Genomic DNA, 57,092 nt, shown 5'->3' with positions numbered 1-57,092 from the left:
CATCGAACGCAACATCGCCCTGACGCGCCTGGCGTACGGACTGGACGACGTCCAGACCATGAACTACGAAGCCACGGTGGACGCGGAAGCCGGCGCGCTGCGCGAGGACGCCGAAACGACGGCCAATATCCGCCTGCTGGATCCAAACCTGGTGTCGGACGCGTTCGCGCAGCTGGAACAGTTCCGCCAGTACTACCAGTTCGACGAGACGCTCAACGTGGACCGCTACACGGTCGACGGCGAGGTGCAGGACACCGTCATTGCCGTCCGCGAACTGAACACCGCGGGCGTGCCGGCCGGCTGGGTCAACGAGCATCTGCTCTACACCCATGGCTACGGTGTGGTTGCGGCCGCCGGCTCCCGCGTGGAGCCGGACGGCAAGCCGTCCTTCATGCTCTCCGGGATCCCCTCGCAGGGCGTGTTGGGCGACGACTCGACCTACGAACCCAGGATCTACTTCGGCGAAGCATCTCCGGACTACTCGATCGTCGGTGCACCCGAGGGCAGCACTCCGATCGAAATCGACCGGCCGCAGAGTGCCAATGCCGAAACCGATACCCGGAACACTTTCGACGGCGACGGCGGACCCAACATCGGCAACTGGTTCAACCGGTTGGTCTACGCCCTGAAATTCCAGTCGACCGACCTGATGCTGTCGGACGCGGTCAATTCGGAGTCGCAGATCCTCTACGACCGGGATCCGCGCCAGCGCATCGAAAAAGTCGCTCCGTACCTGACGGTGGACGGCAACGCCTACCCCGCCATTGTTGACGGCCGCGTGAAGTGGATCGTGGACGCCTACACCACCAGCGAGCACTTCCCGTACTCGACTCCCCAGCAGCTGGAGTCGGCCACCATCGACTCCGGGACCACCGGGGGCGCCACCGTGGCGCTGCCGGCTGAGGAAGTCAACTACATCCGCAATGCCGTCAAGGCGACCGTGGACGCTTACGACGGGTCCGTGAACCTGTACGCGTGGGACGACCAGGATCCGCTGCTCAAGGCCTGGACGAACGTGTTCCCGACGACGATCAAGCCGTACAGCGAAATGTCGGCCGACCTGATGGCACACGTGCGCTACCCGGAGGACCTGTTCAAGGTGCAGCGGGAGCTGCTCACCAGGTACCACGTGACCAACGTCAACCGCTTCTACGAAAACTCCGATGCCTGGAGTGTTCCCACGGATCCGACGCTGGGCGAGGGATCGACCGTCAAGCAGCCGCCGTACTACCTGTCACTGCAGATGCCCAACCAGGACGCGGCGTCCTTCTCGCTGACCACGCCGTTCATCCCGTTTGCCGTTCCCGGCGAGCAGGCACGCAACGTGCTGTACGGGTTCCTGTCCGCCAACGCGGACGCCGGCACCGGCGAGGATGGCGTGAAGTCCGAGGACTACGGCACGCTGCGGTTGCTCGAACTGCCGCGCGACATCACGGTGCCCGGCCCGGGCCAGGCGCAGAACCTGTTCAACTCGGACACCGAAGTATCGCAGGCGCTGAACCTGCTGCGCCAGGGCGCTTCCGAGGTGAAGAACGGCAACCTGCTCAGCCTGCCGGTCGGCGGGGGCATGCTGTACGTCCAGCCGGTCTACGTCCAGTCCTCGGGCGCTTCCTCCTACCCGATCCTGCGCCGGGTGCTGGTGAGCTTCGGTGAGGAAGTCGGCTTCGCTCCGACGCTGTCGGAAGCATTGGATCAGGTGTTCCAAGGCGACTCGGGCGCCACCACCGGCGACGAAGAGAACGTCGGCGAGACACCGGCGACGCCGGACGCTCCGGAGACCAGTGCCGAGGAGGATCTGCAGGCGGCCCTGCAGGCGGCGCGCACCGCGATCCAGGAGGGACAGGCCGCGCTGGCGGAGGGCGACTTCGCAGCCTACGGCGAAGCCCAGGAGCGGCTCCAGGCGGCGCTGCAGGACGCCATCGACGCCGAGGCAGCGATCTCCGGCGCCACCCCCGAAGGCGGCGCCGACGGGGCAACGGAGCAGCCTTCTCCGGAGGCGACCGAGGGCAACTGACCGATTTGCTTCGCTACCCCGCGGCCGGTAATGTATTCACTGCGCCGCGGGGTGGAGCAGTTCGGTAGCTCGCTGGGCTCATAACCCAGAGGTCAGAGGTTCAAATCCTCTCCCCGCAACCAAGAGCCAAGGCCCCGCCCGATGTCACATCGGGCGGGGCTTTTGCGTGTCCGGGATCACAACCCGGACCGGTAGAATGGTTTCACCTGTCCCCGATTTTCCCTCGGAAAGATCGTTGTTGTCCCATGCTGGAATCAGTGAGCAGCTACGCCCTGGCCGCCGGAGTGGCAGCCCTGTTCAATCCATGCAGCCTGCTCCTGTTGCCGGTCTGGCTCCTGATGGTCGCCGTCGGCAGCTGGCGCACTCCGCCCGCTGCCGCCGTGCGCCGGTCCGCACTGTCCGCGCTTGTGTTGACCGGCGGCTACACGACGTCGTTCTCGTCGGCGCTGCTGGCCGCAGGAAATCCGGCAACCGGAGCCGGCGTCCTGGCCTACATTTCGGCCGCGACCGGCATGCTGTTGGTCCTGCTGGCGTCCTTCCTGGTGGCAGGCGGGCGTGTCCGGCTGTTGCAGGCAGCAGCGGCGGGAGGCGGATCACTGGTCCGGCTCGGCGGGATGGCTGTTGCCGGTGCGGTGGTCGGGCTGGCATCGCTCGCGCCACAGCTGCCGGAATTGCTGGCCGGGGCCGGGGAGCAGGGCGCAGCCGAAGCCCCTGCCGCCGGCATGGCCGCCTACGTTCTGGGCCTGCTTGCCAGTTTCGGGCTGCTGTGCGCCGCCGCGTCGTCGCTTGGGGCCGCCGCCGGCCGCCGGTGGCCCGAGGCCTGGACACTGCTGGAAAAGGTGCAGGGCTACCTGCTGCTGCTCGCCGGGCTGGGCACCGCCTACTACGCCTTTTTCGCTGTCCGGAATGCCGCAGGGCACGAGATGGAGGACCGGCTGATCGACGCCGCGCACGGCGTCCATGGGTTGCTCACCGACGCGCTGCAGGCCGTCACCGCCTGGTTGGTTCCGGCCGCCTACCTTGCACTGGCCGGCTGGCTCCTGCTGCGCAGGCGGCGTCCCGCTCCGCAGGAACCCGGGTCCGGACGTGGCCAGGCCGCCACCCCTGCTCCTGCCGTGGCGCTGGCCGCGCCGCCGGCGCCGGCGGTCCCCCAGGTGCGGTCCCGCCGTCGTCCGCCGCAGCAGGGCGGGGGAGCGGCCGCAGCACCGCGGGAGCGGAGTGGCCCTGTACCGGACGCAGCGGAGCACCGTCCCCGGCATTACAACCCCAAGGCCCTGCGCCGCGCGCGGGCCGGTGCCTCCCGGCCGGGGCGCTTCACCGGCCGCCGCCTTCTCCGGGGCGTGAAACCGCGCCGTTGACGAGATCGGACCGCGAGCCGGGAAACCGGGACGCGTGGCTTCACAGGAAAGCTCCGGGCCGCACCAGGAAAGGTGCGGCCCGGAGCCATTCATGCCCGAGCGCCTGGCCGGCCGGTGCTCAGTAGCTTTCTGAGGTGGTTTCCTTGCCGGCCTCCAGCGACGACGGGGCCGGGCTGGTGCCGGACTTCAGCGCGGCCAACCGTGCCTCCACCTCCGTCTGCTCGCCGAGGTCTTCCAGGCTCTCGAACTGGGCATCAAGGCTGGAAGCGGAAAGCTCGGCCTGGCCGCGTACCTTTGCTTCCTCGCGACGGATTTTCTCCTCGAAGCGGCCGACTTCGCTGGTCGGATCCAGAATGTCGATGCTCTTGATGGCGTCGTGAACCTGCGACTGGGCCTGCGCGGTCTTGGCGCGGGCGATCAGCTCATCGCGCTTGTTCTGCAGCTCGTTGAGCTTGGACTTCATCTGGTTGAGTCCGTGCTTGAGCTTCTCGACAATTTCGGTCTGCGAGGAGATCGTCGGCTCGGCGCCCTTGGCTTCGTTCTCGGACGAAATCTGGCGCTGGATCGCCACCTTGGCAAGGTTGTCGAACTTCTCGGCGTCGGCGGCGTGGCCCGAGGTGCGGTATTCGTCGGCCTTTCGGCTGGCAGCCAAGGCCTTGGCCCCCCAGCTGCGGGCGTTCTCGAGGTCTTCGTTGTAGTCGTCCTGCAGCATGCGCAGGTTGCCGATGGTCTGCGCGACGGCGCTTTCGGCTTCGGCAATGTTGTTCGTGTAGTCGCGGACCATCTGGTCCAGCATCTTCTGCGGATCCTCCGCCTGGTCGAGCAGGGCGTTGATGTTTGCCTTGGCCAGCTGGGCCATGCGGCCGAATATTGAGTGCTTTACCACGGTGATGCCTTTCGATCGGGTTTACTCGAACTGTTTGCCTTCCAAGCAGCCCGCATGGCTGCCCGGCCTGTCTGGTCTAGAAGTTGCCGCCGGCGCCGCCTCCGTCGCCGAAGCCACCGAAGCCGCCGCCGCCACCGCCGAACCCGCCGAAGCCGCCGCCGCCGAAAACGTCACCGCCTCCGCCGCCCCCGAAGATCCCGCCGCCGCCGTGCGAGCCGTGGCCGCCGTGCAGGATGGAGTCGATGAGGATGCCGCCCAGGATCGCCCCGCCCAAGCCGCCGCCCCGGCCGCCGAACATCCCGCCGCCGCCGAAGCCGCCCATGCCGCCGCCGAAACCGTCCACATCCTCCTGGGCCATCTGGCTGGCCTGCTGTGCCAAGGCATTGGCTTGCCGGGCATAGTTGAGCGCCTGCTCCGGATCCGAGTCGGCGATGGCCAGCGCATGGTCGAGGTTCCGTTCCGCCTCGGCCAGCCGGGTGCGTGCCTCGCTGCGAACGCCGCCGCGCCGGGCCTGAATGTAGTCCGAGGTGCCGGAAATCTGTGCCTGCGCGGACATGATGGCGTGTTGCAGGGCCTCACGGGCACGCCGGTTGCGGTCCTGGGCGTCCCGAATCCCGGAGAGCGAGGCATCCAGGGGCTCCATGGCCGCCTCCAGCCGCTGCACCATCATGATCGGGTCGACGCGTCCCCCGGCGACCTCCTGCCGGACGGCGGACACCGCCGCTTCCAGCCCGGCCAAGGGGCCCGTCAGCTCGGGGTGCTGCCCGGAGGCGATGATGGCCCTGGCCTGGGCGATGTCCTGTGTCGCGTCGGCGATGGTGCGTTCCATGCTGTTCCGGGCGTCGTCGAGGTCCTTGGCCGTCTTGGCGATGGCCTCCAGGAGGATGTTGGCCTGGTGCAGGCTTTCCTCGGCGGCACGCACGGCAATCACGGCGGCGCTGCGGTCTCCCTCGTCGAGCTTGTCCTGCGCGGTGTTGGCTGCGTTCTCGACGAAGTCCAGCCGCTCCCCGGCCTGGCCGATGTTGTCGGCGACCTGTTGCAGCGCGCTGTCGGCAAAACGGGCGCGAAGCTCCCGCAGCCGGGCCGTGCCGTCATCCAGCCTGCCGCGGGTTTCCCGGGCGGCGGCCCGGGCCCGCTCGAGCGCCTGCGGTGCGGTTTTTTCCAGCTCCCGCAGCGCGTCGAAGTCCTCTTTGTGTGCCTGGAGGGAATCGTTGACCGCCTCGCAGCGGCGGATGATGTCGCCGAGCCAGGCACGCTGCTCTTCTTCGGTGTCCGGAATATGGTCATCGAGCTGCTGCTGCAGCTTGAAGGACTCCATCATGTGGGACTTGGCCGCGGTGATGTCCTGGCGGAACGGCTGCACGGCGTCGTCGCCGTACTGGGCCATGGCGAAGCCCAGTTCCTGCTCGCTCGACTTGATCGCGTCGTCGGCGGCGACCAGCAGGCTGCCGGCCTTCTTGCGAAGGTCCTCCACGGACATGGCGTTATGCGGATCCAGCGGCCGGCCGTCGGGGCCGGTCTGCAGCTGCGGCTGCGGGCGCTGGTTCTTGTTCCGCTTGGACCGCGCATACAGCAGCGCCGCGCCGCCGCCCACCACCACGACACCGCCAATGAGCAGCACCGGGCCCAGCGAGCCGCCCCCGCCACCGGATTCGACGGAACCGTCACCGCCGGTCGCGGCGTCCTCGACCGCCGCCACGGCGGTCAGCGCGGCCCCCGCCCAGTCCGCTTGACCGAGGGCCGGCCGGATGGATTGCGCGATGTTCTGGTCCCGGGAGACGACGGGGTTGTCCTCGCCCGACTGGAACAGGTATTCGCGGCCGTCGACGGAAACGGCAAGCAAGCTATCGACGGAGCCCAGCGAGTTCAGCTCCGCCGTGTCCAGCACCCACTGGTCGCGGTCGGCCGGCTCGGTGAATTCATCCACAAAGACGATGTAGACGTTCAGGCCTTCGGACTGCTGCAGCTCGCGCACGGCGTCCTCGACCTCGGCCGTCCGGCCGCCCAGCACACCGGCCTGGTCCACCACGAACTCGCCCGGCGGGATGTCGACCGGCGGCACGGCGTGCGCCAGTGCTGCCGGCGCAAGGAAGACTGCCGTCAGGCCGGCTACGGCCGCCAGACGCCTGAGCGGTGAGCGCATAAAGGTCCCTTCAGCAACGCAAGCTGGGGCCGTGGCGCCCCGGCTCGTCAACGTGGTCCTGGCCCCGGCCGGGGCGGATCCACCCACTGGTGATTCTATGGTCCGCGTTTGGCACCGTCCACCACCGCCCTCCGCCGGCAGCGAACGCGGGAGCAGCTCATCTCCCGACTCTGGAACACGAGACTTTATCGTTTGACCACGGGTTTGGGGAGCGGGCGGGGTCGACGGCGTGCCACGCCCGCGGTCCGCGTCCGGCTGGTTTCCAGAATCCTTACAGGAAACGTGCGACGTTATCCCAGCGAAGCCGTGCATAGTGGAGGGCAGACCAAGAAAGGACCTGCCATGAGCGAGAACAACCAGGGCCCGCAGGAGCGGCCCGCCCGGCCCATGCCCCCGCTGCCGGAGAATCCGCCGGCCTCCCGTGCCGGGGAGCAGCCGGCGGCAGCCGACGAGACCCAACCGTTCCGTCGCCCGGCAGCGGAGGCGGGCGGGCAGGTCCCGGCACAAGACCAGGCCCGGCAGGAGCCCCTGAACGACACAGCCCAGCAGCCCCGGTACGGCCAGTACGCCCCCGGCACCTTCGGCCAGTATGCCGCGCCGGCCTACGGTCAGGACAACGCGGGCAGCCACGGCGGCTACGGAAGCCAAAGCCACGGCTCCGGTCACGGCAGTGGAAGTTACGGGCAGGGGTCCGGCCACGGGAACGCGTCAGGTTCCGGGTATGGGAACGCGACGGGCTCCGGCTCCGGCTACGGCAATGGAAGCCACGGGACGGGGTCGGGCTACGGCTTCGGCGGCGGCCAGCCGGCCGGGGCGAGCACCAAGAAGCGTTTTGGCACCGGGACCCTGATCGCCGGGATGCTGCTGGCCGGCCTGGCGGGCGGCGGAGTCGCCGTGGGCTCGCAGGCACTGGCTGAGGGCTCCGCGGGCACCGCGATTACCGGCAGCGGGCCCGAGCAGTTGATCGTGAACAACACGGACTCGGTCAACGAGATCACCGCTGCGGCGGCCAAGGCATCGCCGAGCGTGGTGACGATCTCGGTGGCCAGCGGCAACGCAGGCGGATCCGGTTCGGGCATCATCCTGGACACGGAGGGGCATATCCTCACCAACGCGCACGTGGTGACGCTGGGCGGCCAGACCGCCAATCCCGACGTCGAGGTGCGCACCAGCGACGGCGGCGTGCACCGTGCCAAGGTGGTCGGCACCGATCCGCTGTCGGACCTGGCCGTGATCAAGACCGATGCCAAGGGCCTCACGCCCGCGACGTTTGCCGACTCGGACAAGCTCAACGTCGGCGACACCACCATTGCCATCGGCGCGCCGCTGGGCCTCGCGGGCACCGTCACCGACGGCATCGTGTCCACCTTGAGCCGCACCATCAGCGTCTCGTCCTCCGCCGTGCCGGAAAATTCCGGCGACAGTGCGCAGCCCGGCCCGGGCGACCAGTGGAACTTCCAGTTCCCCGGCGAGGAACGGTCCTCCAACCAGGGCAGCATTTTCCTGAACGTGATCCAAACCGATGCGGCGATCAACCACGGCAACTCCGGCGGCCCGCTCGTGAACACCAACGGAGAGGTCATCGGCGTCAACGTGGCCATCGCGTCCTCCAGCGAGGACAGCGGCAGCATCGGCGTGGGATTCTCCATTCCGAGCAACTACGCGCAGCGGATCGCCCAGGACCTGATCGAAGACGGGACGGCGAGCCACGGCCAACTCGGTGTGACAGTGACCGCCAAGCCCTCCGGCAATTCTTCCGGCAACACCCAGTTCTCGGTGGGGGCGGCCGTCGTGGAGGTGGTTGAGGGCTCGCCGGCACAGGAGGCCGGCCTGCAGAAGGGCGACGTCATCACCCGGGTGGAAAACCGGGTCATCGGCGACAGCCAGTCCCTGACCGCGGCCATCCGCGAACACGCCGCCGGCAGCACGGTGCAGGTCACCTACCTGCGCGGCGGCGAAGAACGCACCGCCGACGTGACGCTGGGCGAGGGCCAGGCCTGACCCGCACGTCCCCGGGGCGCACCTGCCGCCCCGGGTGGCGCACACGGCAGCGCCGCAGGTGTTTACCGCCGCGGCGTTGCCGGTAAGGTTAGGGTGTTTGCAGCGACCCGCAACACCCGCGCGGGCCGCGGACGGCGGAAGGAAGTTCAGCGAGGATGCAAAAAGCAGCAGGCACAGCCTTGAACATCGTGGTGCTGATCAAGCACGTACCGGACGCGCAGTTCGACCGGCACCTGACCGGCGATCCGGCGACGGTCGACCGGTCGGAGAGCATCCTGTCCGAACTGGACGAATACGCCATCGAATCCGCCCTGCAATTGGCGGAGGAGCGCGGCGGGCCGAAGGCCGGCAACCGGGTGATCGCGCTGAGCATGGGCCCGGCAGCGGCGGCCACCGCGGTGAAGAAGGCGCTGCAGATCGGCGCCACCGAAGGTTTGCACGTGAACGACGACGCCCTGGCCGGCTCGGACGCCGCCGGAACGTCGCTCGTCCTGGCGGCCGCCGTCCGCAGCCTCGGCGACGTTGACCTAATACTCACCGGCATGGCGTCCACCGACGGCGAAACGTCGCTGGTTCCGGCGCAGCTGGCCGAGCGCCTGGGCCTGCCGCAGCTGACCTTCGCCGCCAGCCTGGAGGTGGACGGGACCACCGTGCGCGCCCGCCGGGACGGCGACACCCACGCCGACAGCCTGGAAGCGGAACTGCCCGCGGTGGTATCGGTCACCGACCAGATCAACGAACCGCGCTACCCGAACTTCAAGGGCATCATCGCCGCCAAGAAGAAGCCCGTTGCCACGGTGTCGCTGGCGGACCTGGGCATCGAACCCAGCGCGGTCGGCACCGCAGGCGCCTGGACCGCCGTCGCCAAGGCAGAAGCGCGGCCGCCGCGGTCGCAGGGCACCATCATCACCGATGAGGGCGACGCCGGGATCCGCCTGGTGGACTACCTGGCCGCCCAGAACCTGCTCTAGTCCGCCACGGAAACCGCGAAGGATATCGGCACCATGACTACTGTTCTTGTCTTCATCGACCGTCCCGGCCAAGCCCTGCACAAGATCCACCGGGAACTGCTCACGCTCGCCCGCGGCATCGGAGAACCGGTGGCAGCATTCAACGGCGACCTCACCGACGCCCTGCGGACCGAGCTCGGGGAATACGGCGTGGGGACCGCTTACGTGCCGGCCGCGGACGTGGACGGCGCCCTCGTGGCTCCCAAGGCCGCGTTCCTGGCGGCGGCTGTGCGCCAGGCCGCTCCGGCCGCGGTGCTGCTGGACAACACGTTCGAAGGCAAGGAGATCGCAGCCCGGGTCGGCATCAAGCTGTCATCCGGGGTCATCACCGACGCCATTGACGTTTCGGCCGACCTGACGGTGACCAAGAGCGTGCTGGCCGGCGCCTACACCGTGCAGGCCAATGTCACCGAAGGCACGCCGGTGATCACCGTGAAGGCCAACGTTGTGGCCGAAGCTCCGGCGGCCGAAGCGGCGGTGCCGCAGGTGGTGACGGTCGACGCCGGGGACTTCGGCCCCGCCGCCCGCATCACCGAACGCACCGAGAAGGCCGCCAGCGGCCGGCCGGACCTGACCGAGGCACGCGTCGTCGTGGCCGGGGGCCGCGGCACCGGCGGCGATTTCTCGCCAATCGAAGATCTGGCCGATGCCCTCGGCGGGGCGGTGGGCGCGTCCCGGGCCGCCACCGACGCCGGCTGGATTGAGCACTCGGCGCAGGTGGGGCAGACCGGCAAGACCGTCTCGCCGCAGCTGTACATTTCCGCGGGCATCTCCGGGGCCATCCAGCAGAAGGCCGGCATGCAGACGGCCAAGGTGATTGTTGCGGTCAACAACGACGCCGACTCGCCGGTCTTCGAGATCGCCGACTTCGGCATCGTGGGCGACCTCGCCACCGTATTGCCGCAGGCCGCCGCCGAGATCCGCCGGCGGAAGGGCTAGCCGCGGTGACCGTTGAGGAATTCCAGCCGGAACGCGTCCTGGTCTTTGCTGCGCACCCGGACGACCTGGACTTCGGTGCCGCCGGCACCATCGCCCGCTGGACGGCAGCGGGCGTTCAGGTCAGCTACTGCATCATGACCGACGGCGACGCGGGCGGCTTCGACGAGGCCCAGCGCGCCGGAATCGTCGAACTGCGGGCGGCCGAGCAGGCCAAGGCCGCAGCGCTCGCTGGCGTCACCGACCTGCATTTCCTGCATCAACCCGACGGTTACCTGGAGCCAACCCACGACGTCATCCGCCAGGCTGTGGAGCTGATGCGCCGCATCCGTCCCGACATTGTGCTCTCCATGCATCCGGAGCGCGCCTGGGACCGGATCCAGAAGAGCCACCCCGACCACCTGGCCTGCGGCGAAATCGTCACCCGTGCGATCTACCCGGCCGTGGAGAACCCCTACGCCTATCCCGAACTGCTCGAGGCAGGGCTGGCCGCCTACAAGGTGCCGTTCCTGTGGTTCTACGGCGGGCCGCGGGAACGCGAGAACCACTACGTTGACATTACCGACCACGTCGACACGAAGCTGGCCGCCATCCGGATCCACGCGAGCCAGCACCCGGACCTGGCCGCGATGGACGCCCGCGTGCGCCAGAACCTGGCGGAGAACGCCATGCGCGGCGGCCTGCCCGGACGCAGCGCGGAAGCCTTCCACGTGGTGGGCATCAATACCCCGGAAACCATCGCCGGCTTCTGACAGGCTGCCGGCCGGCCTGCCCACGCGGCGGCACGGTGGCAGGCCTGCGCCCCAGGTGGCGCCAAGGCCTCGGCAGGTGGCCGGCGGCTCGGGCTACGGCGTGGAGAGCGGAATGACGACGGCGAACGGCAGGCTGGGGGACTCGGCTCCGCCGGGTGCCTCGACCGAGACGGCCAGTTCGCGACTGGTGGAGATGCCGTCGATGACCACTGGGTTGCCCGAGGTGATGTCGGCGGCTTCGATGTTCCCGGCCGACACGGGTGCCGAGCCGTCCAGCGGAAGCCGCCAGACCTGGTACGTGCGTCCCTCCGACGCCTGAATGCCGCGGAACGTCAGGACGGCCGCGTTCTCGCGGAGCGACACCGACGCGTCCACCGTGCCGCCTCCCTCCAGCTCCTGCTGGCTGGAGACGACATCCGGGGCAGCCGTGACGTCCTGGTCCGAGGTTCCGCCCAGGGTCTTCGCTGTGGCGATGGCCCCCACCACCACCACGACGGCGGCCAGGGCAAGCAGCAGCCACTTGGTCACGGCCGGCATCGGCCGCCGCTCGGTGTCTTCTGATCCGCCGGTGAGCTGGTCGGCGTGCAGCACCGAGACATCGTCATCAGGTGCGTAGTCGTTGTCCCCGGTGGAGTTACCGGGGCTGGCCAGGCGATCAGATGGCTGGGGCGTATCCATAGGTTTCAAGTCTATCCGTCCCCGGGGGAGGCAGGGTCCAGCCCGACACGCCGGCGCCTTCCGTCGCGTCGGCGCTACAGTTTCGCCCCGGCAAAACCGTGCTGCCGCCAGGCCTCATAGACGGCGATCGAGGCCGAGTTGGCCAGGTTCAGCGACCGCAGCGACGGAAGCATGGGCAGGCGCAGCCGCGCCGTGACGCGCGGATCCTGTTTGACCGCTGCCGGCAGCCCCACCGACTCCGGCCCGAACATCAGCACGTCGCCGGGAGCGTAGGCGACGTCCGTGTAGGAGCGCTCCCCGTCGGACGCAAAGGCGAAGACCCGCTCCGGCTGCAGGGCGTCCCACGCCGCTTCCAGGTCAGCGTGGACCTGGACCACGGCAAGATCGTGGTAGTCCAGCCCGGCGCGCCGCAGCTTGGAGTCTTCGAAGGTGAAGCCCAGCGGTTCGACCAGGTGCAGTTCGGCTCCGGTGACCGCGGCAAGCCGGATGGCGTTGCCGGTATTGCCGGGGATCTCGGGGGTGTAGAAGAGGATGCGGAACACGGATTCCATCCTATGCGCGCCGCGGCCGCGGTCCGTCATCCGCCGGCGGGCCCGGAAGCGGGACGTCAGGCGTGCATGCCGCCCAGCAGCTTGGCGAGCGAGGGGACGTGCACGGTGTTCGGCGCCGGGCCGGAGGACAGGAACTGCTTGAGTTCGCGCACCAACCGGGCAGCGTTGACCACGTGTACCGGGACGATCCCGTCCGGGTCGTAGCCGCGCGTGTAATCGATTACCGGTTCGTGGAGGTTTCCGTCCGCGGAGTGGATTACCGTCCAGCCGGTGACATTGAGCTCCGGAAAAAGTTCCTGCATCCTGCGCACGGCCGGTGCCAGCCTCGGCGGCTCCACGATCCGGCCGTCCTTGTGCAGGGTCCGGCCGTCCCAGCGGAAGTTTCCCCGCGGCAGCAGCATCGAATCAATCAGTGCCAGCCGGTAGCCGGCCAACAGCGCATGGTCGATGAAGCCGTTGTCGGCCGGCGAATGCAGGCCGTTGACCAGCCGGGCGGACGGGATGGCGGGCAGGATCTGCCGGCTGATCAGCTGCACCGTCAGCGCCTCGCGGCGCAGCCTGGCTCCGGCGCCGAAGATGCCACGCTTCCGCGGCGCACCGTGGATGTGCTGGCGGGCGATGTTCTCCGCCAGTGCAGCGGATTCGTCCGGGGAGCCGTAGGCGGGAACATAGACGGGGGAGTCCGACGCCGACGGGCCGCGTTGGCCGGGGGCAGAGTGCTGGGTGCCGGGTCCGGCCGCAAAGGTTCCGGTGCCGTCCGTCGGGACGCCCTGACCGGCGGCACCGTAGGAACGGTCGTAGCGGGACCTGGCCTGCGGGTTGCTGAGGACTTCGTAGGCCAGGCTGACGCGGAGGAACTCGGCGGCGTCCCCGCCATGGTCCGGGTGCGTGGCGCGGGCGGCCCGGCGGTAAGCGGCCTTGATCTGGTGCGCCGTGGCATTGACCGGCAGCCCCAGGACGTCGTAGTGGGATAGGGGAATCACCGGCCGCCTCTCTGTAGGGTCTCGGGGGTCTCGGGGTCCTGCGCGAAGCCAAGTGTAACCGGCGGCTGCCGGCCGCCTGTGTCGTACCGCAGCGGCAGGCCGTCGCGATGCCACAATGATCTGCTGTGACTTCGCTGCCGTCCTCCGCGCCGATCGCCGTTGCCGTTAACCCGCAGGCGTCCTTCGGTGCGGCCGCCGGTGCCGGAGCGGAAGTGATGGCCGAGCTCGCCCGGCGTGACCGCCCCGCCGTCGAGCTGCGGGCCGAAACGTGGGCTGCGCTCGCCGACCTGGTGGCCGGCGCGCTGGGCCGGGGAGTCTCCGCCCTCCTGGTGGTGGGCGGTGACGGAATGGTTCACTTAGCAGTCAACGCGCTGGCGGGTACACAGGTTCCGCTGGGCATCGTGCCGACAGGCACCGGAAACGACTTCGCCCGGCTGTTCGACCTGCCCGCCTGGCCGGTCGCCGCCGTCGGGCATTTCCTGCGCGCCTTGGAGCAGCCGCGCAGGGTGGACCTTGGCCGGGTGACGCATCCGGACGGTTCCACAGCCTGGTTCGCCGGGGTCCTCTCGGCCGGCTTCGACGCTGCGGTGAACGACCGTGCCAACCGCTGGGCGGGATGCGCGTTGTGCCGGAGGCGGCGTACGACGACGGTTTGCTGGATCTGTTCATCGTCTCGCCACTGTCCCGTCCCGCCTTAGTCGGCATCTTTCCGCGCGTCTATGCCGGCCGGCACATCAGCCATCCGGCGGTCCACATCGAGCAGGCCAGGACGGTCCGGTTGGAAGCCGCCGGCGTCACCGCTTACGCCGACGGCGAGCGGGTGGGGAGGCTGCCGGTGTCGGTGGACGTGGTCCCGGGCGCGCTGCTTGCGGCGGTGTAGCGCAGCAGCAGCATGGATCCTGACTCGAGCACCTGCCGCAGTTGAAGCCGCTGCAGCGACTCGCGCGCGTCGGGAAGGTGGTCCGCTATCCGCTTGGCGGTCCCGCCGGCCAGCACCGGGCTGATGGTCAGGCACAGCTCGTCCACCAGTCCCGCCGCCTGGAAGCTGCCGAAGAGAAGGGGTCCGCCCTCGCTGTGGATCTGCTCGTAGCCGCGGGCTGCCAGCGCTTCCACCACCCGCGCCGGTTCCACCCGGGCGGTGCCGGCGTCGAGCACGTCGGCCACCGGTTCCAGCGCGCGGCGCCGGGTCGCGGGCGACGCCGCGCTGGTCAGTACGATCGGCCGCACGGGGGCGGCGGTGAAGAACGCGCTGCCCGGGTCCAGGTCCAGCGACGCCGAGACCACGGCGACAGGCGGGTGCGGACTCATGCCGCGGGCGACGCGCCACGCCTGGGACTCGGCCGAGAGCAGCTGGCCGCCATAGCCTTCGGCCCGAATCGTTCCGGCACCGACCACCAGCACGTCGGCCAGCCTGCGCAGCAGCAGGAAGACCCGCTGGTCCACCTCGTCGCCCAAGGTTCCGGAGCGGCCGGCATAGGTCGCGGCGCCGTCCAGGCTGGCGACGAAATTGAAGCGGACCCACGGGCCGGAGCGGGGGAGTTCGCCGTACCAGTCCAGCAGTTGCTGGTCCGTGGCCTGCTCCGGTCCAGGCGGCAGGAGGCGGCGGATCGGGCGGGTCACGGCGCTGCCGGTTCGTTGACGTCGCCCATGTTGTGTTTCAGGTAGGACGGTTCCCGCCAGCCCATCACGGCCTCGGTCATCCGGATGGCCGAACTGGCCTCGGCGACGTTGTGCATGCGCAGGATCCGCGCACCGTTCATGATGCACATCACCGCGGCGGCCAGCGAGCCGGAGAGCCGGTCCTGCTTGGGCTGCGCCAGTGTCTCGCCGATGAAGTCCTTGTTGGACACCGCCGCCAGTGCCGGGTAGCCGAGGGAGGCGATTTCGCCAAAGCGGCGGGTGATTTCCAGCGAATGCAGCGTGTTCTTGTTCAGGTCGTGGCCCGGGTCGACGATGATTTTCCCGGCCGGAATGCCCAAGTCCAGGGCCAGCTGCACCTTGCGTCGCAGGAACCCGGCGACGTCGTCGACCACGTCGTCGTACCGGGGTCGGGGATACACGGTGCGCGGGGCGGCGAGCGAGTGCGTGATGACCAGATGCGCGCCGCCTTCCGCCACGACCGCCGCCAACTCCGGGTGGTGCAGCCCGGTGGTGTCGTTGATGACGTTGGCCCCGGCGCGGATGCTCGCTTCGGCAACCTCTGGCAGGAAGGTATCGGCGGAAATGATGGCGTCCGAACCGGTCCGCACGGCCTCGATCACCGGAACGATCCGCTCGGCTTCCTGGCGCGCGGATAATGCCGGGCCCGGGGCGAACGGCACGCCGCCGATGTCCACCCAGTCCGCGCCCGCGGCCACCGCGGCCAAGGAGGCGTCGATGGCTGCCTGCCGGGTGAAGGTGCGGCCGGTGTCGTAGAAGGAATCGGGGGTGCGGTTGACGATGGCCATCAGCGCCACGTGGCGGCGGAAGTCGATCCGTCGGACGCCGAAGTCGTGCACCGGGTGGTACAGCTCGGGCAGGAATGCGCTGGACGGCGACCGTGCCGTCAGTGGCTGGCTCACAGGCTGGTCAGCTCCTTGTCGGGATTGGACAGGTCCGCGGCCTCCACGCTGCGGCCGGAACGGATCAAGTCCTGCATGGGCTCCTGGACGTCCCATATATTTACATTCATACCAGCCACCACCCTGCCCTCGCGCAGCCAGAACGCGATGAACTCCAGGGCGTCGAGGTCCTGGTAGTTGCCCCGGAACACAGGCTCGCCCCGCGCAGACCACGGGAAATAGCCGGAGTACTCCATTCCGATTCCGAACTGGTCGGTGTAGAAGTACGGGATGTCGTCGTTGGATGCGTCTTGGCCCAGCATGGCGGCCGCGGCGGTCTTCCCCTGGGCCAAGGCGTTCGCCCAGTGCTCGCTGCGCAACGGTGCGCCGTAACCGGGATGGTAGGCACGGGCAACATCGCCGGCGGCGTAGACATGCTCCGCGGAGGTGCGCAGCATCTGGTCGGTGTCAATGCCGCTGGACACGGCCAGCCCCGCAGCTTCGGCCAACGCGGTATTAGGGACGGCGCCGATGGCCACCAGCACCGCGTCGGCTAGCAGGCGCTCGCCGTTATCCAAGACAATGCCGGTGACCCTGCCGTCCTCGCCGAGGATTTCCACGGGCCAGCGCCGAGTGCGCAGCAGGACGCCCTCGCGGCGGTGGGTGTCGGCGAAGATGCTGCCCACGGCGTCGCCCAACGCGGGGGCGAGCGGGATGTCGCCGCGGCCCAGGACCAAGACCTCGTTTCCGAGCTGGCGGGCCGTGGCCGCAACCTCCATGCCGATCCAGCCCATGCCGATCACGACCAGCCGCTGGTCCCCGGAGGCCAGCACGGCGTGCAGGGCCTGGCTGTCCGCCAGCGTGCGCAGGTAGTGCACGCCCCCCAGCCCGGCGCCGGGCAGTTCCAGCCTCCGCGGCGATGCCCCGGTGGCCAGCAGCAGCTGCGAGTACTCCAGCGCGCCTGCATCCGAGAGCGCGACAGTACGGGCAGCGGGATCGAAGGATACAACCGTGGTGCCGCGCAACAGTTGGACGCCGTGCTCGTCATACCAGTCGGGCGATTGCACCAGCCCCGACTGTGCGTCCTCCCGTCCTGCCAGGAAGCCCTTGGAGAGCGGCGGCCGAAGGTAAGGGTGTTGGTCCTCGGCACCGGCCAGCACGATCTCGTCCCTGAAGCCGCCGCTGCGCAGCTCCTTGGCGGCGGTGGCACCGGCCAGGCCGGCTCCGGCGATGACGATCGGGTTCCCTGCCATGGCAGCGCTCCTTCATGTGCCGGCGGGCACGCAGCGGGTCCGCCCCTGGCAGCCGATCTGATGGAAGCACCGGCGGCTGCCTGTTCGGGCAGGGCCAGATGTTCTAAAATGGGTACATCCGACTTTAGAAATCAGTTCCGGATAAGTCAATGCACCTGCCACCGGAAGGGGCGCCATGGCCGACCAGCCGCCACCCGGACTCTCTGCCGTCTCGGCCCTGGGCGACGACGTGCGCCGCCGCCTCTTCGAATTCGTCCGCTACAGCGCCGGACCGGTCACCCGGGACCAGGCCGCTGCCGCCCTGGATTTGCCGCGCAGCACCGTGTCCCTCCAGCTGGACGCGCTGGCCGGGCACGGGCTGCTGACCATCGAGTTCCGCAAACTCAGCGGTAAATCCGGACCGGGCTCCGGCAGGCCGGCCAAGGTTTACGCGGCTGCGGTGCCGGAAGTATCAGCCTCCGTGCCGGAGCGTGCCTATGGCCTGGCCGGCGACCTGCTGGCCACGGCCGTGGAGGAATCGGCCAGGACCGCCCGCCCGGCGCACGAACTGGTGGCCGAGGCTGCCCGGGCCAAGGGCCGTGAGCTGGGGGCCGGCGCCGGAGACCTGGAGGCAGCCCTGGCCGCGGCAGGCTACCGGCCGCTGCCGGACGGGGCCGGCTATGCGCTGGGGAACTGCCCGTTCCACCTGTTGGCCCGCAGCCATACGCAAACGGTATGCGGCCTGAACCTCGCCCTGCTCGAAGGAATGCTGGCCGGCTGCGCCGACCAGTCCCACGGCGTCGCCGCAGATCCGGACGGGCCCTTCTGCTGCGCCAGGATCAACCGGCGCTGAGCCGCCTGCCGGACCCGGGCCGTCCCGGTCCGGCAGACGGGCTGAAACCAGGCGCGCCGGGGCATGTAAAATATTGGCGTGCCCGTGTACCTTGACCACGCGGCGACCACGCCCCTTGTGGCGCAGGCCCTGGCCGCACTCACCCATGAACTCAGCCGCAGCGGCAACCCCTCCTCGCTGCACGGTTCCGGCCGGCGCGCCCGCAGGGTGGTCGAGGATGCCCGCGAGACCATCGCCGCCGCGGCCGGAGCGCATCCGTCCGAGGTGATTTTCACCTCCGGCGGCACCGAGGCCGACAACCTTGCCGTCAAGGGCCTGTATTGGGCCCGGCGTGACGCCGACCCCCGGCGGCGGCGGATCCTGTGCTCGCCGGTGGAGCACCCTGCCGTGCTCGACACGGTGGAATGGCTGGAAAAGCATGAGGGCGCCGAGGCGGTCTGGCTGCCGGTCGACGCCCACGGCGTGGTCTCCGCCGAGGCCCTGCGACGGGAAATCGAGGCGGACCCTGCCGCGGTGGCGCTGGTCACCGTCATGTGGGCCAACAACGAGGTCGGCAGCGTCCAGCCGGTGGCGGAGATCGTCGCCGCCGCGCAGCCGCACGGGATCCCGGTCCACTCGGACGCCGTCCAGGCGTTCGGCCACCTGCGGGTGGATTTCAAAGCGTCCGGCCTGGACACCCTGGCCGTCAGCGGGCACAAGATCGGCGGCCCGGTGGGGGTCGGTGCGCTGCTGGTCCGCCGGGACGTGAAGCTGACGCCTGTCCAGCACGGCGGCGGCCAGGAACGCGACATCCGGTCGGGCACCCTGGACACCCCGGCGATCGCAGCGTTCGCCGCGGCCGCGGAGGCCGCCGTCGGGCAATTGCCGGAAGAAGCCGCACGGTTGGCGGGATTGCGCGAAAAGCTGATAGCCGGCGTCGCGCGCAGCGTCCCGGAGGCGGTGTTGCGGGGCACCCCGGACCCGCACCACGAGGGCCTGCGGCTGCCCGGCAACGCGCATTTCACCTTCCCCGGCTGTGAGGGCGACTCCCTGCTGTTCCTGCTGGACCTGGCCGGCGTGGAGTCCTCCACCGGCTCGGCCTGCACCGCGGGAGTGCCCCGGCCCTCGCACGTCCTGCTGGCCATGGGGTTGAGCGAAGAAGAAGCCCGCGGAGCACAACGCTTCACGCTCGGGCATACAACAACCGAGTCAGACGTTGACTCACTGGTGGCAGCGCTGCCGGAGGCATACGCGCGGGCCAGGAAGGCCGGGATGGCCGGCCACGTCTCCAGCATCCAAACCGCAGGCACGCAGTCCGGCTGACACCTCAGCGGACCGGGCCGGTGCGGTGGGGCGCTGACCTTGGCGGCCGCGGCGGACACAGACAACGAATCAGTAGGGAAACGAATTCATGAAGGTACTGGCAGCGATGAGCGGCGGCGTGGACTCCGCTGTGGCGGCGGCACGGGCGGTGGAGGCCGGCCACGATGTGGTGGGCGTGCACCTGGCCCTGAGCCGGATGCCCGGCACGCTGCGCACCGGCAGCCGGGGCTGCTGCACCATCGAGGATTCGCGCGACGCCTGGCGGGCGTGCGACATCCTCGGCATCCCGTATTACGTCTGGGACTTCTCCGAGCGGTTCAAGGAAGACGTGGTGGACGATTTCATCGCCGAATACGCCGCCGGCCGGACGCCGAACCCCTGCATGCGCTGCAACGAGCGGATCAAGTTCGCCGCCCTGCTGGAGAAGGCGCTGGCGCTGGGCTTCGACGCGGTGTGCACCGGCCACTACGCCAAGGTGGTGGAGGACGCGCAAGGCAACCGCGAACTGCACCGCGCCGCCGACTGGGCCAAGGACCAGTCGTACGTGCTGGGCGTGCTGACCCACGAACAGCTCAAGCACTCCATGTTCCCGCTGGCCGAAACGCCGTCGAAGGCCGAGGTGCGCGCCGAGGCCGCACGGCGCGGGCTGTCCGTGGCGAACAAGCCGGACAGCCACGACATCTGCTTCATTTCCGACGGCGACACCCGCGGCTGGCTGTCCGAAAAGATCGAGATGGAGTCCGGTTCCATCGTTGACCAGGACGGCCAGGTCGTCGGCGAACACGACGGCGCCAACGCGTTCACCGTGGGCCAGCGGCGCGGACTCAAGCTGGGCCGGCCGGCGCCGGACGGCAAACCGCGGTTCGTGCTGGAGATCCGGCCCAAGGAGAACAAGGTAGTGGTGGGACCCGAGGACCTGCTGGCCGTCGACCAGATGCGCGGCATCAAAGTCTCCTGGGCCGGCCTGCCGCTGCCCGAGGTCCAGGCGCACACCGAGTTCGACTGCATGGTGCAGGTCCGCGCGCACGGCGACCCGGTGGCGGCGCAGGCCCAGGCGGAGGTCGGCGACGACGGCCGCCAGCAGTTGGTCGTGACCCTCATCGAACCGATGCGCGGCGTGGCCCCGGGCCAGACCATGGTGCTCTACCAAGGAACCAGGGTGCTGGGCCAGGCAACCATCGACTCGGCGCGGTCGTTGAGCTGGGACCCGGCCAACGTTTCCTAAAAGGCGCACGCTTCGGGGAGCGGGACTCTTCCGGCCGGGCCGGAAGCGAACCTCCTCCGGCCTGGGCCTGCCCGGAGGACCGGCGGTACTTCATAGAGCGGTAACCGGTGCGTCGACTGCGCGGGCCGAACCATAAACTGGTGGCATGACCGAGCCCCACCTTGCCGATGACTACGACCCGACCGCCAGCTCCCTCTCCGACCAGGTGGCGCCCGAGGTGATGGCGGAGCTGTTGGCGGTGCGCGGAAGCATCGACAACATCGACGCGACGCTGGTCTATCTGCTGGCCGAGCGGTTCAAGGCGACCCAGCGGGTGGGGTACCTCAAGGCCATGCACAAGCTGCCGCCGGCCGACCCCGACCGCGAGACCGCCCAGATTAACCGGTTGCGGCGGCTGGCCGAAGAAGCGCATCTGGATCCGGCCTTCGCCGAGAAGTTCCTGAACTTCATCATTTCCGAGGTCATCAGGCACCATCAGGCCATCTCCGACGAGCACAACGGCGGCAACTGAGATGGCGGCCGGATCCGACATGCCTGCCGCGGGCGCACCTGCAGCCGGCGGGCGGCCCGCCCACGTGAGCGCCACCGGGCTGGGCAGCTGGCCCGGCACGGAACCAGCCGAGGCTGCCCGCATCGTCCGCGGTGAACTCGGCGAGCCAAACCTGCCGCATCTGGTCGAGCTGCCGGACCGCGGCCCCGGGTCGGACCCCACCGGACGAACCGCGGGCATGCTGGAGGGACTGTTCATCGACCTGCAGCCGCACGGTTGGCGCCTGGTGGACCGTCCGGGCCAGGATCACCGCAGGGCTGTGTCCGCGCTGCGCACCGACCTGAACGTGCTGGCCGATGTGGCCGGCGCCGAAGACCGCCCCGGCAATCTATTCAAGGTCCAAGTGCGCGGACCGATGTCCCTGGCGGCAAACCTGCACCTGCACAACGGCGAACGCGCCCTGATCGACGCCGGCGCCCGGCGGGACCTGGCCCAGTCGCTCGCGGCAGGTGCGGCCGGACACCTGGCCAACGTCAGGGCCGCGCTGCCGGCCGGCACGGATCTGGTGGTCCAGCTGGAGGAGCCGGAGCTCGATGCCGTGCTGGCCGGGACCATCCCCACGGCCAGCGGATACCGCACGCTGCGGTCGGTCGCGGCCTCGGAAGCCTCCGCCGCCTGGGATTTGGTGGCCGCCGCCCTGCGTGATGCCGGAGCGGTGGAAGTCGTCGCCCTGATCCCCGCCGCGGATTCGTCCCTCGACGCCGTGGCCGCCAGCGGCCTGGACGGGGTCGCCGTCCCCACAGGCGCGCTGACCACCCGGCAGTGGGAAACCATCGCGGCCGCGGTGGAAGCGGACCGAACGGTGTGGGCGGGCCTCATCGACCCGGCCGCAGGCACCGTCCCGCAGGTCAGCGCGCTCGTGGATTCCGTCGTTCGCCCCTGGCGGCAGCTGGGCCTGCCGTTGACGCGGCTGCCCCGGTTGAGGATCACGCCGTCCTCCGGCCTGGCCGGACACGCGCCGGACACGGCGCGCGCGGTGGTCAAGCGGCTCACCCAGGCGGCGGACGCGCTCAACCAGGTTGTCGCGGAGGCCTGAGCCCGGGGGCCGGCCCACCAAACGCACGGCGGAACCGGCTGACTCCTTAGGCCACGAGGCTGTACGAGAAGGACCCGGAGTATTCCAGCACGGTGCCGAACTGGCGCTGGATGACCTTCGTCCGGATCCGGAAACGGCGCTCGGATCCATCCCACCACTGTTCGGTGAAAGCCGCGGCATCCAGCAGCAGCGGAAGCCCGACGCTGAGCGAACCGGCCGCCAGCCGGCAACGCCGCGAGGCCAGGCGCATCCGGCCGTCGGCGCCGACCGAGCACGCCACGTCCGTCAGCAGGCGGCCGCTGCGGCCCAGGGCACCGACGGCATGGCCCAGATCGCGGTCCCAGCTGGTCCGGTCCTCCACGATCCGGGTCCGGTCGTGGAAGCTGAGTGTCCTGACGGCGGTGAGCTCCGGCTCGCCGCGGGCATTCAGTGAGGCCCGGTTCTCGATCCTGAAGGGCACATTGTGCTGGTACTCGGGGAACAGGGCGTTGTCGCCGCTGGTCAGGCCGAGGAACGGCCGCAACGCCGGACGGGGGCAGCCGGCGACGTCGAACACGCCGGAGCCGATCCCGCTGGCTCCGGTTCCGCCGTCGTCCGCGCCCGGCGGGGCGAGCGAAAAGTATTCCTGCAGTTCGGGCTGGAGCAGCCGGAAGTCCGGCCCCAGCGCCATCCGGTAGACGGAAACCACTGCATCACCACCCGCGCCGGGAGGCGGGCCCGCGGCCACTGCCGCCGTTGACGGCGTCCACGGCGGCTACAACCGTCCGGCGGCTTTGAGCCGGATGTACATATCCGCCAGCTGAGGGGGCAGTTCGTGCGGGGGAGCGTCCACCACTTCCGCGCCGAGCTGGCGGATCTGTGCGGCGACTGCCGCCCGTTCCAGCACGGCGCGCTCCGCGGCGGCGGCCCGGAACGTGTCGTCGACGGTGTCGCGGACGGTGCGCAGCCGATCCACGTGCGGATCGTTGACCGAGGCGACCACCACGGTGTGCTTGGCGCTCAACTGGGCCAGCACCGGCAGCAGCCCCTCCTCGGCCGCTCCGGAATCCAGCGCCGTCAGCAGCACGACCAGGGACCGGTGCGAGGACAAGGCGTGGATTTCCGCGGGTATCTGCGACCAGTCCGCTTCGATCAATTCCGGCTCCAGCGGGGCCATGGCGTTGACCAACTGGTTGAGCAGGTTGCCTTTGGCCGCGGAGGCGACCTTGGCCCGCGGCCGCCGGTCGAAGGCCAGGAAATCCACGCGGTCGCCGCCGCGCTCGGCGAGCACCGCCAACAGCAGGGAGGCTTCGATTCCGGTGTCCAGCCGCGGCTCGTCCTCGATCCGTGCGGCCGAGGTGCGGGAGGTATCGAGCACGATCACCACCCGGCGGTCGCGTTCCGGACGCCAGGTGCGGACGACGACGGCCTGCCGCCGGGCGGTGGCGCGCCAGTCGATGGAGCGCACGTCGTCCCCGCGCACGTAGTCGCGCAGCGAGTCGAACTCGGTGCCGGCGCCGCGGACCTGCACCGCCACCCGGCCGTCCAGCTCGCGCAGCTTGCGCAGTTTGGAGGGCAGGTGCCGCTTGGAATGGAACGGCGGCAGCACCCGCAGCCGGCCGGGCAGGCCGATGGTGACCTGGCGCGCGGCCACTCCCAACGGACCCAGCGACCGGACCGTGACATGGTGCGCCAGCAGGTCGCCGCGGCGTTGCGGCGTCAGCTGCACCTCGACCAGCCGCCGTTCCCCCGGTGCAAGGCGCACCCGCTGCTCCGGATTGGCGGCGCCGGCCGAGGGCTGCCAGCCGTCCCGCACCACCGCGCGCAGCCGGCTCCGGCCATGGTTCGCCAGCAGCAGCCCGGCCGTCACGGATTCTCCCAGCCGCACATTCGACGGCAGCCTCCGCTGCAGCCCGACACGGCGCGGCGAAAGCGCCAGCACCAGGTCCACGCCGACCGCCGCGGCCAGCAGCAGGCAGGACACCAGAACCGTGACGGGGCGCGGGAAGAGCATCAGCGGGATGATGCCCGCAAGGGCCAGCAGGACAAAACGTCCGGTGATCGCCACGGCGTCACTCAGCGGGGGACCGGCACGGTGGCCAGGATGCTCTGCAGCACGTCGTCGGCCTGCACGCCGTCCATTTGGGCCTCCGGCCGCAGGCCGACCCGGTGCCGCAGCGCCGGCAGGGCCATCGCCTTGACGTCGTCAGGCGTGACAAAACCGCGGCCGTTCAGCCACGCCCACGCGCGCGAGGTGTTGAGCAGGGCCGTGGCGCCGCGAGGCGAAACGCCCAGCTGGAACGACGGCGCCGAGCGCGTGGCCCGGACCAGGTCCACGATGTAGCCGACCACCTCCGGCGCGATCGCCACCCGGGCCACGGCGGCCCGGGCCTGGACCAGGTCCCCGGCGGAGGCTGCGGCCCGCACCCCGGCGCCACGCAGGTCGCGCGGGTCGAAGCCCTGGCTGTGGCGGCGGATGATTTCGATTTCCGCGTCCCGGTCGGGCAGGTGCATGGTGAGCTTCAGCAGGAAGCGGTCCAGCTGGGCTTCCGGCAGCGGGTAGGTGCCCTCGTATTCCACCGGGTTCTGCGTGGCCGCCACGATGAACGGTTCGGGCAGCTTCCGGGACAGGCCGTCCACCGACACCTGGCGTTCTTCCATCGCTTCCAGCAGCGAGGCCTGCGTCTTCGGCGGCGTCCGGTTGATTTCGTCGGCCAGGAGGATGTTCGTGAACACCGGGCCCTCGCGGAAGCGGAATTCGGCGGTGTGGGTGTCGTAGATCATGGAGCCGGTGACATCGCCGGGCATCAGGTCGGGGGTGAATTGGATCCGCTTCGTGTCCAGGCTCAGTGCGGCGGAGAGCGAGCGGACCAGCAGCGTCTTGGCGACGCCGGGCACTCCTTCCAGCAGCACATGCCCGTGCGACAGCAGGGCGATCAGCATCCCGGTGACGGTGGCATCCTGGCCCACCACTGCTTTCGCCACCTCGCTGCGGACGTCGTGCAGCGTCTGGCGCAGGCGGTCGTCGTCGGCAGGTGGCGTGGCGACGGCCGGGCCCCCGCCGTAGTGGGATGACTGCTGCTGTCCTGGCTGATCGCTCATCGGTGCATTATCTCTTTCTCTAGCTGCTGCAGTTCTTGTGCCCAGGTCGCCAACCGGGCTTCGGTGCCGGGTGCCTCGTGGCGCAGGAGGCGCTCCACGTCCGCCCGCGGGCGGCTGCTGTCCCGGGCTACCGCATCGACGACGTCGGCGCTGGCGGCGCCTGCGGGCAGCCGCAGGTGGGCGGCGAGCCGGGTCAGGGTGGCGGCGCGCAGGTTGTCGGCTGCGTGGTTCACGGCCTTGGCGCTCTGGTAAAGCCGGGCACGGCCCTCGATCGTCTCGGCCGAGCGGACCACCACCGGCAACGGCTCGGACACCAGCGGTCCGAGGCGGCGTCCGCGCCAGAACATCGCGGCGACGCCGACCCCCATGAGCCACAGGGACACCGGGAGCACCCAGCCGGGCAGCAGGCTCAGGGGGTTGACCGCTTCGTCGGACACCGGAAGGTCCTCCAGTCCCGCCCGGTACCACACCAGCCGCTCGGTGGCTCCCAGCGTGCGCAGTGCCAGCGCGGCGTTGCCGGCGCGGACAACGCCTTCGTTGCTGAGCACGTGTCCGGCGCCGAGCACGATGGTGCCGCCGTCGTCGGACACCACGAAGGGGGCCGCGTCCTCGGCGGGTGTCTCGAAGGCGAAGCACAGCTCGCCGCCGCCGCGGTAGGCCAGGCCGCCGCGGGTGATTTCGCCGGCTGCGGCGGGACCGGGCACGCCGCAGCCGGCCGCGAGGTTGCCACCGTCGGCAGGGACGACGCCGGCGGCCCGGACGCCGGGGGCAAGTGCCCGCAGCGCCTCGAAGCCGGGCTCGAGCAGCACGACGCGGGCGGCCCGCTCCTTCAGGGGTTCCAGCTGCCCGGTGGTCAGGTAGCCGTCCGGGTCGTGGATCAGCAAGGCGGCGTCGCCTGCCTTCAGCTGGTCCCGGGTTTCCTGCAGCGAATTCGTCGCGGTCACCTGCACGCCCTGCTGGCGGAGCACTTCGGCCACGGCCTTGGCCCCGTTGGGCGCGGCGTTGCCGGGGGAGAGTTCGGCGCGGTCGGCGGCCGGGCCGCGGAGCAGCTCCAGCGCTACCACGCCGCACAGCAGCACCAGCAACAGGAGCCAGAAGCTCCACCGGCGCAGCCGGTTGCGCAGCGTGGACAGCACCGAGCCGCCGTCGCCGATGGTTTCGGGCAGGGATCCGGGCGCGCCGCCGGTTCCGGTGGCGCCTCCGGCGAAGCCGCCGGGTGCTGCAACCGCCGGATCCGCGGCGCCGGCGCGGCTCATCGTGGAACCGCCAGCGGCGCCGGGCTGCTGCCGCCCGGGTGCGGCGTCGCCACGGCCAGGGCATCGTCCAGGGCTGCCAGCCGGTCGACGTCCTCACGCGTTGCCGGCACCTTGCCGTACCGCACGGAGTCGAACCGGGCGGCGGCATCACGCAGCCGCCCGGCCTCGGTGCTGAACGCGGCGGCGATGCCGGCGGCCGCTTCGTCGGCGGTGCGGCCCGGCTGGGGGTCCAGAACCACCCGCTCTTCCATCGATCGCACCAGCGCGCGGAACCGCTCGGTCAGCGCCGAGTCCCAGTCGCCTTCCGCCGCGGCAGCCCGCGAGTTCCTGCGGTGCTCGTCGGCTGTGAGCGGGACGGCGCCGTCGAACATCTCTGCCGCCGCCCGGCGGCGGGCGTTGCGCCGCGGTTTGACCAGCCACACGGCCGCGCCGATCAGCAGCAGAGCAGCCAGGACCAGGACCAGCGTGCCGAGATTGGGGGTGAAGCCATTGAGCTGGGCGATCAGCTCCGCCAGCCAGTCGAGGACGGCCTGCAGCACCGATTCCAGGACTCCGGGGCGGGCATCCTGGTATTCCTCCTTGGCCAGTTCGCGGACCAGCAGTTCACGTGCCTCTTCCGGTCCCGGCTCCACCGGAACGTCGAAGGGGACAGCTGCGAAGCCCCGCGCCACGCCCATGGGGTTCACGATCATGTGGACCATGGACCGGATGGCCCGGGAACCGCGGGGCCGGGCGCCGCGCCGGTGCCGAGTCCCGGGATGGTCCGGGTGTCCTGGCCGCCGGAGGCTTCATGCTCGCGCAACAGCACCACGTCGAACCCTTCGCGGCGGATCCGCAGGTCGATATAGACCAGGGCGATCACGGCCGCTTGGAAGGCATAGCCGATGGCCGAGAAGATGGAAGACAGCAGCATCGATACCAGCGTGAGCGGCCCCATGGTCGCCAGCATGCTCTCGGCCGATGTCGGATCGCCGAGCAGGGGACCGGCGAGTCCCACGATGAACGAAATCGGCATGCTGACCACGGAGGTGATCACCGTGACGATGATGGTGCCCAGGAGGATGATGCCGAAGGTCCGCCACCAGCTGCGGTCGGTCAGCTGCCACGACCGGGCAAGCGCCCTAAAGAGCGGTGCGCGTTCCATGATGATGACCGCGGGCGCCAGCATCAACTTGATGCCGATCCAGACCGACACCGCCGTCAGCCCGAGGATGATCAGCACGATGAGCCAGGCCGAGGACACGCCGAGCTGGTCGGCCAGGAAGAAGGAGCCGGCGATGATCGCGACCAGCGCAGCGGCAGTGAGCGCCAGGTAGAGCAGGGCCAGCCCGACCAGCGCGCCGATCCGGCCCTTCGCGAGCGCGAACATCAGGCCAAAGCCGGTTTTCTGGTTGACCGCGGCCCGGGCCGTGGGAATGGCAAGGACGCCCTGCAGGACCAGGATCCCCACCCCGGACAGCAGGCCAAGCACCAGGGAAGAGATGATGATGGACAGGCCGAAGGCCACCGCGGACTCATCCGTGAGTTCCTCGTTCGCCATGACCTGCAGGCCGCCGAAGGCGGAGATGATCAGTCCGCCGACCAGCCAGGCCAGCGCGCTGACCACTACCTGGAGCAGCACCGCCGTCCCGAAGACCGCCGCGGCGTTCTTGCGGGCAGCCTGGAAAGCGCCGTCGAGGATTTCGCCGACGCCGAGCGGACGCAGCGGGATGACGCCCGGTTTCGGTGGAGCAACATAGCCGCGGTAGGGGCCCGGGCCGGCAGGGGCCGGCCAACCGCCGCCTGGCTGGCCCGTCCAGGCAGGCTGCCCGGGCCAGCCTCCCGGCTGCTGCCCGCCGGGCCCGGGCTGTCCCCACTGCGGCTGCGGGTTCCACCCGGGCTGGGCGGGCGGAGGCTGCTGGCCCCACCCGGACTGGGCGGGCGGAGGCTGCTGGCCGGGCGGCGCCCCCGCGGGTTCCGGCGCGCCGGGCGCGGGCTGTCCCCACACCGGCTGCTGCCCCCACGCCGGCTGGCCCGGCGCCTGGCTGTTGGAGCCGGCGGAGTTGGAGCCGGAGCCGCCGGGGCCCTGGCCTTGCGGATCCCTGCTGTCGTGCCCGGCGTCGTTGGCCCCGTGGCTCATCGCGTCCCGTCTTCCTCGTCTCGTGTCGCCGACGGCGGGAGGCCCCCGGCGAAGTGTTAACCTCTCATCAGCCTATAGTTTCGGTCCGCCAGTTCCTATCATCCCGGCGCGGGCCCGGCCGTGGGCGCGCTGTCGGTGTGCCCTGTGCGTCGTTACGCCAGGGATGAGGTGAATAGGGAACAATAGGGAGATATGAAGGCACGCATTCTGGTCGTAGACGACGACGAGGCCCTGGCCGAAATGATCGGCATCGTGCTGCGCAACGACGGATTCGATCCGGTGTTCTGCGCGGACGGCGCCCAGGCCCTCGAGGTCTTCCGCAGCAGCAAGCCGGACCTGGTGCTGCTCGACCTGATGCTCCCGGGGCTGGACGGGATTGAGGTCTGCCGCCAGATCCGGGGCGAATCGGACGTTCCCATTGTCATGCTGACGGCCAAGTCGGACACCTCCGACGTGGTCCGTGGCCTGGAATCCGGTGCCGACGACTACGTGCCCAAGCCGTTCAAGCCGGCAGAACTCGTGGCCCGGGTGCGCGCCCGCCTGCGGCCGGGAGACCAGCGGGCACCGGAGACCCTGCGGATCGCCGACGTGGTGATCGATGTTGCCGGGCATGTGGTCCACCGCGGGGACGAGAAGATCTCGCTCACCCCGCTGGAATTCGACTTGCTGGTGGCCCTGGCCCGGAAACCCTGGCAGGTCTTCACCCGCGAATTGCTGCTGGAGCAGGTCTGGGGCTACCGCCACGCCGCAGACACCCGACTGGTCAACGTCCACGTCCAGCGGCTGCGCTCCAAGATCGAACGCGATCCGGAAGCCCCCGAAGTGGTGCTCACGGTACGCGGCGTCGGCTACAAGGCCGGCCAAGGGTAAGTGGAGCCGGTTCTCAGCCGGTGGACAGCCAAGCTGAAGGCGGCAGCTGAGGCCGCTTGGCATGCCACGCTGCGGGCCCGCGAGTTCCTGAACCGGAAATGGCGGCGGTCGCTGCAGTTCCGCACGGTGACGGCCGCCGTCCTGCTCACCGCCTTCGCCTTTATGGGCGTCGGCGCGTTCCTCTCCAGCCAGATAGCCTCCGGGCTCTACCAGGAGCGGGTGAACCAGGCGGAGGCCGAGTCCCGGCGCGGGCTTTCCCAGGTCAAGACGATCTTCGAGAGTTCATCTGCCAGCGACCGTTCGACCGTCTCCAGCATGGTGGCGGACACGCTGAAACTGCTGGAAGGCACCGGCGCCGAAGCGCCGCGCTACTACCTGCTGACGCCGCTGCCGGGCGGCCAGAACCTCTACGTGTTCAGCCAGTCGAACACCTCCATCACCGCCAACATCATCCCGGAAGGGCTGGCCCAGGAAGTCGCCACCGGCACCGGGCAGTACCGCCAGGCGCTCGCCCTGCCGGTGGGCGACAGCGACGTCCCCGCGATCGGATTCGGCACCAAGGTGTCGCTGCCGCCGGGCAATTCCTATGCGCTGTACCTGATCTACGACCTCTCCTCCGTGCAGCAGACCCTGGACTTTATCCACCGGGTGCTCTGGATCGGCGGCGGGTTGCTGCTGGTCCTGGTCGGCGGCATCGTCTGGCTGCTGACCCGCGCCGTGGTGCACCCGGTGAGCCAGGCGGCGATCGCGTCGGAGAAGCTGGCGGCAGGACAACTCCAGGAGCGGCTGGAAGTTCGGGGCGAAGACGAACTCGCCCGGCTGGGCGCCTCCTTCAACCACATGGCAAACAGCCTGCAGGAGCAAATCACGCAGTTGGCCGCGCTGTCCGAAATGCAGCAGCGGTTCGTCTCCGATGTGTCGCACGAACTGCGGACGCCGCTGACCACGGTCCGCATGGCCGCGGAGGTGCTGTACGAATCGCGCAGGGACTTCGATCCGATCAACGCCCGCTCCACCGAACTGCTGTACAACCAGGTGGAGCGTTTCCAGGCGTTGCTGGCCGACCTCCTGGAAATCTCCCGCTTCGACGCCGGTGCTGCCGCGCTGGACGCGGAGGCGACCGATTTGGTGGAGATCGCCCGCACCGCGCTCGACGCCGCCCAGCCGTTGGCGGACAACAGCGGGTCGGAGCTGCGCCTGATCGCCCACGAGCCGCGCTGCATCGCGGACATGGACCGCCGCAGAATCGAACGCATCCTGCGCAACCTGATTGTCAACGCGCTGGAACACGGCGAGGGCAAACCGGTGGAGGTGACGGTCGGGGCAACCGACGACGCCGTGGCGGTTTCGGTCCGGGACTACGGCATCGGGATGACGCCCATGGAAGCCTCCAGGGTGTTCGACCGCTTCTGGCGCGCCGACCCGGCCCGGGCGCGGACCACCGGCGGCAGCGGCCTGGGGCTGTCGATTTCCACGGAGGATGCCCGCCTCCATGGCGGCTGGCTGCAGGCGTGGGGGGAGCCGGGCAACGGTGCCTGCTTCCGGCTCACGCTGCCGCGGCATAGCGGCGGCACGCTCACGCATTCGCCGCTGCCGCTGCCGCCGGCCGGTGCCTCGGCGTGGCACGGGCAGCTGGTGGCCGAGAATGTGCTCCTCGAACAGCAGGAGGAAAACGGTGTTCCGGATCCCAGCTGACCCTGCCCGCCTCGCCCGGCTGCGCGCCGTCGTCCTCATGCTCTGTGCCATGCTCGCGCTGGTCTCCTGTTCCTCCATCCCGATGTCAGGGCCGGTGGGCACAGTCCAGGCCGATTCGGGCGAAACCGGGGGGACCGGCTACACCTTCAACCCGCCGGGGCCGTCGCCGGGGGACACCCCGCAGCAGATCGTCGCCGGCTTCATCCAGGCGGGCACGGCCACGCAGGACGACTACCGGATCGCGCGCGAATTCCTGGCTCCGGACCTGGCCGGCGAATGGCAGCCGGTGCAGCGGACGCTGGTGTACCGGAACGTCGTGAGGATTGTCGGGTCGCCGTCCGAAACCGAATTCGTGCTTCAGGTGGAAGTCGATACCACGATCAACGAATCGGGCGTCCGGACCCAGGCCGAGGAAGGGGCCACCGAGTCGCTGCCGGTGGAACTGACCCAAGTGGACGGCGAATGGCGGATTTCCAGCGTTCCCGACGGAACCATGGTCTCCACGGTGGACTTCCGCAGCTTGTTCTCTCCGTTCAACCTGTACTACTACGACCCGACATACACCTATGCCGTGCCGGACGTCCGCTGGTTCGCCAACCGGCAGGGCATTTCCGCGGCCATCGTGGCCGCCATGCTGGAGGGGCCGGCACCGTACCTGGCCGGCGCCGTGATCAGCGCCTTCCCGGAAGGCTCGCAGCTGGTGCGCCGGGCCGTGCCGATTGAATCCGGTGCCGCCAGCGTGGACCTCTCGGCCGAAGTCCTGACGGGCACCACGTTCCTGCGCCGGCAGCAGATGCAACAGCAGCTGGAACTGACGCTGGGAGGGCTGAACACTGTCTCCACCGTCCAGATGACGGTGGACCAGCGGGAAGTGGATCTGGGCAACTCGCCCGATCCGCAGTTCCAGGCCGCGGTGACGGACCCCGCGGTCGGCAATGTGCAGATCGGGGTCCTGGACGAGGAACTGGTGTTCTACGAGGGATCGCGGCCGGTCAAGCCGGAGGGCCTGCCGTCCGTCGAACGGTTGCGGCCGCGCGAACCGGCGATGTCGCTGGACCAGGAACGCTTTGCTTTCCTGACCGCCGAGCGCGACCGGATGTTCGTGATCGGCGGGGACCGCCGCGCGGTGGAGGCGGCATCCGGAAGCAACCTCACCGGACCCAGCGTCGATCCCTTCGGCTGGGCCTGGGCGGCGGCCGGAGACGGCAGCGGGAAGGTCTCCGCGGTTTCCATCGAAAAGCCGGACGAAGCGGTCGCGGTCAGCGCCCAATGGCTGACGGAACGGACCGTGACCGAGCTGCAGATTTCCCGTGAAGGCTCCAGGGCGCTCATCACCACCCGTGAAGGCGAGAGCACTTCGGTCTATATCGCCGGCGTCGTCCGCGACCAGGACGGCAGGCCACGGGGCATCACCACGCCCAAGCGGCTGAACCCCTCGGTGCCGGTGGACTCCGGCGTCTGGGCCGACGAAGACACCGTCGTCGTCATGCAGGCCTCGCCCGAAGAAGCGGTGACCGCGGAGGTGCTGAACCTGGACGGCAGCACCCTGCGGACCGCGCCCCTGCAGGGGATGGTGGAGATCAGTGCCGGCAACGGCGACCAGGATGTGTACGCCCAGACCAACGAGATGCTCTACATCCGCGTCGGCAACAGCTGGGCCCCGCAGCGCAATTCGCCGCTGGTCATCGACCCGTCCTTCCCGGGGTAGCCCTCCCTCCACAGCCGCCGCGGTCCGGGCCGTCTCCACATCCGGTGTCAGGTCACCCCGGGCGTGGCCGGGCGCGGCAATGCTGGAGGCATGGCAGGGACCCGCTCATGAGGACGACGGCGGACGTGGGCGCCGGGCTGGACAGGCTGTATTTCAGCCCGGCCGCCCAGGCGCTGCGCATCTGGACCGGACAGTTCGGCCGGCTGCTGCTGCCGACCGACTGCGTGGCCTGCGGTGCGCCGAATTACGTCCTGTGCGCTGCCTGCCGGCGGCGGCTGCGGCGGTCGACGGTGCGCCCGATGGCCGTGGAGCAGGACGCCGACTCCTTGCCTTTGGACGAGGCCGGCCGGCCGCTGCCGGTGACCGCCGGGGGGCCCTACCGGCGGGAACTGTCCCAGGCCGTGCTGGCCTTCAAGAATCACGGACGGACCGAGCTGGCCCCGGTGCTGGCCGTCGTGTTGGCCGGAGCCTTGGACGCGGCCGCGGCACGGGCCGGCCGGCCCGCCGCAGGGGTGCTGGTCCCGGTTCCCCCGCGCGGGAGTTCCCGCCGGCGCCGCGGCTACGATCCGCTCCAACTGCTGCTGTCCCGCCTGGCACGGCAAGGCCTGCTGCCGGCCGGCCTGCAACTGCTGCCCGCCGTCCGCCAGGTGGACCCGGTGCGGCGCCTGCGGCGGCCGGGTTCCCCGGGCGGGCAGAAGGCGCTGGGCCGGTCGGCGCGGCGACGGAACGTTGCCGGCAGCATGGCCGTGCCGCCGGGGTACGCACCGTTGATCGCCGGGAGGTGCTGCCTCCTGGTGGACGATGTGCTCACCACCGGCGCCACGATGGGTGAGCTGGCCCGGGCGCTGCGTGCCGCCGGCGGACTTCCCCTGGGCGGGGCGGTGTTGGCAGCCGCCTCGGCTCCCGCCGGACCCGCCGGTGGATGTGGGGGCGGGGGGGGCCGGACCCCCGTCCTCATGAGCGCGCGGTGGGACGCGTGGTGTAACGATTACGCCCCAGCCCGTGCACGGGCCGTCGGAGTGCCCCAGGACATCGTCGGGAAATGTTGTAGATATTCGTGGGTAAAGGGTGAATAAAAGGTGTCAGTGATCTAACGTGAGGTATGGGCTCCCGCGAGGGAGGCAACCCGTCTTCAGCGGCTGAAAGGAGTTCCTCTTTCGGTCGCTGTTGTGTCATCTAGGCAATTATGGAGGGCACCATGGAATTCAACATCAACGGCCGCAACCTGTCCGTTTCGGACCGGTTCCGCGAGTACGCTGAGGAGAAGATCTCCAAGATCGAGCAGCTGGGCGACAAGGTCCAGCGGCTTGATGCCAAAGTCACCAAAGAGGCCAATGCCCGCAATGCCGAAAGCTCGATGACCGTCGAGCTCACCGTGCTCGGACGGGGCAGCGTGGTCCGCGCCGAGGCCAAGGCCGCGGACAAGTTTGCAGCTTTCGACATTGCCTATAACAAGCTTTTGGAGCGCCTGCGCCGCGCCCGGGACCGCCGCAAGGTCCACCACGGCCGCCACACCCCGACCGCCGTCCACCAGGCCACCGCCACGCTGGAACCGGCCAGCACCGACGTGCCGCTGCATGAAGAGGCGCTGGCTGCGGCGACTGCCCAGGACCAGGCCGAGGATCGGACCGGCTACGAGATTGACAATGACGTTCCCGCCGGAGACTCGCCGGTGCTGATCCGCCGCAAGGTCTTCCCGGCCGCGGCCATGACCCTCGACGATGCCGTGGACAACATGGAACTGGTGGGACACGACTTCTACCTGTTCATCGACAAGGCGACGGACGCTCCGAGCGTCGTGTACCGCCGTCGCGGCTGGACGTACGGCGTGATTACCCTCGATGCCGACTGCAGCGCCGAAGAAGCCAAGGCGCGCGAAGAGGTGCTGGCCTACCGCTCGTCGGCGGGCGCGAAGGCCTGACTGCCGCCGCGGCTGCCTAGTATGAAGGCATGACAGCCCGCATCACTCCGGCCCAGGCCCGCCGCATCGCGCTGGCGGCGCAGGGACTGGTTCAGGAACGGCCCACCGGCCTTGTCACGGCAAGGCAGGTGGGCCGGACCTTTGACCGGCTGCGGCTGCTGCAGATTGACTCCGTGAACGTGCTGGTGCGCTCGCATTACCTGCCGTTTTTCTCCAGGCTTGGCGGCTACGACGTCGACATCCTCCACCGGTTCGCGGGGAAAGCGCCGCGCCGCATGATGGAGTACTGGGCGCACGAAGCCAGCTATATCAAGCCGCAGGATTTCGCCGACCTCCGCCAGTGGCAGCGGCGCCGGTGGGTTGGCGCGACCGGAATGGACCCGGACCTCGTCCGGGACCTGACCGCGAAGATCCTGGACACCCTTTCCGCCTCGCGTGGCCTGACCGCCCGGGCGGTCGCCGACCGGATCGGTCATGACGCGCACCAGCCAAAGACCGACTGGGGCTGGAACTGGAACGCCGTCAAGCGGGTGCTGGAGGCCCTCTTTGAAGAGGGGCTGGTCAGCGCCGCCGCGCGCACTCCGCAGTTCGAACGGCTCTACACCCTGACCGAAAGGGTGCTGCCCGCCCCGCACGACGCACAGCACCGGCCCGATCCGGAGCAGGCGATGCTGAGGCTGATCGAGGCCGCAGCGCTGGCTCACGGAATCGGGACCATTAAGTGCTTCGCCGACTACTTCCGGGTGCCCGCGCGGGCCGCGGCCGGGGCGGTGCGGACGCTGCAGGCGGCCGGAAAGCTGGAAGCGGTGCAGGTGGACGGCTGGAGGGGAGACGTGTACCTGCACGCCGAGGCAGCCCGGCCGCGCCGGGCCACCGGCAGGGCGCTCCTGAGCCCCTTCGACTCGTTGGTGTTCGAACGCCAGCGGGTGGAGCGCCTGTTCGGCTTTCGCTACCGGATCGAAATCTATACGCCGGCGCCGAAGCGGACCTACGGCTACTACGTCCTGCCGTTCTTGCTGGGGGACCGGTTGTGCGCCCGGGTGGACTTGAAAGCGGACCGGGCCTCGGGCAGGCTCGTGGTCCGGGCCGCGCACGCCGAGGCCGAAGCTCCGCCCGGGACCGCTGCGGAGCTGGCAGCCGAGCTCGCCCTGATGGCCGACTGGCTGGCGCTGGACACCGTCGTCGTCGAGGAGAGGGGCGATTTGGCCGCCGTCTTGGCCCGTGAGGCAGCGAAACGGCCAGCGGGAACCAAAACGGTGCGGGACTCGTCTCTCACGTAGACTGAACAAGCCAGATTTCTGCGCAACTGACTGGGAGCAATGTAGTGCCAACGATTCTCGAGCGTGTGCTTCGTACCGGCGACAAGAAGACGCTAAAGAGGCTGCGCGGCTACGCCGATGCGATCAACGTCCTGGAAGAGGACTTCAAGTCCCTCACGGATGCCGAGTTGCGCGCGGAAACCGACACGCTGAAGCAGCGCTACCAGGACGGCGAGCTGCTGGACGACCTGCTCCCCGAAGCCTTCGCCGCTGTCCGGGAAGCCGCCAGCCGCACGCTCGGCCTGCGCCACTTCGACGTCCAGCTGATGGGCGGCGCAGCACTGCACATGGGCAACATCGCGGAGATGAAGACCGGTGAAGGCAAGACACTGGTGGCCACAGCGCCGGCCTACCTGAACGCGCTCACCGGCAAGGGCGTCCACGTGGTGACGGTCAACGACTACCTGGCCGAGTACCAGTCCGACCTGATGGGCCGCGTCTACCGCTTCCTGGGCCTGACCAGCGGTTGCATCCTCTCAAACCAGAACCCGGCGACGCGCCGCGAACAGTACGCGGCGGACATCACCTACGGCACGAACAACGAATTCGGCTTTGACTACCTGCGCGACAACATGGCCTGGAGCCGTGATGAACTGGTGCAGCGCGGACACCACTTCGCGATCGTGGACGAGGTCGACTCGATCCTGATCGACGAGGCCCGTACCCCGCTGATCATCTCCGGGCAAGCCTCCGGCGACGTGAACCGCTGGTACACCGAATTCGCGCGCGTCGTGATGCGGCTGAAGGACACCGAGGACTACGAAGTCGACGAGAAGAAGCGCACCGTCGGCGTGCTGGAGTCCGGCATCGAAAAGGTCGAGGACTACCTCGGCATCGACAACCTGTATGAATCTGCGAATACGCCGCTGATCGGGTTCCTGAACAACGCCATCAAGGCCAAGGAGTTGTTCAAGCGGGACAAGGACTACGTGGTGCTCAAGGGCGAGGTGCTCATCGTCGACGAGCACACCGGCCGTATCCTGGCCGGCCGGCGCTACAACGAAGGCATGCACCAGGCGATCGAGGCCAAAGAGGGCGTCGAGATCAAGGCCGAGAACCAGACGCTGGCCACGGTGACCCTGCAGAACTATTTCCGCCTCTACGGCAAGCTGTCGGGCATGACCGGTACCGCCGAAACGGAAGCGGCCGAGTTCATGAGCACCTACAAGCTCGGCGTGGTTCCGATCCCGACGAACAAGCCGATGGCCCGCCTCGACCAATCGGACCTGATCTACAAGAACGAAGTCGCCAAGTTCGACGCCGTCGTGAAGGACATCGCCGAGCGCCACGAAAAGGGCCAGCCGGTCCTGGTGGGCACCACCAGCGTGGAGAAGAGCGAGTACCTGTCCAAGCAGTTGGCGAAACAGGGCATCCGGCATGAGGTCCTCAACGCCAAGAACCACGCCCGGGAAGCGGCCATCGTCGCGCAGGCCGGCCGCAAGGGTGCCGTCACGGTGGCGACCAACATGGCCGGCCGCGGTACGGACATCATGCTCGGCGGCAACGCGGAATTCAACGCCGTGGCCGAGTTGGAACGCCGTGGACTGGACCCCGCCGCGAATCCCGAGGAATACGAGGCAGCCTGGCCCGGCGCCCTGGCGGCGGCCCAGAAAGCCGTGCAGGCCGAACACGACGAGGTCAAGGAGCTCGGCGGGCTCTACGTGCTGGGTACCGAACGGCATGAATCGCGGCGCATCGACAACCAGCTCCGCGGCCGCTCCGGCCGCCAGGGCGACCCGGGCGAATCGCGCTTCTACCTCTCCCTGACCGATGACCTGATGCGGCTGTTCAACTCGGGGGCGGCCGAGCGGATCATGAACTCCTCCCGCATGCCCGACGACGTGGCTCTGGAGTCCAAGATGGTTTCCAAGGCCATCCAGAACGCCCAGGCACAGGTCGAGGGCCGCAACGCCGAGCAGCGCAAGAACGTGCTGAAGTACGACGACGTGCTCAACCGGCAGCGCGAGGCAATCTACAACGACCGGCGGCGGATCCTGGAAGGCGACGACCTGCACGAGAAGGTCTCGTTCTTCCTCGAGGACGTGGTGACGGCGATGGTCAACGAAGCCACCATGGAGGGCCATGGCGACGACTGGGACTACGAGCAGCTGTGGACCAACCTCAAGCAGCTTTACCCGATCGAACTGACGATCGACGAGGTGCTGGAGGAAGCCGGCGGTCGCTCGAGAGTCACGGCAGACTTCCTGCGCGCAGAGATTGTCTCCGATGCCAAGGTCGCCTACGCGCAGCGTGAGCAGACACTCGGCTCCGAGACCATGCGCGAACTGGAGCGGCGCGTTGTGCTCTCGGTGATCGGCAGGAAGTGGCAGGAACACCTCTACGAGATGGACTACCTCAAGGAGGGCATCGGCCTGCGGGCCATGGCCCAGCGCGATCCGCTGGTCGAATACCAGCGCGAGGGATTCGTGATGTTCCAGGCCATGATGGAGTCCATCCGTGAAGAGAGCATTGGCTATCTCTTCAACCTCGAGGTTCAGGTGCAGCAGCCTGCCGCGGCGACTGTCCCCGGGGTCGCAGATGCCCGGGCGGCGGCGGGGCCGCAGATCACTGCGGCAGGATTGGAAGCTCCGCAGCGCCCGGTTGCCCTCCAGTTCACGGCGCCCAGCGCGTCCGGGGAGGCCGAGACGCGGGTCGAGCGCCAGGCTCCGGCCAAGGCGGCAGGTCCTGCCAGGGACAAGCGGCCCGCCAAGAGCGGCAAGCGCCGGAAGTAGTTTCGGGTTCAGCCGATCTCCAGGGCCGTGACCTTCCACAGTCCGCGGATCAACTCCAGGCGCAGCGCTACGGCGCGAATCCGGCGGGTCTCGGCCACCACGAGGGACGCTTCATAGGCGCTGTCGGCGGCACGGCACACCCGGGAGGAGCGGACGACGGCGCTGCGGTGCAGCCGCAGCGGGGCGCGGCCATCGGAACGCAGTTTCGCCTGGTGCGCCCTGACGATGTCCGCGCGGTGGACCAGCTTTTCATAGCTGGCGGGGTCGAGCCAGCGGGCCAGCTGATGGACCGGCCGCGTGCCGGAGACGGCCTCCAGGCAGGCCTGCGCCACGGACCGGGCCGTCGCGGTGACGTGGCTCAACTCGGCCTCCGCCTCCGGATTGCCGCCTACGGGCAGCGGAATGGGCCGGGGCACTGCAACGGGTTTGGCTGCCCCGTGGGCCCCGGTGTCCTCCGGCCGCCTGGGCTGCAACCGAATGACCGGGGCAAAATAGCCGTCCGGCCCCGCCGGCTTGACCCGCCGGACCGTCAGGGGCCGCGGCTCCCCGCTCGCGGGTGCCAGCGCCTGGATCCGCGCGGTAGCCGCGGCTTCTTTCCGCGGCGCCTGCACCGCCGGGAGGTGTCGCACGTTGTCCATGTCCTGCCCTTCCTTCCACTGGTACTGCACTTGTACTGCCCTGACTTCCAGCCGCTCCGCCAGCCACGCGGCGTCCGTGGTCCGCGGGGCTGTGCGTCTCTCCGCCCCGCCGGAAAGGTTCACTGCCCCGGCGGCGGCACGACGAGGGTTTGCCCCGGTTTGATCAGCGAGGGGTCGAGGCCGATGACGGTTCGGTTGGCGGCATACCAATCAGGCCACCGCTCGGCGATTTCCCTGTCGGTCGCCAGCGGGCCCAGCTCGGCCGCCGCGAGATGCCAGAGGGAGTCGCCGGCGGTGACGGTAACGGTCCGCGGGTTCCCGGGAGTGTGCCGGGTTAGCGGCTTGGCGACGACACCCGGTGCCGCGACCGGCGGCGCGGGCTTCCATAAGGGATCCACCGGCGGATTTGCCAAACCTGCCGGACCTGCCGGGCCGTCCGGCTGCCACTGTGGATCCACGACGGCGGCGCCGGAGATACGGCTCCCGGCCGCGGGTTCTGCCGCACGCGTTGTGGTCCCCGCGTGGGCACCGGCGACCACCACCAGGTTGAGGCCGACGACCGCGCCCGCCAAGCGCCGCAGGAACGCAGGACTCAGGTCGGCCCACCGAGCCGCCAGGCGCCGGTGGCCGGTCTTGGCCAGTACGGCGCTGGCGGCAGCTGCTGCCATGCCCAGGAGCAGCCAACAGAGCACGGCCGCGCCGGCGCCGATCGACAGGACGGCCAGCAGGTCCTGATAGTTATGCGCCGGCCACGTGACGCCGGCGGCTACTTCGGTCCCGGCGAGAATCAGCACGGCGGCGCACCCCGTGACCAGCACTGCGGTTGCCAGATCGGCGGTGGTTCTGAGCATGGGAAGCGCCTCCGGTCGAGATCTGCTTTGACTCCGTAGGATGTAGTTTGATGTAGTTTGTTGCTCTTTGTTGCCGCTTGGGCACTAATGGTGGCACTGGTCGAGGGTTGTTGTAAAGTGGTTGGTTTTCGATTGACGGAAACTGATCGAAGTTCCTAGGCTGGCGCCATGCGTTGGGACGCCCTGTTTGCCGATCTGGAGACCCAGCTACACGCCGCGGACCGGTTGGAGCTGGAAGCCGAGGCCAACGAGCGTGCCCGGATCGAGCTGGCCGCGGTGGATCTGGCCGACAGGCTTCGGGGGCAGCTGGGAAGCTGGTTGCGCGTGCGTCTCGGCGCAGACCTCAGGTTCGAGGGGACGTTGGCCCATGTCGGATCAACCTGGTTGGTGCTCAACCAGGGGGTGCGGAGCATGCTCGTGCCGCTGGCTGCCCTCCAGTTGCTCGAAGGCATGGGCCGGCATGCGGTTGCCGACAAGTCCGGAGCGCGTCGGCTCGGGCTCGGTTCCGCGCTTCGGGCCGTTGGCCGCGACCGCGCCCCTGTCGCCGTGTATCTGTCAGGTAGTTCGGGCGTGCCCGCGGCGGAGGGGGTGATCGACAGGGTCGGGGCGGACTCCTTCGACGTCGCGGCCGTGCCCTCGGGCGAGGACCGGCGCGCGGTAAATGTCCGGTCGGTCTACACGGTGCCCTTCCCGGCCCTTGCCGCCCTCGTATCGCGCAGTCCGGACTAGATCCTCATTCGGTGGTCGACTTGGCTTCTTCGATCAGCCGCCGCGTCTGGGCGTACTTGTCCTGGATGTACTGATCGAGCATGACCTGCTCGACGCGCCACTGGCCCCGGCCGCCGATCTGGATGGCGGGAAGTTCGCCGCTGCGGACCAGGGCGTACGTCTGCGACGAGGAGATCTGCAACTCCTCCGCCACATCGGACAGAGTCAGGAACCGTGGCATGGACAGATCCTTTGAGACGGGGATAGTTTTCCCACATTATGGCATCGTTTGATGTCATTTGATCCGGCGCCAGCCGTGCTGTTGACCCGAAAAGTTTTTCCACAGACCGGGGCCGATCGGCCGCCGTCGGTTCTTTTTCCCTGCCGCCCCGACCAGAATGGTGCCACCCGCGGCCTCGAAGCCCTTGTTCGGACCGCAGTGTGGCTGTCCCTTTCGGGGCGCGGGGCTGAGGGGGAAGATCCGTGAGCGCTGCCATCGCCGAAAAAACCACGGCACAACGGTTGAAACGCCCGTCGTGGAAAGATCCCCGGCTGCTGGTGGGACTGCTGCTGGTGTTGGCTTCGGTGGCCGGCGTGTCCGCGCTGGTAACCGGCGCGGACCAAACCACCAGTGTTCTGGCAGCCAGGACGGACATCGCGGTGGGACAACCGATCTCCGCCGCGGACGTCGTCGTCGTCGAGGTCCGGCTGGGCGAGGCCGAGGGCCGCTACCTGCCGGCAGCATCGGGGCTGCCGGCAGGTGCCGTCGCCACTGCACTGGTCCGGCGCGGGGAATTGCTGCCGGCCTCCGTGCTGGGTGTTGCCGACGACCTGGACCGAAAGCCGATCGGCCTGAACATCGAGAGCCCGTTGCCCGAGGGCGCCGGCCCCGGTTCCAGGGTGGATGTCTGGGTTTCGCTGCCGGACGGACGGAACGGCTTCAAGCAGCCGGAGAGGCTGCTCGAGGCGGCCGAGGTGTCGCAGTTGACCGACGCCACCACCGCTTTCGGCTCGTCCGGAGCGGAACGGCTGCACGTCCTGGTGGGGGATGACACCCTGCCGGCGCTGCTGCATGCACTCGCCAACGGGGCCCGCATCAACGTCGTACTCAACCCGGGCGGCACCCCATGAGCCTGCCGGTCGTCACGCTGGGCACAGCGGCTGCCGACTTCGTCTCGGGCCTGGAACGGCTGCATGGACCCGTGACGGTGGTCCGGCGCTGCACCGAGCTCGCCGAGTTGCTGGCGGCGGCGCAGTCCGGGCTGGCCCGGGCGGCCATCGTGGCAGGCAGGACCCGGGAACTCGACGGCAGCGTGCTGGAGCGGCTGCACAGCGCCGAGGTATCCGTGGTGGCGTTGACCGACGACGGCGGCGAACGACTCCGGCTCGAAGCCCTCGGCATCCGCACCGGTGCCGAAACCATCGAACCCGTGGCCTTGGCGGCACTGGTAGCCGAGTCGGTCGCGCAGCTGGGCTCGCTGACGCCGGCCGGGGCGGCCGGGCGGGCTGCGGCGCCCGGACCGGCGGCGCTGGCCGACCCAGCCCGGGCCCTGCACGCGCACGGCGCTGAACCCGGGCCGGCGGTACCTGCGGGGCCGAAGGGCGAACTGGTCGCGGTATGGGGTCCGGCCGGGGCGCCGGGACGCACCACGGTGGCGGTCAACCTCGCGGCCGAATACGCCGCCGCGGGGCGGCGGACCTTGCTGATGGATGCGGATACCTATGGGGCCAGCGTGGCCGCGTTCCTCGGCCTGCTCGACGAATCCGCCGCCCTGGCCCACGCTTGCCGGCTGGCGGACCAGGGCGTCTTGGATCCTCAAGCCTTGGAGCGGGTCTGCCTGAAGGTGGCCGTGGCCGGAACCTCGATGCTGGTGCTGACCGGGATTACCAGGGTGGACCGGTGGACCGAGCTGAGGCCATCGGCGCTTGGAAAGGTGCTGGAGGTGGCGCGGGCGGTGGCGGAGACCGTCGTCGTGGATTGCGGTTTCTCGCTGGAACACGACGAGGAGCTGAGCTTTGACTCGATGGCGCCCCGGCGCAACGGCGCCACCTTGCGGGTGCTCCAGGCGGCGGACCGGGTGCTTGCTGTGGGCAGTGCCGATTCCGTGGGGCTGCCGCGGCTGGTCCGCGGATTGGACGAGTTGGCGCACGCAGTCCCCTCGGCCCCGGCAGAAGTCGTGCTCAACAAGGTTCGGGCGGCAGCCGTGGGAGCCCGGCCGGAAGCCCAGCTGCGGGAGGCCTGGGAGCGGTTCGGACCCGCGCGTGACATCCGCGCCCTGCTGCCGGCCGATTCCGCCGCGGCCGATGCCGCCCTCTTGGGCGGTTCGGTCCTCTTGGAGACCGCGCCCGGATCTGTGCTGCGGCACGCCATCGCCGGGCTGGCAGGTAGCCGGCCGGCGGCGCCCAGGCGGGGAATCCGCCGCCGTACCCGGTCAAAGTGAAGTTTTGAACGCGCCGCGTTAGGCTAACCAAAGGACCGCAACGGCGCGGTCGGGACACACCTATCGGAGGCGTTTTACATGTCGACTGGATCCAGCATGGCGGATCTGTCCAGCTCAGCAACCGGCGATGAGGAATTCATCGCCAAATACTACGAGCACCTGGCCGCGGAGGATGCCGCGAGCTACAGTCCGGATGTGCTCCGCGCCCGTGCGCTCGCGCATCGGGAGCTGGCAGTCCACCGGCCGCCGGCCCAGCCGGTGATCGGCATCCGCGACGAACCCGAGGCCAGCGTGGTCATGATCGTCACCGACGACATGCCGTTCCTGGTCGATTCGGTCACCGCCGAGCTGCTGCGGCAGGGTATTGCCATCCGGATGATCATGCACCCCACTTTCGTGACTACCCGGGCCCGGGACAGCCACGACCTCGCCGGCGTGGAACAGGTGCCGGTCGCCGCCGGGGTCTCCAGCGGCGACACGGCGGCACTGCCGCATCTGGGATCGTTTGAGACCGGCGGCGACCAGGTCCTGCGGATCGAGTCCTGGATGGCCGTGGAGACCGGACGGATCGAGCCGGAAAAGGCCGTCGAATTGATGACCGGACTCAAGAGCGTCCTGTCGGACGTCCGCGCGTCGGTCGAGGACTGGCCGGCCATGCGCCGGCAGGTGCGGCAGGTGGCTGCGTCGCTGGATTCGGTCGCAGGCGCCGACGAGATTCCCGACCTGCAGGAGGCCAAGGCGCTGCTTGAGTGGCTCGACGACGGGAATTTCACCTTCCTGGGCTACCGCGAATACGATCTCGTCACCCAGGACGGCGAAGACGTGCTCCTGGTCCGGGAGGACAGCGGCCTGGGCATGATGCGCCACATTGGCGACACGAAGCGGATCCAGCACCTCACCGAAGAAGGCCGCGCCCGCGCACGGGAAAAGCGTGCGCTGGTAATTACCAAGGCGAATTCGCGCTCCACGGTGCACCGTGCGGCGTACCTGGACTACATCGGCGTGAAGAGCTTCGATGCGCAGGGCAACGTCGACGGCGAGCGCCGCTTCATCGGCCTCTTCGCCACCAGTGCCTACAACCGCTCGGTGAAGAGCGTCCCGATTGCCCGGGAAAAGGTCGCGGCAGTGCTGCAGCACAGCGGCTTCCCGGCCGATTCGCACTCCGGCAAGGACCTGCTGTCGATCCTCGAAACGTACCCCCGCGACGAGTTGTTCCAGATGGACGCCGAGGAGCTGGCCGCGACCGCGATGGGCATCCTGCGGCTGCAGGAGCGGCGCCGGACCCGGTTGTTCCTGCGCACCGACGCCTACGGCAGGTTCGTGTCTGCCCTGGTGTTCCTGCCGCGCGACCGCTACACCACCGCCGTCCGGCTGCGGATCGAGCAGGAGCTGCGCAACACCTTCGACCCGCAGAGCATCGATTACGAGGCGCGGATGTCGGAATCCGCCCTCGCCCGTCTGTTCTTCCGCATCCGGCTCAAGCGTGACTCCACGGTGCCGAAGGTCGATACCGCCGACCTTGAGCGCCGGTTGGCCCAGGCGTCCCGGTCCTGGTCGGAGGGCATCGAAGAGGTGCTACGCGCCAATTTCGACGGCGAGGAGGCTGCCCGCCTCTCGGCGAACTGGAAGGACGCGTTCCCGCCCAGCTACCGGGTGGACTACGAAGTGGAAGACGCGCTCGAGGACATCGACCGTTTCCGCAACTACGAGGGAGGCGACGCCGGGGCCGCCCCGGTGCTGCACGTCTATGTTCCCGAGGACAGCGCCGACGTCCTCGCCGCCGACGCACGGCTGAAGCTGTACCTGCCGGAGGCGCGGTCGCTGAGCAACATCATGCCCGTGCTGCAGAACACCGGGCTGGAGGTACTGGACGAGCGCCCGTTCGAGATCGCCACGGCGGACGGCGAAGATTACTTCCTGTACGACTTCGGCCTCCGGTACCCGGCGGGCGTCGATCCGATCGCCACCGGCGACCTGCTCGAGGAAGCCTTCGGCGCCGCCGTCACCGGACGCAGCGAGTCGGACGGCTTTGACCGGCTGGTCCTGGCCGAGGGCATCGGCTGGCGCCAGGTCGCGGTGCTGCGCGCCTACACCCGCTACCTGCGGCAGCTGGGCAACCTGGTCTCCTACGCCTTCGTCTCCGACACGCTGCTGGCCAACCCGGCAGTGGCCCGCGCCCTGCTGGCGGTGTTCAACGCCAGCTTCGATCCAGACCTGGACGGTGACCGCGAGGCGGCGGTCGAGGCCGCCCGTTCCGAGCTCGCAGCGGGACTCGAAGCCGTGCCCACCCTGGACGCCGACCGGGTGCTGCGCTCGCTGGCGAACCTGATCGACGCGACGCTTCGCACCAACTACTTCCAGGACAAGCCCTACTTCAGTTTCAAACTCAGCCCGTCGCGGATCGACGGTGCACCGTTCCCGCGGCCAAAGTATGAGATCTGGGTCTACTCGCCGCGGGTCGAAGGCGTCCACCTTCGGTTCGGCGATGTTGCCCGCGGCGGACTCCGCTGGTCCGACCGCCGGGAGGACTTCCGCACCGAAATCCTGGGACTGGTCAAGGCGCAGACGGTCAAGAACGCGGTTATCGTGCCCACCGGCGCGAAGGGCGGTTTCTTCGCCAAACGGCTGCCCGACCCCGCCGTGGACCGCGCGGCCTGGATGGCGGAAGGGCAGGAAAGCTACCGCACCTTCATCCGCGGCTTGCTGGACATCACCGACAACCTGGTCCGGACCGAATCCGGCCAGGAAGTAGTGCCCCCGGAGCGGGTTGTGCGGCTGGACGGCGACGATACCTACCTGGTGGTCGCCGCGGACAAGGGGACGGCGAGCTTCTCCGACATCGCCAACGACATCTCGCTGGAATACGGCCACTGGCTGGGTGACGCCTTCGCGTCCGGAGGCTCGGTCGGCTACGACCACAAGGCAATGGGCATTACCGCACGGGGCGCCTGGGAATCGGTCAAGCGGCACTTCAGCGAACTCGGCGTCGACACCCAAACCGAGGATTTCACCGTCGTCGGGGTCGGGGACATGAGCGGCGACGTCTTCGGGAACGGGATGCTGCTGTCCGAGCACATCCGGCTGGTCGCAGCCTTCGACCACCGGCATATCTTCCTGGACCCGGACCCCGACGCCGCTGCCTCCTTCCAGGAGCGCCGGCGCCTGTTCGAGCTGCCCCGGTCCTCCTGGGCCGACTATGACGAGAAGCTGATCAGCGCCGGCGGCGGGGTCTACCCGCGGTCGGTGAAGTCGATCCCGTTGTCGGTGGAGGTTCGGGAGGTCCTCGGCCTCGATCCGCAGGTCACGAGCATGAGTCCGCCCGAGCTGCTGCGTGCCATCCTGAAGGCGCCGGTGGACCTGCTGTACAACGGCGGCATCGGCACCTATGTGAAGGCGTCGACCGAGTCGAATGCCGAAGTAGGCGACAAGGCCAATGACGCCATCCGCGTCAACGGCGCCGACCTGAGGGTCAAGGTGATCGGCGAAGGCGGCAACCTGGGCATGACCCAACGCGGCCGGATCGAAGCCGCCAGCCAGGGGATCATCCTCAACACCGATGCCATCGACAACTCCGCCGGCGTGGACTGCTCCGACTACGAGGTCAACATCAAGATCCTCGTGGACCAGATGGTCGCCGCCGGAAAACTGCCGGTAGCGGAGCGTGCCGACCTGCTGCACTCGATGACCGAGGAAGTCGGCCGTTTGGTCATCCAGGACAACATCGACCAGAACGTCCTGTTGCTCAACGACCGCCAGCGCATCATCGAGTGGAGCCCCAGCTTCGAACGCCTGATGGACTGGTTGGAAAACCATGCGGACCTGGATCGGCAGCTCGAAGCGCTGCCGTCCACCGAGGAGCTGCACGAACGGATCGGCGCCGGCCAGGGCCTGACCTCACCGGAGCTTTCCGTGCTGGCCGCCTATTCGAAGATTGAGTTGACCCATGCGCTGACCGAGAGCAATCTGGCCGACGACCCGTTCTTCGACGGTGTGCTGCGCGGCTACTTCCCGCACCAGCTGGTCGAGCGGTTCGGGGACGATATGGCAGGCCACCCGCTGCGCCGGGAGATCATCGCCACCGTCGTTGCCAACGACATGATCAACATGGGCGGCATCACCTTCGCGTTCCGGGTCATGGAGGAAACGTCCGTCTCCGAGGCCGACGTGGCACGGGCCTTCGTGGCGCTGCGCGAGATCTATGAGTTCGACAAGCTCGTGGGGGCCCTGAACGCATTGCCAGCCAGCTTCCCGACGGACCTGTGGTGCACGGTGCATCTGGACATGCGCCGCCTGCTGGACCGGGCGGTACGTTGGTACATCAACCATGTTGACAGCGGAACCCCGGTCGCCGAAGGCGTCGCAATGTTCAAGCCGCAAATGGATCCCTTGCGCAACAATCTGGTCAAGTACCTGCGCGGCGATGACCTGGCCCGCGTGCACGAATGGCTCGAAACCGCCGAAGAACGCGGGCTGCCGGAAGGGATCGCCCGGCAGTGGGCCGAGCAGTTCGAGAGCTTCGGGTTGCTCGACGTCGCCCGCATCGCCGGGCAGATGGACGAACCGGTCGAGTCCGTCGCCCGCGTCTACTACGCGGTCTACGATCGGTTCGACGTCGACAACCTGCTGGAGCGCATCACGTCGCTGCCGCGGGAGGACCGGTGGCAGTCGCTGGCCCGGGCCGCCATGCGCGACGACCTGTACACGACCGTCACGGACATCACCGTAGCGGTGATGCAAAGCACCCCGGCAGGGGAACAGGCCGAGGCCAGGCTCGACGAGTGGGAGCGGGCCAACGCGGAGAACATCAAGCGCACCCGGGACATGTTCGAGGAAGTGAACAAGCTCGAACAGGACGACATGGCGTCGTTGTCCGTGGCACTGCGACTGATGCGCTCGACAGTACGGCGATAGCTTGGCCATCTTCACCGATCCCATCCGCGACTACGCCGACTTTCGACCGGGTGACGCGGAGTGGCTCCATCTGCTGGTCGGCGACTGGCAGCTGATCGCGGACCTGGCGTTCGCCGATCTGGCCCTGTGGTTCCCGACGCCGGACGGGAGCTACGTGGCGCTGGCGCATGTGCGGCCGTCGACCACCCACACGGTGTTCCACCGGGACTTCGTGGGGGAGCGGATCCGTGAGGACCTCAAGCCGCTGGTGGACCAGGCACGCCAGTCGCAGACGATCGAACGGTCGTCGGAGGCCGATTGGACCACGGAGATGGCGATGCGGGTGGAGGCGGTGCCCATGGTCCGCAACGGCCGGACGCTGGCGATCGTGACGTCGCACATGGACCTGTCCAGCTCCAGGATGCCGTCGCGGCTGGAGCTGACCTACCGGCAGTGCGCCTACGACCTCCTGAAAATGGGAACGCTGGGACTGTGGCCGGACTTCGCCTCGCCGACCGGGTCGCGCCGCGGCGCGCCCCGGGTCGGCGACGGCCTGATCAGGTTGGACGCCGACGGGGTAGTGGAGTACGCCAGCCCCAACGGTGTTTCGGCCTTCCGGCGGCTCGGCGACGTCGAGTCCCTGGAAGGCCGCTCACTGGCCGAAGTGACGACGGCGCTGCTCAAGGACCGGCGCATGGTCGACGAAACCCTGCCGCTGGTTGTCACCGGGCGCATGCCCTGGCGCACCGAGATCGAATCCCGCGGCGTCTCGCTCTCGCTGCGGGCCATCCCCCTGAGGAACGAGCAGGAGCGTTTCGGCGCCCTGGTGCTGTGCCGGGACGTCTCGGAGCTGCGCCGGCGGGAGATGGAGCTGGTGTCGAAGGACGCCACCATCCGGGAAATCCACCACCGCGTGAAGAACAATCTCCAGACGGTGGCCGCGTTGCTGCGCATGCAGTCGCGCCGCATGGTCAGCGACGAAGCGAAACAGGGGCTGGAACAGGCCATGCGCCGCGTCGCCACGATCGCGCTGGTACACGAAACGCTGTCCCAGGGCTTGGCGCAGAACGTGGACTTCGACGAACTGATCGGGCGCCAGTTCCGGCTCTCGGCGGAAGTGGCTTCGCCCACGCAAGCGGTCCGCACCGAGCGCAGCGGCGAGTTCGGGGAACTGCCCAGCGAGTTCGCCACACCGCTGGCCCTGGTGATCAACGAACTGGTCACGAACGCCGTCGAACACGGGCTGGCCGGGCGGCACGGCACGGTCCGGTTGACTGCCCGGCGGAGCCGGCGCGGCGACGACGAATTGCTGACCGTTTCGGTCGAGGACGACGGCGTGGGCCTGCCCGAGGAACCGCGGGGGGAGGGCCTGGGCCTGCAGATTGTCCGCACGCTGGTCACCAGCGAACTGGGCGGCCGGATCGAATGGACCCCGCGCGACGGCGGGGGAACGTGTGTGCGGATCGACTTGGTGCTCAACAACAAGGGTGCCCGCTGAGCGCGGGCAGGCCGCCGACGCGAGAGAGGCCGCTGCCGAATCCGGCAGCGGCCTCTCTCCAAACTGGGGGTCTTGGGGTCAGGACGCCCGGCGGGCCCGGGCGGCGCGGCGCTTGAGCGCCCGGCGCTCGTCCTCGCTCATGCCTCCCCACACACCGGCGTCCTGGCCGGACTCGATGGCCCACTGCAGGCAGGTATCAATCACCGGGCAGCGCCGGCAGACGCTCTTGGCCTCTTCGATCTGCAGGAGTGCCGGCCCGGTGTTCCCCACGGGGAAAAACAGTTCCGGGTCCTTGTCCAGGCATGCCGCGCGGCTACGCCAATCCATGCTGATCACATACTCCTTTAAATGGTGTCCGGTGGTTTTTGTGAAAACATTCACGAACAGACTCATAGAAAAGGGAGCCCGAACGGCCCCCTCTGCGCTTCGCCATCAAGCGTTTCATGTTAAATCCGCGTAAACAAGAGGTCATGCGGACTTAACCGGCCGTAATACCTGAGTCATTCGTCACAGGGTGATATGGTTCGGCACCGGCCGGGAACCGGTGCCCGGCCATCTGCAGCCGATAATCCGACTATCTAAGGTAGGGTGCGAGTGTGTCAATGCCTGCACCGTCATCCGCCCCTGCCGCCCGTCCCATCGCCATCAAAATCATCGCGGCGGCAGTGGTCCTGGAAGCACTGGTGCTCTTGGGCGGAGCCGCCCTGTACGGCTACGGGCTGGCCACCCAGACCCCGATATCGCTGTCCAGCAGCGTCTTCCTGCTGGTCCTGATGCTGGTCTTCGGCCTCTGGCTGCTGGTCGTCGGGCACTTCCTGTTCCGCGGATACCGCTGGACGCGGGCTGCTGCACTGGTGTGGCAGGTCTTCGTGGTGGTGGTGGCCATCTCCATGATCCAAGGCGGCCAGTTGCTGCTGGGCCCGGTCCTGCTGGTGGCGGCCGGCGCCTCCTTCGTCCTGCTGCTGACCAAGCCCGTGACGGATTTTCTGGTCAGGGGCGCCGCTCCCCGCGCCCTGTAGCCACGGCTACCTGCAGCGGCACGGCCCGGCCGGAATCGATCCGGTAGCCGCGTCCCGGCGGCCTCCACCCGTCGTCGAGCCGCACCCCGAAGAAGTCCGCATCCGCGCCCGCCCGCGGCGCCAAGACCATGCCGCGCCCCCTGGCCCTGGCCTGCAGGGCCAGCGGAACCTGCTGCGGCAGCAAGGGCCCCGGGCGTGCAGCCACCACGGCCGATGCGCCGGCGGCGACCAAGGCGGCGATGGCTCCGTTGGCACGCCCGCCGAGGGCCTCGGCGTCGTCGACCAACAGGACAGCGCCGCGCCCGGCGGCGGCGCGTCCGGCCCAGAATTCGTCGGCGTTTCCGTCGCGGGGCGGTGCACAACACGGCCTTAGTCCCTCCAACGACCGCTGCAGGAGGACCAGCAGGTTGGTCTTCCCGCTGCCTTCGGGGCCCAGGACCAAGTACACCTCGCCGGCGGCCAGCGCCAGTGTGGAGGGCTCAAGCTCGTCGCCTTCCACGCCGATCACCGGCTGCCCGCGGCATGCGCGGGGCAGCGTGGCTGCGGAAACCGTCAGCGGCAGCGGTTCTATCCTGAAGGGGCGGGTGCGGGCGTCGGCCGGCGGGAGGCAGCCGGCCGGATCGGTGGCCAGGTGGCAGACCCCGCCGTCGCCGCCGATCCGCCCCTGCACCAAAGCCCTGCCGGGCACCGCGTCCATGGGAGGAAGGCGGGGCCAGCCCAGCAACGTTTCGGGACCGGCGCCGGTCGGAAGGTAAAGCCGGTTGGCCATGAGCGGCAGGAAGCGGCTGCCGGACAGCTCACGGTCTCCGGACACAACCAGGGCAACACCAGTCGCCTGGCCGTCGCGGGCCAGATCCTGCAGACAGTCTTCGGCCCAGCCGAGCCGGCCGGCCCGGAAGCCACTGAGCCAGCGGCTCCACCCGCTGACGAGCACGACCAACGGAACGGTGGCCGCCGGCTCGGCAGGCCCCACGACCGATGCCAGGCCGCCGAGCCGGGAGGCGACCTCCTCGGCCAGCCGGCGCAAAACCCTTGCCGCCCGTTCGGTGTCCCGGGGGCCCACGTAGGCGCCCGTCCGGCCGGCGCCCGAGGCGGGGCCCAGCGAACCGTCACCGTCCAGCACGTAGCAGTGTCGTTCCACCGGTCCGCCCAGGACCTGTGCCGCCAGGGCCCGCAAGAACTCCCGGTGCCCTCCTCCCTCCACGCCGAGAACCGCCAGGTGGCCGTCGCGCTCCGGCTGCCAGTGCAGCGGCACCTGCCGTTGGCGGGACGGCAGATCCAGCAGCCCGATCGCGAGGCTGTCCCCGTCGTGAGGCAAGGCGCCGGCGGGGCGCTGGCTCCCGCCGTCGCCGCCTCCGGGACAGCGGGTCGGGGCGACCTGCCCGGGCCCGGCCAGGTCGGCGACGGCCAGTCTCACCGGCAGGGCCGGCGGCAACCGCCGGGCTTCCGCCAGGCCCAGGCCACGGGAGGCGGCCGCGGCCTCGGCCACCAGCCGCTCGACCTCTCGGGCGCCCTCCGCGGCAGCCGCCGCCGGTGGCTCCGCCGCCAGCCATTCGCCCACGGTCCGGAAGACCGGGAGCGGACCGGGGGCCGGCAAGGTGCTGGAGGCCGACTGGAAGGGCACCGCATCCTGCGTGCCGATGCGCAGGTAGGCCCTGCCCCTTGCGGTCACCGGTATGTCGGCGGCCACGGGCGAGTCCAGCAGGTCGCGGGACTCGGCCGTGTTCTGCGTCCGCAGCACGATCATGGTGGTGATATTCGCGCGGATGTCCGAGGAGACCGCACCCTGCGGCCGCTGCGTGGCCAGCACCAGATGGATGCCCAGGGCCCGGCCCACCGTGGCCACGCGCATCAGCTCGGGAAGCGCCTGCGGCGCGTCCTCGCCCAGCATCCGGAATTCGTCCACCACGACGACGAGCCGCGGCAAGGTGCCCGGCGGGCAGGCCGCGATGTCGCCGATGCCGCGGCCGGCCAGCAGGGCTTCGCGGCGGCGCACCTCCGCCTGCAGCCAGGCCAGCGACCGGCCGACTGCTTCCAGCGTCAAGTCCGTGAGCAGGCCGGCGCAGTGCGGCAACCGGACGAGCGGGCCGAGCCCGGAACCGCCCTTGAAGTCGATCAGCAGGAAATTCATCGTGTTCGGGGACTTGGTCAGGGCCAGCGAGAGGACAAGGCTCCGCAGCAGTTCGGACTTTCCGGAGCCGGTGGTGCCGGCGACCAGCAGATGCGGCCCGTGGACGGCCAGGTCGAGCGCCAGCGGTCCCGCGACGCCGGCACCCGGCACGGCGATGAGGCCGGGATGGCGGTCGCCGCGGGACCACCGCCCTGCCAGCGGCTCGGGCGGAAGCATCGACTGCAGGCGGCAGCGCGCCGGCACGGAACGGGCCGCCTGCGGCGCAGTGCCCGGGATGGCCGCGGCGGCCAGCCGGGCAAAGCGGTCCAGCGTCGGGGCCGACACCAGATCCGCCGAAAACGCGACGTCGCCTGAATCGGCGGTCAGGCGGGACTCCTGTCCGGCCACGATGATCCGGCTCCCGGATTCGGCCCGGCCGCCGAACCAGAGCTGCGCGGCCGGCGGCCCGGAATCCGCCAGGACCCGGGCCGCCTCGCCGCCGCGTCCGGCTACCAGCAGCACTATGGTGCCGCCGCCGGCGGAGAGCCGCTCCGCCAGCTGCCCGGGCCGGTCCACCAGATCCACCCCCGGCAGGAACCGGGCCGACGCTCGAAGCGACTCCGGCAACGCATAACAGACAACACGCAGAGCCGTTCCCGCTGCCCGTGTGGCCAACTGCAGCAGGACGGAACGCAGCAGTCCTTCCAGCCCGGACGGTGCTCCGTGGAATGTCAGCCGGGGCTCGGCGAGCAGGTCCACACACAGCGGAACGTCCTGTGGCGCGGGAGGCTCGGCGACGGGCGCAGACGCCGAGCCGATGTGGGCCGGCATGCTGGCCGTCCCCAGCCGCAGCCACACGTGGGCCGGGCGTGCCGGAGGGCTCGGGTCCGCGGCGGGACGCCCAAGCCCCGTGCCCGCCCGCAACAGGGACACGGTCAGCTCAGCGGCGCCGGGGGCCGCCCGGCGCCGCCGCCCGGCGTCCGCTTCCGCCGCAGCAAGCACCGCGGCCCGGTAGCGGCGACGCTGCCGCCGCCCGGCGGCGTAGGGCACGGCGGCGGCCAGCAGGGACATGGCGCTGAAGACCAGGAAGAACCAGAGGCCCGTCAGCAGGGCCAGCGCCAGGCCGGCGAGCAACGGAAGCCCGGCCAGCAGCAACGTCGTCCGGGTCCGTTGCTCCGGAGGCTTTTCAGCCACGGGCACCGGAACGGTCAGGTCGGTGTCCGGCCGGAACGGTTCACCCGGTTCGCTGCCCACGACCAGCTGCAGCCGGCTGCCGCCGATCCGCACCGTGTGCCCCGCCCTCAGCGCGACCTGCCTGGTCCGCCTGCCGCCCCGGACGATGCCGTTGGACGACCCGGAGTCGCGCAGCAACACCTGGCGGTCGGTGACTTCCACGGTGGCATGCAGCCGAGACAACTCAGGATCCGCGATGGTCAGAGCGCAGGCATGCCGGCCGACGGTGAAGCGGCCGCGCGTGAGGGCGAACAGGCGGCCGGCGTCGGGCCCGGAAGTGACGGCCAGCAGCAGCGGCGGCAGCGCAGGTGCTTCCCGGCGCGGCACGACTGCCGCGTCCGGGGCGCAGACGACGACGGCGCCGTCGACCAGCGGGGACACGCCGGCGGTGAGGGAGGGCAGACTCCGTCCGGATACCGTGAAGGCCACCCCCGGCAGGCGCCCGCGCAGCCAGGCCGCCAACGGCGCCGCGCTGTTTCCGGTTTCCAGCCCCGCGACGGCATCGGCATTCGCCGCGACCCAGGCCGCGGCGGTGGCCCGAAGGCCGGGGGCGGCCGCGAGCGTCAGGTGGAGGACCATGACAAGGAACCTAGGCAGAAGGGCGTGCCGCTTTCCTGCGCTTCTCCCGGTTTGTGGATAACTGCGGAACCGGAGGCTGCCGTGAACAAGCGATACCCTTGAGTCTGGGCCGAAAGGCCCGCACACCGACACAACGAGAAAAGGCCTTAGCTCTTGAAGATCGCTGTCATTGCTCTGGGAAAGATCGGGTTGCCGTTGGCGGCCCAGTTCGCTTCGAAGGGGCACGACGTTGTCGGCGTGGACGTGAACCCTGCCGTGGTTGACCTGGTCAACGCGGGCAGCGAACCGTTCCCCGGGGAGGCAGGACTCCAGGACAGGCTGGCCGAGCTGGTGCCTGCCGGCAGGCTGCGGGCGAGCACGGACTATGCTGACGCGGTGCCGGGAGCCGACGCCGTGGTCCTGGTGGTGCCCTTGTTCGTGGACGCCGAGGCCAAGCCCGACTTCGGCTGGATGGATGCTGCTACGCAGGAGCTGGCGAGGCATCTGAGGCCGGGCACGCTGGTCTCCTACGAAACCACGCTGCCGGTGGGCACCACCCGGAACCGGTGGAAACCGATGCTCGAGGCCGGCTCCGGGCTGGTCGAGGGCGAGGACTTCCACGTGGTCTTTTCCCCGGAGCGGGTGCTGACCGGGCGGGTGTTCGAGGATCTGCGCAAGTATCCCAAGCTCGTCGGCGGGCTTTCCGCGGCCGGTGCTGCCGCGGCGCAGGAGTTTTACGAGGCGGTGCTGGACTTCGACGACCGGCCGGACCTGCCGCGCGGCAACGGGGTTTGGGACCTGGGTTCGGCGGAGGCCTCCGAGCTGGCCAAGCTCGCCGAGACCACCTACCGGGACGTGAATATCGGTTTGGCGAACCAGTTCGCCCGTTATGCGGCCACCGCCGGTATCGATATCTATCAGGTGATCGAAGCGTCCAATTCCCAGCCCTACAGCCATATCCACCAGCCCGGCATCGCCGTCGGCGGGCACTGCATCCCGGTGTACCCGCGGCTGTACCTGTGGAACGATCCGTCGGCCACGGTGGTCGCTGCGGCGCGGGCGGCAAACGCGGGCATGCCGGACTACACGATCGGCCTGCTGGAGGGCGCGTACGGCGACCTGGCCGGTGCGCGCGTGGCGGTGCTGGGCGCGGCCTACCGCGGCGGCGTGAAGGAGACTGCGTTCTCCGGGGTGTTCGGCGCGGTGGAGGCGATCAACGCGCGGGGAGGCACCGCCGTCGTGCATGATCCCATGTTCAGCGATGCCGAGCTCACCGCTTTGGGCTTCACGCCCTACCATCTGGGCGAGCCCGCCGACGCCGCCGTGTTGCAGGCCGACCACGCCGAATACGCGGAGCTGGGACCGGACGACCTGCCCGGCGTGAAGGTGTTTGTCGACGGCCGGCGGGTCAGCTCGGCCGGGCGGTGGCCGGGCGTGGCGTACCGGGTGATCGGCAAGCCCTGAGCCGGAACGAAAACGGAATCGGCGGCGGCGCAGCGGCCGTGAGCGGAAAGAGGGAAACCATGGCGTTCATCGCCGATTCGGCAGACGTCGCCGACGCCGCCCGGCTGGGCGAGGGCACGAAGATCTGGCACCTGGCACAGGTCCGCGAGGGCGCCGTGCTGGGAGAGAACTGCATCGTGGGCCGGGGCGCCTACATCGGCACCGGGGTGCAGGCCGGGGACAACTGCAAGATCCAAAACTATGCGCTGGTGTACGAGCCCGCGCGGCTGGGCCGCGGGGTGTTCATCGGCCCGGCGGTCGTGCTGACCAACGACACCTACCCGCGGGCGGTCGCCCCGGACGGTTCGCTGAAGAGCGCCGAGGACTGGACGCCGGTGGGCGTGGACATCCGCGACGGCGCATCGATCGGCGCGCGGGCGGTCTGCGTGGCCCCGGTGACCATCGGCGCCTGGGCCACCGTGGCCGCCGGCTCCGTGGTCACCCGCGACGTGCCCGACTTCGCCCTCGTGGCCGGGGTTCCGGCCAAGCGGATCGGCTGGGTGGGCCGGGCCGGACAGCGGCTGGCGCAGGACCCGGCGGATCCGGCGGCGTGGGTGTGCCCGGCGACCGGGTCCCAATACCGGGAGGACGAGGGCGTGTTGCACGAAGTTACGGATGAAACCGGAGGAGAACAGCTGTGAGCAAGGACTTCATACCGGCGGCAAAGCCGATCATCGGGGACGAGGAACGGGCCGCGGTGGACGCCGTGCTGGCCTCCGGCATGCTCGCGCAGGGGTCCGAGGTGGCCGCCTTCGAGCAGGAGTTCTCGCAGGTGCTGCTGGACGGCCGGCACGCGGTGGCGGTCAATTCCGGGACCTCGGGCCTGCACCTGGGCCTGCTGGCCGCCGGCATCGGGCCCGGCGACGAGGTCATCGTCCCGTCCTTTACCTTC

The 57,092-nt window shown here is 69.5% G+C and carries 48 protein-coding genes and 1 tRNA gene (2 of these 49 only partly in view); 30 read left to right on the top strand and 19 right to left on the bottom strand.

What is annotated here, in order from left to right:
- The 3 genes from AC5RV3_RS08035 to AC5RV3_RS08025 all read left to right on the top strand — a co-directional run.
- Positions 1 to 2,014, top strand: the 3' portion of a protein-coding gene (locus AC5RV3_RS08035; protein ID WP_494113541.1) for a UPF0182 family membrane protein. The gene continues 911 nt to the left of window position 1, outside the view; the window shows 2,014 of its 2,925 coding nt (coding positions 912-2,925); its start codon lies off the left edge, out of view; it ends in the stop codon at positions 2,012 to 2,014.
- 45 nt (positions 2,015 to 2,059) lie between these two features.
- Positions 2,060 to 2,136: transfer RNA gene (locus AC5RV3_RS08030), tRNA-Met, on the top strand.
- Positions 2,137 to 2,259: 123 nt separating this feature from the next.
- Complete coding sequence (locus AC5RV3_RS08025) at positions 2,260 to 3,372, top strand: hypothetical protein (RefSeq protein ID WP_494121666.1); 1,113 nt, start codon at positions 2,260 to 2,262, stop codon at positions 3,370 to 3,372.
- Between the two features lie 118 nt (positions 3,373 to 3,490).
- Here AC5RV3_RS08025 and AC5RV3_RS08020 read toward each other — a convergent pair whose 3' ends face one another.
- Both AC5RV3_RS08020 and AC5RV3_RS08015 read right to left on the bottom strand, forming a co-directional pair.
- A complete protein-coding gene (locus AC5RV3_RS08020; protein ID WP_494121665.1) occupies positions 3,491 to 4,258 on the bottom strand; it encodes a PspA/IM30 family protein in 768 nt (255 codons plus the stop codon).
- Positions 4,259 to 4,334: 76 nt separating this feature from the next.
- A complete protein-coding gene (locus AC5RV3_RS08015; RefSeq protein WP_494121664.1) occupies positions 4,335 to 6,401 on the bottom strand; it encodes a TPM domain-containing protein in 2,067 nt (688 codons plus the stop codon).
- A 342-nt stretch (positions 6,402 to 6,743) separates the two neighbouring features.
- On the opposite strand from AC5RV3_RS08015, the gene AC5RV3_RS08010 reads away from it, so the two are divergent.
- From AC5RV3_RS08010 to AC5RV3_RS07995, 4 genes are all read left to right on the top strand, one after another.
- Positions 6,744 to 8,402: a S1C family serine protease gene (locus tag AC5RV3_RS08010; protein ID WP_494121663.1), complete on the top strand. Its 1,659-nt coding sequence runs from the start codon at positions 6,744 to 6,746 to the stop codon at positions 8,400 to 8,402.
- A 155-nt stretch (positions 8,403 to 8,557) separates the two neighbouring features.
- Positions 8,558 to 9,373, top strand: coding sequence for an electron transfer flavoprotein subunit beta/FixA family protein (locus AC5RV3_RS08005; RefSeq protein ID WP_494113546.1), 816 nt, complete (start codon positions 8,558 to 8,560; stop codon positions 9,371 to 9,373).
- A 33-nt stretch (positions 9,374 to 9,406) separates the two neighbouring features.
- Entirely contained in the window at positions 9,407 to 10,351 is a 945-nt protein-coding gene (locus AC5RV3_RS08000) for an electron transfer flavoprotein subunit alpha/FixB family protein (RefSeq protein ID WP_494121662.1), read from the top strand.
- A 5-nt stretch (positions 10,352 to 10,356) separates the two neighbouring features.
- Positions 10,357 to 11,100 (top strand): PIG-L deacetylase family protein, encoded by a 744-nt coding sequence (locus AC5RV3_RS07995; protein ID WP_493989128.1) that lies wholly within the window; start codon positions 10,357 to 10,359, stop codon positions 11,098 to 11,100.
- Positions 11,101 to 11,193: 93 nt separating this feature from the next.
- Here the strand turns inward: AC5RV3_RS07995 and AC5RV3_RS07990 are convergent, their stop codons facing one another.
- The 3 genes from AC5RV3_RS07990 to AC5RV3_RS07980 all read right to left on the bottom strand — a co-directional run bounded on the left by AC5RV3_RS07990 (position 11,194) and on the right by AC5RV3_RS07980 (position 13,312).
- Positions 11,194 to 11,778 (bottom strand): anti-sigma factor, encoded by a 585-nt coding sequence (locus AC5RV3_RS07990; protein ID WP_494121661.1) that lies wholly within the window; start codon positions 11,776 to 11,778, stop codon positions 11,194 to 11,196.
- 74 nt (positions 11,779 to 11,852) lie between these two features.
- Positions 11,853 to 12,320: a tRNA (cytidine(34)-2'-O)-methyltransferase gene (locus AC5RV3_RS07985; RefSeq protein ID WP_494113550.1), complete on the bottom strand. Its 468-nt coding sequence runs from the start codon at positions 12,318 to 12,320 to the stop codon at positions 11,853 to 11,855.
- A gap of 65 nt (positions 12,321 to 12,385) precedes the next feature.
- On the bottom strand, positions 12,386 to 13,312 hold the full coding sequence (locus AC5RV3_RS07980) for a J domain-containing protein (protein ID WP_494121660.1): 927 nt from the start codon (positions 13,310 to 13,312) through the stop codon (positions 12,386 to 12,388).
- Positions 13,313 to 13,437: 125 nt separating this feature from the next.
- Here AC5RV3_RS07980 and AC5RV3_RS07975 point away from each other — a divergent pair, with 125 nt between their 5' ends.
- Together AC5RV3_RS07975 and AC5RV3_RS07970 are read left to right on the top strand one after the other, a co-directional pair.
- Positions 13,438 to 14,010 (top strand): diacylglycerol/lipid kinase family protein, encoded by a 573-nt coding sequence (locus AC5RV3_RS07975; RefSeq protein WP_494121659.1) that lies wholly within the window; start codon positions 13,438 to 13,440, stop codon positions 14,008 to 14,010.
- Entirely contained in the window at positions 13,929 to 14,192 is a 264-nt protein-coding gene (locus AC5RV3_RS07970; protein ID WP_494121658.1) for a hypothetical protein, read from the top strand. Before AC5RV3_RS07975 ends, AC5RV3_RS07970 begins: the two co-directional genes overlap by 82 nt.
- Here AC5RV3_RS07970 and AC5RV3_RS07965 read toward each other — a convergent pair.
- The 3 genes from AC5RV3_RS07965 to AC5RV3_RS07955 are packed head-to-tail and all read right to left on the bottom strand — an operon-like array spanning position 14,114 to position 17,105.
- Positions 14,114 to 14,932: a pyrimidine reductase family protein gene (locus AC5RV3_RS07965; RefSeq protein WP_494121657.1), complete on the bottom strand. Its 819-nt coding sequence runs from the start codon at positions 14,930 to 14,932 to the stop codon at positions 14,114 to 14,116. The genes AC5RV3_RS07970 and AC5RV3_RS07965 overlap by 79 nt on opposite strands.
- Positions 14,929 to 15,873 (bottom strand): dihydropteroate synthase, encoded by a 945-nt coding sequence (gene folP / locus AC5RV3_RS07960; protein WP_494121656.1) that lies wholly within the window; start codon positions 15,871 to 15,873, stop codon positions 14,929 to 14,931. The genes AC5RV3_RS07965 and folP overlap by 4 nt, the downstream gene beginning before the upstream one ends.
- On the bottom strand, positions 15,870 to 17,105 hold the full coding sequence (locus tag AC5RV3_RS07955) for an NAD(P)/FAD-dependent oxidoreductase (RefSeq protein ID WP_494121655.1): 1,236 nt from the start codon (positions 17,103 to 17,105) through the stop codon (positions 15,870 to 15,872). Before AC5RV3_RS07955 ends, folP begins: the two co-directional genes overlap by 4 nt.
- A gap of 175 nt (positions 17,106 to 17,280) precedes the next feature.
- Here AC5RV3_RS07955 and AC5RV3_RS07950 point away from each other — a divergent pair, with 175 nt between their 5' ends.
- From AC5RV3_RS07950 to AC5RV3_RS07930, 5 genes are all read left to right on the top strand, one after another.
- The gene (locus tag AC5RV3_RS07950; protein WP_494121654.1) at positions 17,281 to 17,937 is read left to right on the top strand and encodes a helix-turn-helix transcriptional regulator; all 657 of its coding nucleotides are present in this window, start codon (positions 17,281 to 17,283) and stop codon (positions 17,935 to 17,937) included.
- Between the two features lie 78 nt (positions 17,938 to 18,015).
- The gene (locus tag AC5RV3_RS07945; protein ID WP_494121653.1) at positions 18,016 to 19,239 is read left to right on the top strand and encodes a cysteine desulfurase family protein; all 1,224 of its coding nucleotides are present in this window, start codon (positions 18,016 to 18,018) and stop codon (positions 19,237 to 19,239) included.
- Positions 19,240 to 19,327: 88 nt separating this feature from the next.
- Positions 19,328 to 20,464: a tRNA 2-thiouridine(34) synthase MnmA gene (gene mnmA / locus AC5RV3_RS07940; RefSeq protein ID WP_494121652.1), complete on the top strand. Its 1,137-nt coding sequence runs from the start codon at positions 19,328 to 19,330 to the stop codon at positions 20,462 to 20,464.
- 145 nt (positions 20,465 to 20,609) lie between these two features.
- Entirely contained in the window at positions 20,610 to 20,975 is a 366-nt protein-coding gene (locus AC5RV3_RS07935) for a chorismate mutase (protein WP_494113559.1), read from the top strand.
- Between the two features lies 1 nt (position 20,976).
- On the top strand, positions 20,977 to 22,050 hold the full coding sequence (locus AC5RV3_RS07930) for a uroporphyrinogen decarboxylase/cobalamine-independent methonine synthase family protein (RefSeq protein WP_494121651.1): 1,074 nt from the start codon (positions 20,977 to 20,979) through the stop codon (positions 22,048 to 22,050).
- Between the two features lie 46 nt (positions 22,051 to 22,096).
- Here the strand turns inward: AC5RV3_RS07930 and AC5RV3_RS07925 are convergent, their stop codons facing one another.
- The 6 genes from AC5RV3_RS07925 to AC5RV3_RS07900 form a co-directional block, all read right to left on the bottom strand.
- Entirely contained in the window at positions 22,097 to 22,738 is a 642-nt protein-coding gene (locus AC5RV3_RS07925) for a DUF4166 domain-containing protein (protein WP_494113561.1), read from the bottom strand.
- Positions 22,739 to 22,804: 66 nt separating this feature from the next.
- Positions 22,805 to 24,097: a DUF58 domain-containing protein gene (locus AC5RV3_RS07920; RefSeq protein ID WP_494113562.1), complete on the bottom strand. Its 1,293-nt coding sequence runs from the start codon at positions 24,095 to 24,097 to the stop codon at positions 22,805 to 22,807.
- An 8-nt stretch (positions 24,098 to 24,105) separates the two neighbouring features.
- Positions 24,106 to 25,131, bottom strand: coding sequence for an AAA family ATPase (locus AC5RV3_RS07915; protein WP_494121650.1), 1,026 nt, complete (start codon positions 25,129 to 25,131; stop codon positions 24,106 to 24,108).
- Positions 25,128 to 26,387, bottom strand: coding sequence for a DUF4350 domain-containing protein (locus AC5RV3_RS07910; protein WP_494121649.1), 1,260 nt, complete (start codon positions 26,385 to 26,387; stop codon positions 25,128 to 25,130). Before AC5RV3_RS07910 ends, AC5RV3_RS07915 begins: the two co-directional genes overlap by 4 nt.
- Positions 26,384 to 27,079 carry a DUF4129 domain-containing protein gene (locus tag AC5RV3_RS07905; RefSeq protein WP_494121648.1) on the bottom strand — a complete coding sequence of 232 codons (696 nt, stop codon included), beginning with the start codon at positions 27,077 to 27,079 and terminating at the stop codon, positions 26,384 to 26,386. The genes AC5RV3_RS07910 and AC5RV3_RS07905 overlap by 4 nt, the downstream gene beginning before the upstream one ends.
- Positions 27,076 to 28,506 (bottom strand): glycerophosphoryl diester phosphodiesterase membrane domain-containing protein, encoded by a 1,431-nt coding sequence (locus tag AC5RV3_RS07900; RefSeq protein WP_494121647.1) that lies wholly within the window; start codon positions 28,504 to 28,506, stop codon positions 27,076 to 27,078. Before AC5RV3_RS07900 ends, AC5RV3_RS07905 begins: the two co-directional genes overlap by 4 nt.
- 192 nt (positions 28,507 to 28,698) lie before the next feature.
- Between AC5RV3_RS07900 and mtrA the strand changes: the two genes are divergently transcribed.
- The 7 genes from mtrA to secA all read left to right on the top strand — a co-directional run bounded on the left by mtrA (position 28,699) and on the right by secA (position 38,751).
- Positions 28,699 to 29,376: an MtrAB system response regulator MtrA gene (mtrA, locus tag AC5RV3_RS07895; RefSeq protein WP_493989146.1), complete on the top strand. Its 678-nt coding sequence runs from the start codon at positions 28,699 to 28,701 to the stop codon at positions 29,374 to 29,376.
- A complete protein-coding gene (gene mtrB, locus AC5RV3_RS07890; protein ID WP_494121646.1) occupies positions 29,377 to 31,071 on the top strand; it encodes an MtrAB system histidine kinase MtrB in 1,695 nt (564 codons plus the stop codon).
- Positions 31,052 to 32,779, top strand: coding sequence for an LpqB family beta-propeller domain-containing protein (locus AC5RV3_RS07885; RefSeq protein WP_494121645.1), 1,728 nt, complete (start codon positions 31,052 to 31,054; stop codon positions 32,777 to 32,779). The genes mtrB and AC5RV3_RS07885 overlap by 20 nt, the downstream gene beginning before the upstream one ends.
- 107 nt (positions 32,780 to 32,886) lie before the next feature.
- A complete protein-coding gene (locus AC5RV3_RS07880) occupies positions 32,887 to 33,855 on the top strand; it encodes a ComF family protein (protein ID WP_494121644.1) in 969 nt (322 codons plus the stop codon).
- A gap of 122 nt (positions 33,856 to 33,977) precedes the next feature.
- Positions 33,978 to 34,700: a ribosome hibernation-promoting factor, HPF/YfiA family gene (hpf, locus tag AC5RV3_RS07875; protein ID WP_494113701.1), complete on the top strand. Its 723-nt coding sequence runs from the start codon at positions 33,978 to 33,980 to the stop codon at positions 34,698 to 34,700.
- A 29-nt stretch (positions 34,701 to 34,729) separates the two neighbouring features.
- Complete coding sequence (locus AC5RV3_RS07870; protein WP_494121643.1) at positions 34,730 to 35,980, top strand: winged helix-turn-helix domain-containing protein; 1,251 nt, start codon at positions 34,730 to 34,732, stop codon at positions 35,978 to 35,980.
- 44 nt (positions 35,981 to 36,024) lie between these two features.
- Positions 36,025 to 38,751, top strand: a complete 2,727-nt coding sequence (gene secA, locus AC5RV3_RS07865; protein WP_494121642.1) for a preprotein translocase subunit SecA — start codon at positions 36,025 to 36,027, stop codon at positions 38,749 to 38,751.
- 8 nt (positions 38,752 to 38,759) lie between these two features.
- Here secA and AC5RV3_RS07860 read toward each other — a convergent pair whose 3' ends face one another.
- Positions 38,760 to 39,389 (bottom strand): Rv3235 family protein, encoded by a 630-nt coding sequence (locus tag AC5RV3_RS07860; RefSeq protein WP_494121641.1) that lies wholly within the window; start codon positions 39,387 to 39,389, stop codon positions 38,760 to 38,762.
- Positions 39,390 to 39,508: 119 nt separating this feature from the next.
- Positions 39,509 to 40,240, bottom strand: coding sequence for a LysM peptidoglycan-binding domain-containing protein (locus tag AC5RV3_RS07855; RefSeq protein WP_494121640.1), 732 nt, complete (start codon positions 40,238 to 40,240; stop codon positions 39,509 to 39,511).
- A gap of 168 nt (positions 40,241 to 40,408) precedes the next feature.
- Here AC5RV3_RS07855 and AC5RV3_RS07850 point away from each other — a divergent pair, with 168 nt between their 5' ends.
- Positions 40,409 to 40,969, top strand: coding sequence for a hypothetical protein (locus tag AC5RV3_RS07850; RefSeq protein ID WP_494121639.1), 561 nt, complete (start codon positions 40,409 to 40,411; stop codon positions 40,967 to 40,969).
- Positions 40,970 to 40,973: 4 nt separating this feature from the next.
- Here AC5RV3_RS07850 and AC5RV3_RS07845 read toward each other — a convergent pair whose 3' ends face one another.
- Complete coding sequence (locus AC5RV3_RS07845; RefSeq protein ID WP_493979122.1) at positions 40,974 to 41,189, bottom strand: helix-turn-helix domain-containing protein; 216 nt, start codon at positions 41,187 to 41,189, stop codon at positions 40,974 to 40,976.
- A gap of 242 nt (positions 41,190 to 41,431) precedes the next feature.
- On the opposite strand from AC5RV3_RS07845, the gene AC5RV3_RS07840 reads away from it, so the two are divergent.
- The 4 genes from AC5RV3_RS07840 to AC5RV3_RS07825 all read left to right on the top strand — a co-directional run bounded on the left by AC5RV3_RS07840 (position 41,432) and on the right by AC5RV3_RS07825 (position 49,777).
- Positions 41,432 to 42,079 (top strand): SAF domain-containing protein, encoded by a 648-nt coding sequence (locus AC5RV3_RS07840; protein WP_494121638.1) that lies wholly within the window; start codon positions 41,432 to 41,434, stop codon positions 42,077 to 42,079.
- Positions 42,076 to 43,389 carry a CpaE/TadZ family protein gene (locus tag AC5RV3_RS07835; protein ID WP_494121637.1) on the top strand — a complete coding sequence of 438 codons (1,314 nt, stop codon included), beginning with the start codon at positions 42,076 to 42,078 and terminating at the stop codon, positions 43,387 to 43,389. Before AC5RV3_RS07840 ends, AC5RV3_RS07835 begins: the two co-directional genes overlap by 4 nt.
- A gap of 78 nt (positions 43,390 to 43,467) precedes the next feature.
- Positions 43,468 to 48,300 carry an NAD-glutamate dehydrogenase gene (locus tag AC5RV3_RS07830; RefSeq protein ID WP_494121636.1) on the top strand — a complete coding sequence of 1,611 codons (4,833 nt, stop codon included), beginning with the start codon at positions 43,468 to 43,470 and terminating at the stop codon, positions 48,298 to 48,300.
- Between the two features lies 1 nt (position 48,301).
- Positions 48,302 to 49,777 (top strand): sensor histidine kinase, encoded by a 1,476-nt coding sequence (locus tag AC5RV3_RS07825; RefSeq protein WP_494121635.1) that lies wholly within the window; start codon positions 48,302 to 48,304, stop codon positions 49,775 to 49,777.
- Positions 49,778 to 49,855: 78 nt separating this feature from the next.
- Here AC5RV3_RS07825 and AC5RV3_RS07820 read toward each other — a convergent pair whose 3' ends face one another.
- Entirely contained in the window at positions 49,856 to 50,104 is a 249-nt protein-coding gene (locus tag AC5RV3_RS07820; RefSeq protein ID WP_086994524.1) for a WhiB family transcriptional regulator, read from the bottom strand.
- 275 nt (positions 50,105 to 50,379) lie between these two features.
- On the opposite strand from AC5RV3_RS07820, the gene AC5RV3_RS07815 reads away from it, so the two are divergent.
- Positions 50,380 to 50,796, top strand: coding sequence for a hypothetical protein (locus AC5RV3_RS07815; protein ID WP_494113691.1), 417 nt, complete (start codon positions 50,380 to 50,382; stop codon positions 50,794 to 50,796).
- Here AC5RV3_RS07815 and AC5RV3_RS07810 read toward each other — a convergent pair.
- Positions 50,768 to 54,718, bottom strand: a complete 3,951-nt coding sequence (locus AC5RV3_RS07810) for an FtsK/SpoIIIE domain-containing protein (RefSeq protein WP_494121634.1) — start codon at positions 54,716 to 54,718, stop codon at positions 50,768 to 50,770. The two genes, AC5RV3_RS07815 and AC5RV3_RS07810, sit on opposite strands and share 29 nt — an antisense overlap.
- Positions 54,719 to 54,871: 153 nt before the next feature.
- Here AC5RV3_RS07810 and AC5RV3_RS07805 point away from each other — a divergent pair, with 153 nt between their 5' ends.
- The 3 genes in view from AC5RV3_RS07805 to AC5RV3_RS07795 are tightly spaced (at most 59 nt apart) and all read left to right on the top strand, a layout consistent with a single transcriptional unit that may run on beyond the window.
- On the top strand, positions 54,872 to 56,161 hold the full coding sequence (locus tag AC5RV3_RS07805) for a nucleotide sugar dehydrogenase (RefSeq protein WP_494121633.1): 1,290 nt from the start codon (positions 54,872 to 54,874) through the stop codon (positions 56,159 to 56,161).
- Between the two features lie 59 nt (positions 56,162 to 56,220).
- A complete protein-coding gene (locus AC5RV3_RS07800) occupies positions 56,221 to 56,841 on the top strand; it encodes an acyltransferase (protein ID WP_494121632.1) in 621 nt (206 codons plus the stop codon).
- Positions 56,838 to 57,092 carry the beginning of a DegT/DnrJ/EryC1/StrS family aminotransferase gene (locus AC5RV3_RS07795; RefSeq protein ID WP_494121631.1) on the top strand. Its footprint extends 840 nt past the window's final position, so the window shows 255 of its 1,095 coding nt (coding positions 1-255); the start codon lies at positions 56,838 to 56,840; the stop codon falls past the right edge of the window. Before AC5RV3_RS07800 ends, AC5RV3_RS07795 begins: the two co-directional genes overlap by 4 nt.

It is taken from the genome of Arthrobacter sp. Y3221114 (genome assembly GCF_059092625.1).
This window is presented reverse-complemented; position numbering and strand designations above follow the sequence as displayed.

Excerpts from the sequence above, each read along its gene's own strand:
- AC5RV3_RS07935 (WP_494113559.1), top strand. The coding sequence starts at position 20,610 with ATGACCGAGCCCCACCTTGCCGATGACTACGACCCGACCGCCAGCTCC.
- AC5RV3_RS07820 (WP_086994524.1), bottom strand. The coding sequence starts at position 50,104 with ATGGATTGGCGTAGCCGCGCGGCATGCCTGGACAAGGACCCGGAACTG.
- AC5RV3_RS07970 (WP_494121658.1), top strand. The coding sequence starts at position 13,929 with ATGCGCGTTGTGCCGGAGGCGGCGTACGACGACGGTTTGCTGGATCTG.
- AC5RV3_RS07850 (WP_494121639.1), top strand. The coding sequence starts at position 40,409 with ATGCGTTGGGACGCCCTGTTTGCCGATCTGGAGACCCAGCTACACGCC.
- AC5RV3_RS07855 (WP_494121640.1), bottom strand. The coding sequence starts at position 40,240 with ATGCTCAGAACCACCGCCGATCTGGCAACCGCAGTGCTGGTCACGGGG.
- AC5RV3_RS07815 (WP_494113691.1), top strand. The coding sequence starts at position 50,380 with ATGCCTGCACCGTCATCCGCCCCTGCCGCCCGTCCCATCGCCATCAAA.
- AC5RV3_RS08015 (WP_494121664.1), bottom strand. The coding sequence starts at position 6,401 with ATGCGCTCACCGCTCAGGCGTCTGGCGGCCGTAGCCGGCCTGACGGCA.
- AC5RV3_RS07830 (WP_494121636.1), top strand. The coding sequence starts at position 43,468 with ATGTCGACTGGATCCAGCATGGCGGATCTGTCCAGCTCAGCAACCGGC.
- AC5RV3_RS07990 (WP_494121661.1), bottom strand. The coding sequence starts at position 11,778 with ATGGATACGCCCCAGCCATCTGATCGCCTGGCCAGCCCCGGTAACTCC.
- AC5RV3_RS07845 (WP_493979122.1), bottom strand. The coding sequence starts at position 41,189 with ATGCCACGGTTCCTGACTCTGTCCGATGTGGCGGAGGAGTTGCAGATC.
- AC5RV3_RS07880 (WP_494121644.1), top strand. The coding sequence starts at position 32,887 with ATGAGGACGACGGCGGACGTGGGCGCCGGGCTGGACAGGCTGTATTTC.
- AC5RV3_RS07905 (WP_494121648.1), bottom strand. The coding sequence starts at position 27,079 with ATGATCGTGAACCCCATGGGCGTGGCGCGGGGCTTCGCAGCTGTCCCC.
- AC5RV3_RS08000 (WP_494121662.1), top strand. The coding sequence starts at position 9,407 with ATGACTACTGTTCTTGTCTTCATCGACCGTCCCGGCCAAGCCCTGCAC.
- AC5RV3_RS08025 (WP_494121666.1), top strand. The coding sequence starts at position 2,260 with ATGCTGGAATCAGTGAGCAGCTACGCCCTGGCCGCCGGAGTGGCAGCC.
- AC5RV3_RS08010 (WP_494121663.1), top strand. The coding sequence starts at position 6,744 with ATGAGCGAGAACAACCAGGGCCCGCAGGAGCGGCCCGCCCGGCCCATG.
- AC5RV3_RS08005 (WP_494113546.1), top strand. The coding sequence starts at position 8,558 with ATGCAAAAAGCAGCAGGCACAGCCTTGAACATCGTGGTGCTGATCAAG.
- AC5RV3_RS07900 (WP_494121647.1), bottom strand. The coding sequence starts at position 28,506 with ATGAGCCACGGGGCCAACGACGCCGGGCACGACAGCAGGGATCCGCAA.
- AC5RV3_RS07860 (WP_494121641.1), bottom strand. The coding sequence starts at position 39,389 with ATGGACAACGTGCGACACCTCCCGGCGGTGCAGGCGCCGCGGAAAGAA.
- AC5RV3_RS07915 (WP_494121650.1), bottom strand. The coding sequence starts at position 25,131 with ATGAGCGATCAGCCAGGACAGCAGCAGTCATCCCACTACGGCGGGGGC.
- hpf (WP_494113701.1), top strand. The coding sequence starts at position 33,978 with ATGGAATTCAACATCAACGGCCGCAACCTGTCCGTTTCGGACCGGTTC.
- AC5RV3_RS07810 (WP_494121634.1), bottom strand. The coding sequence starts at position 54,718 with ATGGTCCTCCACCTGACGCTCGCGGCCGCCCCCGGCCTTCGGGCCACC.
- AC5RV3_RS07955 (WP_494121655.1), bottom strand. The coding sequence starts at position 17,105 with ATGGCAGGGAACCCGATCGTCATCGCCGGAGCCGGCCTGGCCGGTGCC.
- mtrA (WP_493989146.1), top strand. The coding sequence starts at position 28,699 with ATGAAGGCACGCATTCTGGTCGTAGACGACGACGAGGCCCTGGCCGAA.
- AC5RV3_RS07950 (WP_494121654.1), top strand. The coding sequence starts at position 17,281 with ATGGCCGACCAGCCGCCACCCGGACTCTCTGCCGTCTCGGCCCTGGGC.
- AC5RV3_RS07910 (WP_494121649.1), bottom strand. The coding sequence starts at position 26,387 with ATGAGCCGCGCCGGCGCCGCGGATCCGGCGGTTGCAGCACCCGGCGGC.
- AC5RV3_RS07870 (WP_494121643.1), top strand. The coding sequence starts at position 34,730 with ATGACAGCCCGCATCACTCCGGCCCAGGCCCGCCGCATCGCGCTGGCG.
- AC5RV3_RS07930 (WP_494121651.1), top strand. The coding sequence starts at position 20,977 with ATGGCGGCCGGATCCGACATGCCTGCCGCGGGCGCACCTGCAGCCGGC.
- mnmA (WP_494121652.1), top strand. The coding sequence starts at position 19,328 with ATGAAGGTACTGGCAGCGATGAGCGGCGGCGTGGACTCCGCTGTGGCG.
- AC5RV3_RS07800 (WP_494121632.1), top strand. The coding sequence starts at position 56,221 with ATGGCGTTCATCGCCGATTCGGCAGACGTCGCCGACGCCGCCCGGCTG.
- AC5RV3_RS07835 (WP_494121637.1), top strand. The coding sequence starts at position 42,076 with ATGAGCCTGCCGGTCGTCACGCTGGGCACAGCGGCTGCCGACTTCGTC.